This window comes from Chitinophaga agri, from assembly GCF_010093065.1.
GTDB lineage: Bacteria > Bacteroidota > Bacteroidia > Chitinophagales > Chitinophagaceae > Chitinophaga > Chitinophaga agri.
On the sequence record NZ_CP048113.1, the window covers coordinates 3,633,301 to 3,690,971 of the forward strand.

Genomic DNA, 57,671 nt, shown 5'->3' on the forward strand with positions numbered 1-57,671 from the left:
CAAAGCGAAACTGGATTTCGGTAAAGGCAACGAAGCTGAACTGGAATTCGAAGTTGTAGCTGAATAAGTCTACATATTCTTCAAAAAGTCCCGTCTCATGTAAAAATGAGGCGGGATTTTTTTTGCAGTTAGTTATCTTTGTAACACTATGAAAACGTACTTATCTCTATTCCTCGCAGCAGGCATACTACTTGCCTGTAATAATGATACTACGGAAAACAGTGACCTTACAAAAGATACCGCACACATAGAAGAACCACCGGCTACCGGCAAAGTACTCCGTAACACTGATACTTTTAGTGTGGGTAATAAACATTTCACCATAGAGCCACTGGCAGCCTCCTCCTTCTCAAAACAGCCTACTCCCGATTATGACAGTACGGAAGAAAGTCTGATCGCCAAAGATGCGGACCGTATTCAGCGTAAAGGAGCTAACCTTTATATCAAGCTGAACAATGGGCTGGTGACACAGCTCACTAATAATACCCTTGACGACGCCCAATATGCCAATTACTTCTATGCAGGCTATATACCGGAGATCCATCAGCACCTCATATTTGGCGGCTATTATGAATCCAGTGACTATGTGCTGGTCAATGCAGATAATGGTACTATCACCCACGTATGGGGTATCCCAGTGATCTCTCCTGACCATAAATACGTGATCTGCCCTTCCGTTGATCTCGTCGCAGCATTTAATTATAATGGCTTTCAGCTCTTTTCCTATACCGATAATAAGCTCGTTCCTGAAGGTGATGTGGTATTTGAGAAGTGGGGTCCCGGCCAGATGAAATGGCTCGATAATAAGACTATAGAGGCGGAATACGTGGAATTGGATAAGGATATGAATGAGGTGACGAAACCTGTGAAGCTGTTGATGAATTAAATATCGCTATTTACCTGATGCCGCAAAAATGTTTGTCTATAAAGCCAAACATTTTTGCGGCTGCTTCTACTATAGACTCGTCGGATATAGCATGCCATCCTGTAAAGCTGTACAGCTCATGTATATACAGAGACGTACATAATTAATTGCCAGAAGGATGCGTCAAATAGCTTATCTTAATCACTACAATCCACGTATATGAGAAATCTCTTATTGGCAGTTTTTCTATTGTTCTCCGGCCTCCTCCTGATCTCTCCTTCTTCCTATGCACAGCTACAGCAGGCCCCGCTTTCCAATATCGAAGGGAATGCAAAATCCATTACCAGTAAACTGAAGAGTGGTTTGTCCCTGACAGACGCGCAGGAACCTAAAATATTAGATGCGGTAACGAATTTCCTGCAGCAGCGAGCTACCATCCTGCCAATGAATAACAGCAATCCAAAGGCATACAGCACGAAGCTGAAGGGGTATCATACCAGCTTTCACCGCAAACTGAAGCATATACTTACGCCGGAACAATTCACTGGCTTCCTGGAGCTGAAACCAGTGAATAATGACATGACCAATGTCCTGTCACAGTTATTTTACTAGCTTAACTCCAGGCCTTTCGCAGGAACCTTAACCAGTTTCCATGCATAATGTTGTCAATATCTTCCGCAGAATATCCTCTTTTGGCAAATAATGCCGGGATCTTCTGCAGATCTGCAATTGTTTCAAGGTCATAAGGACTTTGCTCCTTACCAAAGGCACCATCCAGATCTGAACCGATACCAACATGCAACGCATTCCCTGCCAGCTGACAGATGTGGTCCATATGATCTACCAGTACATCCAGTGAAGCACCCATTTCTTCTGGCTGGGATACGCCTCTCACCCATCCGGGTACCATCATCCAGGCATCCATCGCACCACCGATAACAGCACCACGACTGATCAGTTCCTTCAGCTGCTCATCAGAGAACTGCCTGTTATGATTTACCAGCGCACGTACGTTGTTATGACTAGCCCACACATGGCCATGGAAATGTTCCATCGCCTCCCAGAAGCTATCGTCACACAGATGCGTCGCATCGAGGATGATATTCAGGCGTTCCATTTCTTTTAATAATGCCTGCCCTTTCGCGCCCATAAACCCGGTAGCGTCCGTACCCTGTGCATAACGGCCGGGGCCATAATGTGCAGGCCCAACAGCACGCAGACCGTTATCATATGCGCGTTGCAGATAATCCAGATTGACAATAGAATCCGCACCTTCCAGACTCAGTATATAACCGATAGGTTTATTCGTATTAGGCGTACCATCATTCCACAGGGCCAGGTGTTTTTCCAGTCCTGCCAGGTCCCTGATCTGTGTCATTTCCCCTGCATCCTCCATAGCATTGTACCAAGCCAGTTGTCCCTGTGTCTGAGCCCATGCCTGTTCCGGTGAATACCAGCCGGGTAATGGATTATCAGGTGCTACAAATCTGGCGATCTGGGTACCCACTACCAGGCCGATATTACCTTCTCTTAGCTGCGGAAAAGAGACCACTCCTTTCGCCCGGTCAGGCTTATCGGTCATACCTTCTTCGCGCTTCCTGATATCATTAACCGGCAACCGCAGATTACGGTTCCATTCCATCGCATTCATGCTAAGGTCAAGATGCGCATCAACTATAAACATGTGAATACTATTTGATAAATTAGATCATGATCTTTCTGTCTCTCGCTATCACTTTCCACCATGCCACACAATTGTTACTTTCTACTACACCAACACGCTCATGCAGGGCTACCGTCGGACAGATATGTAACGGGATGCCGTACAATACCGTTCCCACAGGGTATAGCGATGTATCCGGCACTTTGATCACCATATGCTCTTCGCTGTGTCCCTGGAGTTCCGCATCCGGCAGCTTCAGGAAATGAACACGCGGTTGCGGGTTTTCGGCAGCGACAGATTTATGTCCGAGGTCGACACACAGATGTTTTCCGTCAATAACAGAAATAACACGGGTAATAACCGAGGCGGCAAATACAAATGTCTGTTCAGGATGCAGATTATAATAGCCCCAGTCCTGGAAAATAAATGTACCCGGGCTGCATTCCACCCCATCCCGCTCAGCATGTATCGCATAGGTGGGCGTGCCACCTGCTACTATTTTCGGCGCGGGTGCACCGCTTTCTGTGATAGCCGCGGCGAGTGCCAGTACAGGCGCAAATCCTGCATTACATTTCTCTCTGCGTAACTGATATTCTGTATCATGCAGATGACCATCGTATGCGTGTAATCCTATTGGCGTGACACCTGGCAGTTGTAACAACTCCTGGTACAATTCCAATGCATCATTACCCGGACCCGGTGCTATACCCGTCCTGTTCATACCGACATTGAGATCGATATATACGGGGAGTGTATGCTTCGCTGCTGCGAATACAGCTGCAATTGCAATAGCAGATGCGCGGTTATCCACCAGGCAGGCATATTTCGTATCCGGATATTGTTCCACTATCTGCAATAACCTGTCAATCTTGGGACCAACGGGCTGATACGCCAGTAGTACATCTCCCGCACCGGCCAGTCCAAGCATTTCGGCTTCAGCGATCGTCGCACATTTGAACTTGTTGATGCCTTCCCCCTGCAATAACTGCACGGCTTCTGTCATCTTGCTCGTCTTAATATGCGGACGCAGACGTTGTACATTTCCTACTGTTTGTTTTACCTGTAAGATGTTTTCCCGCATGCGTTCAGGATATACCAGCACAGCAGGCGTGTCAATTGTGTTAATATTGTGCAGTTCGTACCAGTCCATAAGATGCAATTGGGAATTGGTTAATCAGGAATTAGTAATGGGTTAGTCCCGGTACATCAATAGTGAGCCGAAACATTCCTAATCGGTTAATGTAATTCAAATAATGCTTCGATCTCCACTGGTATATTATCCGGGAGGGAGCCCATACCTACTGCACTACGTACGCCAATACCATTTTCCTCTCCCCATACTTTTGCGAACAGTTCACTCGCACCATTGATAATATAAGGGTGACGGCCAAAGTCGGGCGTACAGTTCACCATACCCAGCACTTTGATCACGCGTTTTACTTTGTCAAGACTGCCCAGGTTTGCTACGATAGTAGACAGCATAGTGAGGCCCACCTGTCTTGCAGCCAGCTTACCTGCTTCCATGTCAAACTCAACACCAATACGGCCGATGATCAGGCTCTTATCATCCTGTACGGGACCATGACCGGAGAGATACAGGTACTTGCCATCAACGAGGCATGGCTTGTAAACACCGAGTGGTGATGGTGCAGGTGGTAATGATAATCCTAATGCTTTAAAGTTCTCTGTTGGTGTCATACGATCACTGTTTTGTTGAATTAGATAAAGAGGTTTAATATCAGACATCCGATCAGTCCGACAACAGAAACAATTGTCTCCATTACTGACCAGGTCTTGAAGGTATCTTTCACAGACAAATTAAAATATTCCTTAAACATCCAGAAGCCGCCGTCATTCACATGCGAGAACATCAGGCTTCCTGCGCCGGTGGCCAGTACCATCAGACTCGGATGCACCGTACTGCCTACTACCAGCGGCGCTACGATACCAGCAGTGGTCAGTCCGGCGACAGTAGCAGAACCGACACTTACCCGGATCAGTGCTGCGATACTCCAGGCCAGTATCAGCGGATTCATATGCATGCCCTGCAAACTATCGGTAATTACTTTACTTACCTTACTATCCAGCAGCATCTGTGTCAATGCACCCGAACCACCAATAATGAGGATGATCACTGATACATCGCGGATCGCATCTTCCATAATGCTCATCACCTTCTTGACCGGTACGCCTCTCCTGATACCCAGCAGATAAGCACCATTCAGCACTGCCAGTAACATTACGATCACCGGGTCACCCAACCAGGTAGTGATCTCCCATAAATAAGAATCAGGATGCGCCTGTAATTTTAACAGGGAAGTACCCGCCAGTAATAACACGGGCAATAGTGCCGCCACAATACTGGTACCCATGGAAGGCAGCAGTTCATCAGGCATCACTTCTACTGTGAATAACTTAGCCGGCTCCTGCGTATATTTTTTAAGGAAGCGACTGAATACAGGACCTGCCAGTATAATAGCGGGAATAGCCACAATAAGGCCGTATATGAGCGTTAATCCCATATTGGCATGGAAGGTACCAACGAGTGCCGTAGGCGAAGGATGAGGCGGTAAATAACCATGCGTGACCGATAAAGATGCCAGCATCGGAATACCCAGGTACACCGCAGGTAGTTTGGTACGTGCAGCTACAGTGAATATCAGTGGTACCATCAGTACAAACCCGATATTGTAGAATAACGGAATACCTACAATAAACCCGGTAAGCATCAGCGACCACTGGACGTACTTCCGTCCGAAGACCTGCATCAGTCCATTGGCAATACGCTGTGCAGCGCCGCTTTCGGCGACCAGTTTACCCAGCATACTGCCAAATACGATAATGATCACCAGTGATCCTAATGTCTTGCCAATACCTGTTTGTATAGACTGTGTGATGTCTGCGATAGACATCCTTTCTTCCGGGAGTCTGACCATATTCAGGGCCAGTCCCATAAAGAGACATACAATAAGGAACGCAATGAATGTATTTAACCGGAAATAAGCTACCAGTAGTACCAGTAGCAGGATGGAAGCAAATACTACTAATAGAGCCATGAATGTTCAGATGTTGGCGTGTGCCTGTTAATTATTCGTAACGCAATGCAACTATCGGATCCAGACGAGACGCCTTAATGGCCGGATATATGCCTGATACCAGCCCTACGGCGGCACAGATCAATATCCCAGTCGTTATCCATAACCACGGAATTATAAAACTAGAACCTGTTAATAATGACACAAGATTGCCTACCATCATACCCAGTATCACCCCCAGCACACCTCCCAGTAAACTGATGATGATAGACTCGTATACAAACTGCTGACGGATCACTTTACTGGTAGCACCCAGAGCCTTGTTCACCCCGATCTCACGGGTACGCTCAGCCACCGATACCAGCATGATGTTTGTCAGCCCGATCGCCGATCCGAATAGCGTGATCGCACCTATCAGTACCGCTGCAAACACCACATAGCTCAGCGTGCCAAACAGCATCTCGGCAATGCTGTCGCTTTTATTGATATAAAAATTCTCTTCTTCCCCTAATGTCAGGTGACGGATGATCCTGAACTGACCGGTTGCCTCACCTATTGCCGCCTCCATCTTAGTAATATCCTTCACAGAAACGCCAATGTTATAGGATGCATTTGGGCGGTCAAATATGCGGCGTGTATTATTCACCGTTGTGATCACCACATTGTCCGCACTCATAAAACCACTGTTCCCTTTAGGCGCCATCACACCAACTACGCGGTAACGCACATTTCCCACGCGGATGGTGCTGTTCACTACATTCTTCAGGTTATCTCCGAACAGTTTCTTTGCAACGTCCATTCCCAGCAATGCCACGTTCCTTCCTGATTCCACATCCAGCTGATTCAGATTACGTCCTTCCCGTAATGTATAATTAGACAGTTGCAGATAACTTTCATCTCCGCCAATGACACGGACATTCGGATTTGTTTTCTTGTCGTTCTTATAAACAGTCGCATTGCCTGTGGCATTTGTAGACACACTTACTGTAGCAGGAAAAAGGTACTGGCGTTTAAAAGTCATGGCTTCCTTGTAAGTAATAGGAACATTACTATTAGATGTCTTGACTTTCGCCTTTTTGCTCCCTTTTGTTGCGCCGCCACCGCCGCCAATACGTATCTTCAGTGCCCTGCTCTGTATATTGAAGCTATTAGCTCCCATATTGGCAAAGCTGCTGTAAATACTGCTTTTCATGCTGTCAATGGCGGTAAAGATGCCTACCAGGGCCATAATACCAAAGCCAATGATGGCGACAGTAAGCCCTGCGCGCAAGCGATTGCCACTAACAGAGCGAAAGGCGAGGGAAAATGTGTCACGGAACTGCATGATTTAAAGTTAATAAAAAGTTTTTTTCCGCTACTTTTATTCTATAAACGGCCAGATGCCCAATCCACCTACCATAAAAGAAATTGCCCAAAGGCTGAACCTGGCTACTTCCACCGTGTCCCGGGCTCTCCACAACCATCCGCGTATCGGCTTGAAAACCAGGATGCAGGTACAGGCGCTGGCCAAAGAACTACAATACGAACCGAATCAGACCGCCATCTTCTTTCAGCAGAAAAAAACCTTTACGCTGGGAATTATTCTGCCGGAATTGTCAGAAGCTTTCTTTTCCGCTGCGATCAGCGGCATTGAGGACACTGCCAATCAGCACAATTACATGGTGCTGTTAGGACAATCTCATGATGACACTGAAAGGGAAAAGAAGATCGTGGAAATCATGAAGAACCACCGGGTAGACGGGCTGCTGGTTTCCCTTGCCAAAAATACTGTGCAGTATGCCCATTTTGATATGCTGCGTAAGTATAACATACCGGTTGTATTTTTTGATCGTATTCCCGATATGAAAGACATTCATTATGTAGCCTGTAATATGGAATCAGGCACGGTACAGGCGGTATCGTTGCTATTACAACAGGGCCACCGGGTGATAGGTATGATCAATGGTCCGGAGAAACTGATCGCCAGCCGGCAGCGTACTACCGGCTATCGTAAAGCCATGCAGCAGCAAAGATTGAAATATGACGCTACGCTGAATGTACACGCCGACCTGTCCAGAGAAGGTACCCGCCAGGCAATGCAGCAGTTATTATCACACAAAAGGAAAGTAACGGCCATTGTCGCATTTAACGACTATGTGTCACAGGATGCAGTGCAGTATGCATTGGAACAGGGCCTGCAGATCAACAGGGATATCTGTTTTGTGAGCTACGCCAATCTGCCGCTTAGCAGCTACATGGCGTTTCCGCCACTCGCGTCCGTGGAGCAATATCCTTATCAGCAGGGACAAAAAGCAACAGAGATCCTGCTGGCTTTACTGGCTGACAAGCTGTCTCCTGAAGACTATCAGCAGGTCATCATCGACTCACGGCTCGTGATTGCCCCCGGCAGATAAAATTTGCGCAATCGTTTGCCCAGCCATTCTCTCAATTCTTATTGTTATGTTTGACACATCTCAACTTTATCAATCAGCAATGCAAGATATACTCGCGGCTTATGGATTAGTAATGGAGGAATGTCATATTCAGCCATTCGGCAGTGGGCTGATCAACGCCACCTGGAAAGTCTCTTCGGCTGATCAACATTATATCCTGCAACGCATCAATCACGCGGTATTTAAAACACCGGAGCTGATTGCACAAAATATCCGTATGATCGGGCAATACCTTCACCAGTATCATCCGGATTATTTCTTTGTACAACCAGTGCGTACTGTAGACGGGGAAGAGATGGTCATTACGGCCGCAGGGGAATATTTCAGGCTACAGCCTTTCGTCAGCGACTCATATAGCTATGATGTTGTGAATGACGTACAACTGGCTTATGAAGCAGCGAAACAATTCGGCCGTTTTACCAGGCTATTGTCAGGTATCGATATCAGCAGCATGCAGTTTCCATTGCATGACTTTCACAATCTGACCTTGCGTTATCAACAGTTTGAGGAAGCAATACAACATGGCAATGTGGAGAGAATTGCAGCAGCGGCGGCAGACATAGAGAAGGTACGCAGTTATCAACAGCTCACTGCCACGTTTATCGCTATTCAGCGGCATCCTGATTTTAAAATAAGGGTCATGCATCACGACACCAAGATCAGTAATGTACTGTTTGATGCAGCAGGTAAAGGGATCTGTGTGATTGACCTTGATACGGTGATGCCGGGGTACTTCATCAGTGACTTTGGGGATATGATGCGAACGTATCTTTCTCCCGTGAGTGAAGAAGAGACAGATCTCAGCAAAGTAACGGTCAGGACAGATTACTACAGGGCGATCGTACAGGGGTATCTGAGTGAGATGGCATCCGAACTGAGTGAGGTGGAAAAGGCGCACCTGGTATATGCGGGGCAGTTCCTGGTGTATATGCAGGCCATTCGCTTTCTGACGGATTATTTCAACAATGACAGCTACTACGGCGCAAAATATGAACGACATAATCTCCTGCGGGCGCGCAACCAGTTAACATTGCTGGACAGCATCACGCAGCAGGAACAAACGCTTTCTTTTGTGGCGGCTCACTAAACGCCACATCGTTTGAAAAGCAGCACCAACACCAAAAAAAATACCGGCCAATTGGCCGGTATTTCTGTTTATATCTGAAATGAGCTTATATAAACTGTAGTAGTAGTCCAGGGAAGATACCCAGCAGGATCACGATCGCTGCGGTGATGATCAGCATCAGTTTGAAACCACCATTGATCTCTTCTGTTTCCGCTTCACCCTGTTTGAAATACATAGCGATGATGACACGGAAATAGTAGTAGGCACTGATCGCAGCACAGATCACCGCGGTGATCACCAGCCATAACAGGTTACCCTGTTGTACAGCTGCTGCCAGTACAAAGTATTTAGCAAAGAAACCAGCTGTCAGCGGAATACCTGCCAGTGAACATACAAAGATCGTTGTGGTGATAGCCAGTACCGGTTGGGTACGTGCCAGTCCGTTAAAACCATCGAATGTATAATCTTTCAGTTTGATCATTACAGCGAAGATACCGATGGTCGCTACGCTATAAGCCGCAGCATACAGGATGATACCCTGTGTAGCGAACGTGTTCATCGAGATCACTGCCAGCAGCATGAAACCTGCCTGTGCGATACTGGAGTAAGCCAGCATACGTTTTACGCTTTGCTGGAATACAGCGGTAAAGTTACCAATGATCAGGGTAGCGGCGGTGATGATCGCCAGCAGTAACTGCCAGTCAGCTGTTAGTCTTTCTCCTACGAACGCACCATGGAATATTCTGATAAAAGCGATGAAACCACCTGCCTTTACAACTGTTGCCATGAAAGAAGTGAATACGGTTGGAGAACCGTCATATACGTCAGGCGTCCAGAAGTGGAAAGGCGCCGCAGATACTTTAAATGATAATGCAAATGCCATCAGAATGATACCACACAGTGCCAGTGTATTTACTTTACCTGCACCCAGTGCCAGCTCAGCTACATTGAAAGTACCGGTAGCACCGTAGATCAGGGCAATACCCATCAGGAGGATACCTGTAGAGAAAGAACCCATCAGGAAGTACTTCAGGGAAGCTTCACTGCTTTTAGGTGTTTTCTTATCAGCGCCTGCCAGTATATACTGAGGAATAGAGATGATCTCTATTGCCAGGAAAAGCATTAATAAAGTGCTGAAAGTAGATGCCAGTGATATACCGGCAAGAATAAAGAAGATCAGCGCAAAGTAGTCGGAAACGTGTTCTCCTACTTTTTCAAAAGCACTGCCTGATAACAGAAAGAAGATCAGTGTAGCGCCCAATGCGATCGCATTGAACAGAATACTGAAGTGGCTGACAGTGATCATGCCGTAGTAGGTACGCTCGCCTGCTCCTAAGGTAGATAATTCCGCCAGGTTGGCTGCAAATGCGACGAGCAGTACAACAATGGCTACAATTTTAATGCGCTGCTTATTACCGATCAATAAACCCGCAAACATCATTACAACGCCCGATAAAGCAGTAGATATTAATGCATTCATATTCCTGTGTTACGAAAGATCAACTTTTAATAAACCTTATTAACCAATTCAGTAGTGCTGCTTACCAGCTCCAGCATAGGCTTCGGATAGAAACCCAGTACCAGGATGATACCTGTAATAGCGATCAGCACCACCAGCTCGTTTGCCTTCAGATCAGTAGTGGTTTCGGTCAGGGCATTGCTCTGTCCGAAGATCACCTTCTGCACCATATTCAGGGTGTATACTGCCGCCAGGATGATACCTAATCCGGCTACTGCCATGAACCATACGTTATACTGGAACAGACCACTGAACATCAGGAACTCCCCGATGAAACCATTGGTAAGTGGTAATCCGATATTAGCAAGGCTGATCACCACGAGGAAGATCGCGATACCAGGCGCATACTGCGCGATACCGCCCATCTCGTTCAGGTTCTTTATTTTCAGACGGTTCTGGATGATCTCGACAATGATCCACAGACCAATGATATTGACACCGTGGTTGAACATCTGTACCATCATCCCCTGTAAGCCCTGCTCATTATTAGTGAAGATAGCAGCACTCATCAGGCCGATGTGGGCGATAGAAGAGTAAGCGATCAGGCGTTTGATATCTGATTGTACGATAGCGATGCAGGATGCATAGATAATACCGATAATAGACAGTACGATCGCTACATCTGACCACATGTATGCACCTTTCGGCAATACAGGCAGTAACCAGCGCACCACACCAAACAGGCCCATCTTCACCATGATACCGGAAAGTACCATTGTAACAGGTGTTGGAGACTGCTCGTAAGCGTCCGGTTGCCAGGTATGGAAAGGGAACACCGGCATCTTGATAGCGAATGCTACGAAGAACAGCCAGAATAACCAGGACTGGTCTTCGGGAGAAACAGCACCGCTCACAAAGCTCGCGTAGCTGAAGGAATGCTCCGGCGTTTGCAGGTAGATGTAGATCAGACCTACCAGCATCAGCAGGGAACCTGCAAAGGTGTATACGAAGAACTTAAATGTAACCGGAATACGTTTTTCACCACCCCAGAGAGAGCAGAGGAAGTACACCGGAATCAGTGCCAGTTCCCAGAAAACGTAGAACAATAATGCGTCATACGCGGTAAACACACCTACCAGTCCCGCCTGAGACAAGAGCATCAGGCCGTAGAAACTGTTAGCGCGTTCATATTCTCTGTTATAAATAACAATAAAGATCAGCAGAAAGGAGATGGCTGTCAGCAGACAAAGCATCAGTCCCATCCCGTCCATTCCAAGCGTAAACTTCGCTCCCAGCTGAGGTATCCAGCTGGCATCCAGCTTCAGTGCAGCAGCACCAGGATCAGTACGGAACTGGAACAAAGCACCAACCGTTACTGCCAGCGAAGCCAGGGATGCTATCAAACCCAGCATTTTAGGGCCAGACCCCTTCAGACCAAACGTAACCAGGCCCGCAACTAAAGGAATCAATATGAGTAATACTGTCAACATAATTTATCTAAACTTGTCCTTTTTAAATGATGATGCAGGTAGCTTGTTATTTCAGCAGGAAGCCGATCACAAATAATACTACCATTCCTATTACCATGGCGAAGATGTAGAAACCTACCTGGCCGCTCTGCAGCAGTCTTACCTGCTGGCTGCCCCAGTGTATGCCACGACCCACACCGTTTACCAGACGGTCTATACCTGATTTCTCAATCGCTTCTTCAAAGAAACGGCTCAGCATCATCAGGGGCTTTACTATGATAGCATCGTATAACTCATCCACGTACCACTTGTTCTCCAGTATTTTGGCGATACCGGTACGTGGTTGTCCATTATCTTCATAATTGCGGTACCAGCTGCGTGCGAAGAAGATGGTGATGATCACCAGCACAGAGCTCAGTGCCATTAACAACCACTCGGTACTATGAGACAAATGTTCATGCTCATGTATGAATGGTGCAGAAGGCGCAAATACAGGAGACAGATATTCTTTCAGCAGACTGTGTGTACCAAATACTTCCGGCAGGCCGATATAACCGCCTACTACAGACAGGACAGCCAGTATGATCAGTGGGATGGTGATAGCCGCAGGACTTTCGTGCAGGTGATGTTCCTGTTCGTGTGTACCGCGGAATTTGCCACAGAAAGTGATATAATATAAACGGAACATGTAGAAAGCGGTCATCAGTGCTGTGAGGAGCGCGATACCATACATGATCTTGTTAGAGATAAATGTTTCCGCGAGGATCTCATCTTTAGAGAAGAAACCTGACAGACCAGGGATACCAGCGATAGCCAGACAGCCGATCAGGAAAGTGATGTGCGTAACCGGCATGTATTTTTTCAGTCCGCCCATCTTGTTGATATTCTGCTCTCCGCCCATTGCGTGGATCACGGAACCGGAACCAAGGAACAGTAATGCTTTGAAGAATGCGTGCGTCATTACGTGGAATACCGCTGTAGTGTAAGCACCTACGCCAAGGGCGAGGAACATGTACCCCAGCTGGCTCACGGTAGAGTAAGCGAGCACTTTCTTGATATCGTCCTGTTTCAGGGCAATGGTGGCCGCCAGTACAGCCGTAGCCAGACCGATCACCGCAACTACCGTCTGAATGGAGGGAGCAAGGGTATATAATATGTTGCTGCGTGCGATCATATAGATACCAGCAGTTACCATCGTAGCAGCGTGTATCAGGGCAGATACCGGAGTAGGACCCGCCATCGCATCAGGTAACCAGGTATATAAAGGCAGCTGTGCAGATTTACCGGCAGCACCTACAAACAGCAGGATAGCGATAACCGGGATCACTTTACTACCTTCTCCCAGGGCCGCAGCTTTTGTAAATACGTCAGGGAAGGATACACTGCCGAAGTGAACGATCATGGTGAAGATACCCAGCAGGAAGCCGAGGTCACCGATACGGTTCATGATGAATGCTTTCTTGGCAGCATTGTTATATGCAGTATTCTTGAACCAGAAGCCGATCAGGAGATAGGAACAAAGTCCTACACCTTCCCATCCGATGAACATCATCACATAGTTGGCGCCCAGTACAAGGATCAGCATGGAGAAAACGAAGAGGTTCAGGTAAGCGAAGTAACGCGCGAAACCTTCATTGCTCTCGTCATGCATGTACGAGGTGGAATAAATGTGGATCAGGGAACCGACACCGGTAATGATCAGCAAAAATAAAGCGCTCAGCTGGTCCACCTGGAATGCGAAAGGAATCTGCAGGCTGCCTGCGGAAATAAAATCAAACAACGGCACTACCTGCGCCTGAAATCCGGGGGCTTTCACCTCCAGGAAGATCAGTAAGCTTATAACAAAGGCAGCTACTACAGCCCCGCTTCCTACTATACCCGCCAGTGATTTGGATAGGTATCTTCTTCCCAATCCATTCACGAGGAATCCTAATAATGGTAAAAATGGTACCAGCCAAACTAGATGTATCATCTATTCAAATACTAATTACGATTTACAATTACGATTCAAGCTGTTGTTCTTAGTTCTTCAGCCTGTTCATGATATTAATGTCCACGGACTGTGAATTCCTGTATATCATCACGATAATGGCCAGACCTGCAGCTACTTCCGCTGCGGCAACCACCATGATAAAGAATACGAAGATCTGTGCGCCGCCGGCATCTACGCGACCCGCATCTGCCCACATTTTAGAGAAGGCTACGAGCAGCAGGTTCACCGCATTCAGCATCAGTTCTATGCACATGAAAATAATAATGGCATTTCTGCGCATCAGTACCCCCATCACACCAATACAAAAGAGTACTATGCTTAAGAAAATGTAATATTGAACAGGCATCTTTTAAGAATTACAAATTGATCAATGACGATTTACAGTTGTTGTGGTTTACGCTTCCTTCTTTCCGATCACAACGGCGCCTACCATTGCACTCAGGAACAGGATGCTGCTTACTTCAAAAGGAACTACGTATTGATTGAATAAAGTTTTACCAAGGTTGGAGATCAGTCCTATATCGGTTGATCCGGACTGTAGCGGTGTTACGTCCGCTTCGCGGAGAGCACCCAGTAATACCAGCAGGAGTGCACCACCACTGATCGCGCCGGCGTATTTCAGCCAGTTACGCTTCTGTGGTTCTATTTCTGCGTTCAGGTTCATCAACATGATCACAAAGAGGAACAATACCATGATAGCCCCTGCATATACGATAATATGTACCACTGCCAGGAACTGTGCATTGAGCATAATATAGTGCCCCGCGATGGTGAAAAAGGTGACGATCAGGCAAAGAACACTGGTAACGGGGTTCTTACTCAATATCACGCCAAGTGCGGATATAATAGAGATGATAGAAAGTACCCCGAAAACGATTTGTTGTAAACTCATTCCCATTGCTAAATGACTATTATGTTTTTTTGCTAAGACTGTCTTTTGTTAGGCTTTTTTCTTTTCACCCGGAGCTGGTATTAACAGGTCAGGTTTACCATAGATGAAACCTTCGCGTTTGTAGTTAGCAGGTGCGAATGTTTCTGTCAGATAGATAGCATCTTTCGGACAAGCCTCTTCACAAAAACCACAGAAAATGCAACGCAGCATGTTAATTTCATAACGGGCAGCATATTTCTCTTCACGGTACAGGTGCTCTTCACCAGGTTTTCTTTCCGCTGCTTCCATGGTAATTGCTTCCGCAGGACAAGCTACCGCACATAAGCCACATGCAGTGCAGTTCTCACGTCCTTCCGCATCCCTGTTCAGGACGTGCAGACCACGGAATACAGGGCTGAACGGGCGTTTCTGCTCCGGATAACGCACTGTTTCCTTCCTTTTCCAGATATGCTTGAAGGTGATCCACATCCCCTTGATAATATTCCACAGATAGATCTTCTCAATGAAAGTCATCGGACTGCGGTCTACTTGTTTTGCCCTACTTGTTAAAGCTTGCATATTATGCTATTATAAAAAGTCTTTAATTATTGTGCATTACTGCGATACAATACCATCGCTCCTGTTATCAACATATTAGCCAGTGCCAGCGGAATCATGATATTCCATCCGAGACGCATCAGCTGATCGTAACGGAACCTTGGAATGGTCCAGCGTACCCACATAAAGAAGAACAGGAAGAATATGATCTTGATAAACAGCGCAGCTGTACCCAGAATAGTGATAATGTTAGGGTCCCAACCGAGGCTGTCCATGTAAGGGAAGTGATAACCTCCGAAATACAGGCTGGCCATCAGTGCTGAGCTGATGAACATATTGATGTACTCAGCGAACAGGTAGAAACCCAGTTTCATGGAAGAGTACTCCAGGTGATAACCACCATTCAGCTCACTCTCTGCTTCTGCCAGGTCAAACGGTGTACGGTTACACTCAGCGAATGAACATACCAGGAAGATCAGGAAACCAAGTGGCTGATATAGAACGTTCCAGCCACCGTGACGCTGCTGGTCCACGATCTCTTTCAGACTCAGGGTGCCTGTCATCATCAGCAAAGCGATCAGTGACAGCCCCATTGCCAGCTCGTAGGAGATGATCTGGGAAGCTGCACGGATAGATGCCAGCAGGGAGTATTTATTATTAGAAGCCCATCCACCCAGCATGATACCATACACGCCTAAGCTCACCACACCGAAAATATACAGGATACCGATATTGATATCTGCAATCTGAAGCGAAACAGTGCGACCAGCAATGGTCAGTGTGTCACCCCAGGGAATTACGGCACTGGTCATACAGGCGACGATCATTGCGAGGGAAGGCCCTAAAATGAAGAGGAAACGGTTGGAATTGCCAGGGATGATCTCTTCTTTGAAGAACAGTTTACCACCATCCGCCAGCGGCTGGAGCAGGCCCATAAAACCAGCCCTGTTCGGGCCGAGCCTGTCCTGGATAATACCAGCTACTTTTCTTTCACCCCATGTAGAATACATAGCCACTACCAGTGATATAGCCAAAACGCCGGATATCAGCGCTATCTTTTCCAGGATAAAGAACCAGTCTATAGTCATCAAATACGAATTATCAATTACGAATTACGAATCATTTCTTATTAAAGTCGTCGGAATGTGCCGGACCGTTTATTTTGGACAGGTCTACCGTCGGTTTGTTTACCTCGCTGATATTGTGGATATCCAGCAGCAGTTTTGGCTGACGGCCATCCAGTACTTCCACCAGTGTATCTTTCGGCTTGTGAACGCCTACATAATGACCCTGGGAGATAACGCTCTGACGTTCTACTTTACGTGGTCCTTCGATCACCCAGTCTTTGACTTCTTTCTTATCGAAGCGGCAGGTATCACAGATCCACTCTTCTACTTCACCGTATTTGTCTTTGCGGGCAGTAACGCGGAACACCTCATCACCACGCATCCAGAGCGCTACTTTACCACAGCACTTAGGATCGCTACATTCACGGTGTGCATCAACAGGTTTCAGGAACCATACACGGTTTTTAAAGCGGAAGGTCTTATCGGTCAGCGCTCCCACCGGACATACATCGATCACGTTACCGATGAAGTTGTTGTCCAGGGACTGCTGAATATAAGTACCGATTTCCGCAGCTTCACCGCGACCCAGCACGCCATGTTCACGCTTTTCAGTCAGCTGATCGGCAGTGAATACACAACGGTAGCACAGGATGCAACGGGTCATGTGTAACTGTATCTTATCGCCGATATCGACTCTGTCGAAAGTACGGCGTTTGAATTCGTAACGGGTAGAATCTGCGCCATGTTCGTAGCTCAGGTCCTGCAGGTGACATTCACCAGCCTGGTCGCACACAGGGCAATCCAGCGGGTGGTTCAGCAGCAGGAATTCTACCACTCCCTTACGTGCTTCCAGCACTTCAGGCGAGGTGATGTTTGCCACTTCCATACCATCCATTACGGTAGTACGGCAGCTGGCTACCAGCTTCGGCATAGGACGTGGATCAGCGTCTGATCCTTTTGATACTTTCACCAGGCAGGTACGGCATTTACCACCGGAACCTTTCAGCTTGGAGTAGTAGCACATTGCAGGTGGCACGATATCTCCACCAATTTGACGGGCAGCATTCAGAATGGTAGTACCCGGCTCCACTTCCACGGAGATATTATCGATCTTAACCTTAAAGAGTTTCTTTTCTTCAGCCATTTTGCATCGCTTAAATTGATTCTTATACAGCAGCAGGAGCAGCTATTTCCAGTGGATCTGCGTAGTGAGCCAGTCCGTAATTGCGTTTGGTCGCCTCTTCCGGATGCAGCACATGCCATTCAAACTCATCACGGAAATGACGGATAGCCGCAGCTACCGGCCAGGCAGCAGCATCACCCAGCGGGCAGATGGTGTTACCTTCTATTTTACGCTGAATATCCCAAAGCAGGTCTATATCACTCATTTTACCCTTACCGTTCTCGATGTTGAGCAGTACGCGTTTCATCCAGCCGGTACCTTCACGGCATGGGCTGCATTGACCGCAGCTCTCGTGATGGTAGAAGCGGGCAAAGGTGAGGGTATTTTTCACAATACACTGGTCTTCATCCAGTACGATGAAACCGCCGGAACCCAGCATGGTACCAGTTGCAAAGCCTCCGTCAGACAGACTTTCGTAGGTCATCATACGCGGTTCACCTTTGGCTGTTTTCAGCAGCAGGTTAGCCGGCAGGATAGGAACGGAAGAACCACCCGGGATACAGGCTTTGAGGCGTTTACCGTTAGGGATACCGCCACAGTATTCATCAGAATAAATAAACTCTTCTACGGAAATGTTCATTTCTATTTCATAAACCCCTGGTTTGTTGATATTACCACAGGCAGAAATGAGTTTGGTACCGGTAGATTTACCTGTACCGTATTTCGCATATTCTTCACCACCGATGCGCAGGATAGGCACTACGGTAGCCAGTGTTTCCACGTTGTTCACAACGGTCGGGCAATCCCACAGACCTTTTACAGCCGGGAAAGGAGGTTTGATACGCGGGTTACCACGTTTACCTTCCAGGGACTCGATCAGGGCAGTTTCCTCACCACAGATGTAAGCACCTGCACCACGTTGTACATATATTTCGAGATCGAAGCCGGTACCCTGGATATTTTTACCCAGCCAGCCGTTCTTTTTAGCATCAGCGATGGCTTCTTCCAGGATATCAGGTATCCAGGCATATTCACCACGGATGTAGATATAGCAGGAATTACAACCCAGTGTATAACTGGAGATCAGCAGGCCTTCGATCAGCAGGTGCGGGATGAATTCCATGAGGTAACGGTCTTTGAACGTACCTGGTTCAGATTCGTCCGCATTACATACCAGATAACGGGGCACACCCTCTGGTTTTGCAATGAAGCTCCATTTCATACCGGTAGGGAAACCGGCGCCACCACGACCTCTCAGTCCACTCTTCTTTACTTCGTCCAGCACCTGTTCAGGGCTCATGCTTTTAAGCGCCTTTTCAGCCGATCCATAACCTCCGTTGGCACGGTATACATCGTAGTACCGGATACCTTCTATGTGCGCTTTGTCAAAAAGTAGTTTGCGTCCCATCTTACTTTTTATAATTGTAGACCGGCGTACCGGCCATTCAAAGTTTTAGTTTGCTTTACTCCTGCATTCCTCAATGATAGCATCTACCTTTTCAGGGGTCAGGTGCTCACGGTAGTGTTTACCCAGCTGCATCATCGGAGCGTATCCGCAGGCGCCCAGGCACTCTACTGTTTTGAGGGTGAACAGTCCATCTGTAGTAGTTTCACCTACGCCGATGTCCAGTTTCTTTTTAATATAGTCAATGATGTTGTCTGAGCCACGCAGCATGCACGGGCCTGTCTGGCATACTTCGAATACGTACTTACCTACAGGCTTCAGGTTATACATCGAGTAAAAAGTAGCCACCTCGTATACTTCGATCGGAGTGATCTGCAGCAGGGATGCTACATAATCCATAGTCTCCGAACTAAGCCATCCGCCAAATTCTTCCTGTGCCAGATGCAGCACCGGAATCAGCGCACTTTTTTGTTTGCCTGCCGGATAACGGGCGATGATCTCTTTTACTTTATTCAGCTTCTCTTCAGAAAACATAACTATGAAAGAAAAAATTAAAAATTAAGCATCCAGTTCACCTGCGATCAGATTCAGGCTACTCATACAGATCACCGCATCACTCAGCATAGCGCCTTTGATCAGTTCTGCGTAAGCCTGGTAGTATATGAAACATGGGCGACGGAAGTGCAGCCTGTAAGGGCTACGGCCACCATCACTGATGAGATAGAATCCCAGTTCCCCGTTGGCGCCTTCTACAGGATTGTACAGTTCGCCCGGCAGGATATCAGATTCACCCATTATAATCTTGAAGTGGTAGATAAGCGCTTCCATTTTGGTATATACAGCGCTCTTTTCAGGCAGGTAGTAAGCAGGTACATCTGCATGGTATATATCTGAAGGCAGATCTTTCAGTTTATCCATTGCCTGGCGGATAATGCTCAGGCTTTCCCACATTTCGGCATTACGTACCAGGAAGCGGTCGTAACAGTCGCCGGTAGTGCCTACAGGGATAGTGAATTCGAAGTCTTCGTAAGAGCAGTAAGGTTGCGCCACGCGTACGTCATAGTCTACGCCTGCAGCACGCAGGTTTGGACCGGTGAAACCGTAGTTGATAGCTCTTTCCGCAGTGATTGGACCTACACCCTGTGTCCTTTCCATGAAGATACGGTTACGGTTCATGAGTGTTTCAAACTCTTTCAGAGCCACCGGATATTCGGCCAGGAAACGTTCGATCTTCTCGAAAGCAGCTGGTGTGAAGTTCCTTTCAAAGCCACCTACACGACCGATGTTGGTCGTAAGACGTGAACCGCATATTTCCTCATAGATCTCATATACCAGTTCACGGTATTTCATGAGGTAAAGGAAACCGGTAAAGGCGCCACTATCCACGCCTACCACACCATTACAGATGAGGTGATCGGTGATACGGGCCAGTTCCATGATAATGATACGGAGGTAGTCAACACGTTTAGGCGTTTTAATGCCCAGCAGTCTTTCTACCGTCATGTGCCATCCCATGTTATTAATAGGCGACGAACAATAGTTCAGACGGTCTGTTAAAGGAGTGATCTGGTAGTAGGGACGACGTTCTGCGATCTTCTCAAATGCACGGTGGATATACCCTACAGTTGATTCTGAACTCACGATACGTTCACCATCTATTTCCAGAATATTCTGAAATACCCCGTGAGTAGCGGGGTGCGTAGGTCCCAGGTTAAGGGTTTGCGTCTGCCTTTCGATAGAGCCTTCCGGCAGTGTAATATGTTGCTCTGACATGTTCAAACGTATAAATTATTAAATGCCAATATGCCCACCGCGGCCGAACATTTCGTCGTCCTTATCGGTACGGGTCTGATCTTCCAGCGGAAATTCCTTACGCATGGGGAAATAGGTCATTTCGTCCACGTTCAGGATACGTTTCAGGTTAGGATGACCTACAAAGTTCACCCCAAAGAAGTCGTATGTTTCCCTTTCCATCCAGTTGGCTGATTCGAACAGCCGGGTAGCTGTGAATACGCGGGTATCCTCAATGCTGGTGTACACTTTAAAACGCAGTCTTACCCGCTCTTTGAAATTGTACAGGTGATATACTACTGCAAGTTCCTCGCCGGTCCTGTTGGGATAATGTACGGCAGTAAGGTCCGTTAAAAAACGAAATTGCAGCTCCTCATCATCGTACAGGAACTGCATTACTTTCAGGTTCAGGTCTTTGGGTGCCGTAAATGACATTGTCCCAAAGGATTCTTCCACCTGGCTGATTGATTCACCAAACTTTTCTGTTAACCTTTGCTTTATATAGTCGTTTGTCAAAGACATTACGATTTCAGATTTTCGATTTCAGATTTGACTTGTTGTGGATTTGACCCTATCTACTGGTATAGTGCCGTGAATTACTGGATACCGTAAGAGTTCAGTAATTCCTTGTATTTATCGCTATGACGGCGACGCAGGCTTTCCTGACCTACCAGGTCCTGTACGCGCATGAATCCGTCGATGATAGCTTCCGGACGCGGAGGGCATCCTGGTACATATACATCTACAGGGATCACCTGGTCAATACCTTGTAAAACGGAGTAGGTATCAAATACACCACCACTGCTGGCGCAGGCACCCACAGCCACTACCCAGCGGGGTTCAGCCATCTGCAGGTATACCTGACGTAATACGGGAGCCATTTTCTTGGAGATGGTACCCATTACCATTAATAAATCACATTGACGTGGAGTGAAAGCCATTCTCTCAGAACCGAAACGCGCCATATCATAAGTAGATGCCATGGTCGCCATAAATTCGATACCACAGCAGGATGTGGCGAATGGCAGCGGCCAGATGGAATTCTTACGGGCCAGACCGATCACCTGATCAAAAGTCGTAGCAAAAAAACCTTCGCCAGAGTACCCACCAGGTACTTCTACCGTCTTCACTTTTTCATTATACTGAACCGGACGTGCCATACCATGTCAGATTTAAAGTTTCCAAATATCAGATTTGACCTAAACGCACACAGATTGCCAAGCCATAGGCAACCTTTTCTGCAATATTTTATATAAAAATCAGTCTTCCCATTTCAGCGCACCCTTCTTCAGGATATAAATAAAACCGCACAAAAAGAATGCTACGAAAATCAACATGGCGTAGAAACCATCCCACTGCAGCTGCTTGAAATTCACTGCATAAGGATAGAAGAAGATCACTTCCACATCGAAAAGCACAAATAAAATAGCGGTAAGAAAATATTTAATGGCTACGGGCTGTCTTGCATTACCTTTTTGCTCGATACCACTTTCAAAGGTAGCAAGTTTGTCGCTTGTTTTACGCTTTGGACCTAAAAAGTGCGTAGCGATCATGGTAATTCCAACAAAGCCAAGCGCCGCCACCAGCTGCATAACGATAGGAAAGTAGCTGAAAGGAGTAGTTGCTGACAATAGTACTGTGTCTGTAAACATAAGCTTCCCTGGATAAAAAAGTTCTCCAAATACGGCAAATTTAGGCTAACTAAAGTTAAAATCAAATCTTATGAGCGATTAAAATATTATCTTTTTTCACCAACCGGCAATAAAAAAGCCTCCTGTCAGGTGACAGGAGGCTTTTTATATACGTTCTGAGTAATTATCTTTTGTTACCCTGAGCTGGTTTAGCTGCTGCTGCTTTGTTCTTATTATCCAGATTTTCCTGAATAGCCTTCACAGTTGCGTTATTTGGATCGATAGCCAGTACTTTATCCATCCATATTTTCATATTGTCCTTATCATCTTTGTTATAGTAGTAGATCATCATGTACTGATAAGGGAACATCAGCTGAGCTGGTTTAGTTTTCTCATCACCTTTGATCTCAAAGAATTTCTGGAAATATGGAACAGCAAGACCTTCCTTAGCTTCCGGATCTTTGGCCATGTTAGCACGACCTCTCCAGTAGATACCTAAGTGCTCGTTGTTTGGGTATTTGGCTGCAAATGCTCCCCAGGTAGAATCTGCTGCATCGTACTGACGAGCGTAGATCTCCATGGTACCTTTGAAGAACATATCCTGTACTTTACCAGTGTTCTGTTCGTCAGTGAAGTCATTTACCAGTCTGCCATACCATTCAGCTGAACGTTTGAAATCGTGCATAGATTTGAAGTTCTCCGCTACGCTTCTGTATTTTTCAGCATCTTTAGCAGTATCAGCCAGTGCATATTTTTCCATATACATACCTGCCAGAGAGTCATTTACGGCTTCCTGTGCTGAGTCAGTTACATGCTGCTGGTAGATAGCGCTCAGCAGTTTATAGTCGTTAGGCTGCAATTTAGCATCGCCTACAGCCTTTACGTACTCTTCGATAACCTGTCTGCCGGTAGTGGTGTCACCTTTCTGCAGATAAGCATCTGTCAGCAGGCGAACGAATTTACCTTTATTGGTTTCGTTGGTCTGAGGCAATACAGATTTGGCTTTGCTGATAGCTGCATCGTAGTCTTTCTTGTAGAAGGAGATAGCTGCCAGGTTGTACTCGTTTTCCAGTTTACCGGCACCTTCACCGATCACTGACATATATTTCTCCAGGTATTTGGCCGCGTTTTCCAGAGAGAACTGTGCTTTGGTCGGAGTAATATAGAACTGATACAGTTCGTAGTAAGCAGGACCATAGTTAGGATCCATGTTGGTAGCCTTCGTCCAGTCGTTTACCGCATCCTGTAACAGTTTTGCGTTGTAGTTCACCAGACCTTGTTTCAGTACTGCTTCCGCGTTGTTAGCATCCAGTTCCAGGGCTTTATCGTAGGAGGTGATGGCTTTACCACCATTTTCACCACCCAGGAAACGGTAAGCGTCACCTAATTCGATATAATCGGCAGCAATTGGATTATAGATCTGTTTTTTCTTACGGCCTTCATTATTCAGTAATTTTTCCATTACTGTCAGTGAATAACCGCGGTCGCCACCTTTGATTTCGCTGTTAGCGTCAGCGATAGCACGCGCTACATCGCCATCACGGCCTTCAGTAGCTGTGCTGGCAGCTTCAAATTTCTGTTTTGCTGCAGCAGCATCACCCTTCATCAGGTCAATGCGGCCCATACCTGCCTGCAGGAGCGCAGAAGTCGGTACTGCCTGCAGTCCTTTTGTAAAAGTAGCAGCGGCACCGGCGTCATCATGCATTCCTAACTGTGCAATACCCAGATAATAGTATGCTTTGTCTTCTGTAGGTTTAGCTGCAATAACTTTCTCCAGATTCTGTTTGGCGGTTTCATATTTGCCATAATACAGGTCTTTCAATCCATCTTCCACAGATTGGGCCATTGCGCCGTTCGCGACGCACAGCATTGCAACAATTAAACTTTTCCGTCTGTTCATGAGCAATCCGGTTTTAAATTTTAGTTGTGTTAGTTTTTTTACCTAATGTTCGCTTCCCTGAATACCACATTCAATCTCGCAGGGAACAGTCTGAATTTTGAAATGATCATCTGTCCTTCATAACTTCCCAGGAAAGTGGCGAACCCTGATCCCAATCCTCCGTATGGTTCTTTCAGACAAAAGAATAAACCACGTTTGAGGGGATAGGAGCCAAGAGCGATGTATGCCTGATATGGTTTTACAAATTCTGAACCATAATCTGCCCTCACCTTTACCACTGCCACTTTATTCGTAAATTCTATAGAAGTAGAATCATTTGGATCGGAGATCCAGCTTACTCCTATAACACCAATCGAATTTTTCATTTTAGCCACATAATCAACCACTTCAGGATTTGTTTTTGCAGCCATCACATCTTTAGGCAACGGCTTCCCCTTGTTGATCGAATCGCGGACATATCTTACTGTACTTGAATTCTGATTATCGAAAACTATCTGACGTTTCACCGTGGAATCGGAGCCGTCCATAATTTTCCGCACCTGGTCCATAGTGAGTATGGTATCCGGATTACTGTGACTAGTAATCAACGCTACCCCGTCCCATGCCAGCAGGAGACTTTGTGGCGTGATCTTCTGTTCTTTAAAATATCCCCTCTCTTCCTCACTGAAATCCCTTGTTACAAAGATCAGCCTTGAGCTGTCAGCCAACAGATCCCTGAAGCAGTCCGCTTCTGGTTTGTATTCAGCAATGATATGCGCTTTCTTGTACAAAGATTCGAAAACCTTGATCTCTGCTTCCATCAATGGACGATAGGTTTCATCCACGCTTATTCTGATCGTACCTGAAGTTGGCGTATCCCGCTCTTCTCCGGACTTGTTGGCCTGTCCGCAAGAGACCAGTAAAGCTGTTGCTGCTAACAGGATAGTAGCTACCCGGCCATGCCTGATTAATCTGGTAAACATATACTCCTCTCTTTTAACCCTTATGATGAAATAGATACCTTACTCCTCTATATACACGGAAAAGGCCGTACGCAATTAGTACACCGCCCAAAATATTCAGTACAGTTTGAGAAACTTGGAATTCCCCCAGGTTATATTTCTGCGCAAATATTGCATACAGACCAAAGAGTACAAAAAATATACCCCTTATCAATTCCCCGAGCGAACGATAATTCATTCCAGTTCGCGTGTTTCCAGATCTTTCTTGTTGCATTAGCATTGTTAGCGAATTACAAGTATACAAAAAAATATTTCCAAATAATTACCTGTTCTTTTAGATGATTGTTAAAAAAATCCGATTGCAGACCTTTATTCATTACACCAAACCAGCCACTGCGGCAGCTTTTATAAACGTCGGCTATACACACATTTTTTCATATTCAATCTACATCTAATTAATCAGGAACTTGTTAAAGACATGTTAAATACCATTTCTCTCTGTGCTATGTCGTAGATTATCATGTCAATATATACGCATAAAAAAGAGGGTATAGTATTATTCATTCCTACTATATAGATGCAAAAACAGGAAATTTCCATAACATGCCGGTGCCTTATTTTCGGCTCATAATGGCCAACACAGGATATTTGCTGATTTAAACCCGCAGGATAAAATAATGTTAAAATCTTGTAGGTTTGCGGAAATTATGAAAATATTGATGGTATGCCTGGGCAATATTTGCCGCTCGCCCCTGGCAGAAGGTATTCTAAGGCATCTGGCAGTACAGCAGGGACTGAACTGGGAAGTAGATTCCGCCGGCACTGGCAACTGGCACGTAGGTGATCCCCCCGATCGCCGCTCTGTAACCGTGGCGCGACGCAATGGCATCGATATCTCCGGGTTACGTGGCCGTCAGTTCGAGACGGCCGATTTTGACAGGTTTGACCGCATCTTCGCCATGGACGGAAATAATTACCGCGATATTATTCTGAAGGCAAGAACAGACGCTGATAAAGCAAAGGTGCAGCTGCTGCTGGACGATCAGCAACCGGTACCCGACCCGTGGTTTGACGATGCCCTGTTCTCGCCTGTATACACAATGATTTATGACGCCTGTGAAAAAATAGTCGCAGGAAAAAAATAATTACTCAATAAGCATAACTGAATAATAATGATAAAACCCAGTATACCAAAAGGTACCCGCGATTTCGGACCCGTTGTAGTCAGAAAGCGGCAGTACATTTTCCAGACCATCCGGGAAACGTTTGAACTGTTTGGCTTCCAGCCGCTGGAAACACCTACCATGGAAAACATGGACACACTTACTGGTAAATACGGTGAAGAAGGTGATAAACTTATATTCAAGATCCTCGACAATGGCGACATCCTCGGACGCGCGCAACAGGCAAAGGATAGCCGCGAACTGGGCATCCTACTCTGTGAAAAAGCCCTGCGCTACGACCTCACCATTCCTTTCGCCAGATATGTGGTCATGAACCAGCACGAACTGGCATTGCCTTTCAAACGCTATCAGATGCAACCGGTATGGCGTGGCGACCGCCCAGCCAAAGGACGTTACCGTGAGTTCTATCAGTGCGATGCGGATGTTGTTGGCAGTAACTCCCTGCTGAATGAGATCGAACTGCTACTTATCTACGATACCGTGTTCACCAAACTCGGAATGGAAGGCTATGAAGTACGTATCAACAACCGTAAAATACTCGGCGCCCTGGCTGATGTCGTAGGACAACCCGAACTGCTTACCGATATTACCATCTCCATCGATAAACTTGATAAGATCGGTATAGAGGGTGTTAGACAGGAACTACAGGAACGTGGTCTGAATGAAACAGAGATCGCGAAAATTGAGAACTTCCTCAATATCAGCGGTAGCAATGAAGAGAAACTGCAACAGTTAAGCGTACTCTTTAAAGACTCTCCTACAGGTCTGAAAGGCATCGAGGAACTATCTTATGTACTGCACACGCAACCCGACGCATTTAAATCTACTCCGATTCTCGACGTTACACTGGCGCGTGGCCTAAACTACTACACAGGTATGATCGTAGAAGTCAAAGCGCCTGAAACTGTTAAAATGGGTAGTATCGGTGGCGGCGGCCGCTATGATGATCTGACCGGTCTGTTTGGCCTGCCTGGTCTCTCTGGTGTAGGTATCTCCTTCGGTGTTGACCGGATCTATGATGTACTGGAAGAACTGCAACTGTTCCCAGCTACCGCACAACAGGGCACACAAGTGTTATTCTTCAACCTTGATCAGGCTACTGCTGGCGTGGCATTTAAACTGCTGATGCAGCTGCGTGCAAAAGGTATTTCTTCTGAGCTTTTCCACGAGCCATCTAAAATGGATAAGCAAATGAAATATGCGAATAAACGTAACATTCCTTATGTGATCATCATGGGAGAGAGTGAAGTACAGGAAGGTGTGGTGAGTGTGAAAAATATGGTGACGGGTCAACAGGATAAAGTGAAGATGACGGAGCTGGTGAATTATCAGTTTTAGTCTCGTTCAAATACATGTAAAAAGCGGATGTGCATAGTGCACATCCGCTTTTTTTATACAGTCTGTGATGACTAAATTGATAAAATTCAACATCATTAAATAACTACTGTTGCCCTTTTAGTTTATATTCCTTTATCTGACAGCATACCTGTTTCTGTATCAAAATCTCCAAATCCGAGATTAAAAAGAGGCCTACTATTGAACTGCTCCACATAGTTATACAATACGAACTTAATGATGTCTTGTTTTCCTTTGCTAACAAAATAAAATAGAATTCTGTCTTCAGGGTAACTCTTCTCCTGAACATAATAAACATCCTGCGAATTATTCATTCCATTCAATTTTCAAGATTAACAAATACTAACCACTGCCGCAGTTTTTGCAGCATGTATTGAAAGGCAATCGCAGAATGAGTATTTCAGAATTGTATACCTACGCTCTGAAGAAACACGCATAGATATCGTTGTAACCGGTTAACAACGTGCAGATCACACAACAAGAATATAAATAAAAAAGCTGTCCGCATTTAAGCGAACAGCCTTTTAAAATAAATATACTTACTAACTATTTATTCTTCTTAAACGCTTCCAATCCACATTTCAGCCAGCTCTCATACTCCGCTGCATTGGGCGTATATGCCACAGGTTTAGTCAGGAGTTTTTCATCTGGGCTGATCAGCACATAATAAGGCTGTGCATTGATGGCGAAATTCTCGGTCTGCATGGTAGCATATTTATCACCGATGGATTTGATCTCTTTCTTACGACCTGTATTGGTGGTAAAAAGGAACTGCTGATCTTCCGGTAATAATTTCCTGTCATCCACATACAATGACACCAAAATATAATCTCCCTCTATCAGTGTCTTCACTCTCTCGTCAGGCCATACGTTCTCTTCCATCTTACGACAGTTCACACATGCCCATCCGGTGAAATCGATCAGAATGGGTTTGTTTTGTTCCTTCGCCAGTTTCAGCGCCGCTTCATAGTCATTCACGACATTTGCCTCTACACCGCCTGCACCTTTATAGATACTATAGTTTAATGGCGGCGGGAAACCGCTGATCAGTTTACGGTTGGCATATTTCGTATTCGTTACACCTGGCAGCAGATAGATGGTGATGGCCAGGAATATAGCGGCAAATACCCAACGGGTCGTACTGATCTTTTTCAGCGGAGAATCATGCGGGAAACGAATCTTACCCAGCAGGTACAATACGATCAGGAATCCGCAGATGATCCATACTGCGAAGAACACCTCACGTTTTACCAGTCCCCAGTGTGTTACCAGGTCAGCATTTGACAGGAACTTGATCGCCATAGCGATCTCGATGAAGCCAAGTACTACTTTCACTGAACTTAACCAGCCTCCGGATTTCGGCAGTGATTTCAGCAGGTTCGGGAACATCGCAAACAATGCGAAAGGTAATGCCAGGGCAAATCCGAAACCTGCCATACCTGCTGTTAACTGCATCGGGCCACCATCTGTAGAGATGGAACCTACCAGCAGTGAACCCAGGATTGGACCTGTACAGGAGAAGGATACCAGTGCCAGCGTTAACGCCATGAAGAAAATACCAATGATACCTCCTACACCGGATTTGGAATCTACTTTACTAGCCAGACCACTTGGTAAAGTGATTTCGAAATATCCGAAGAACGAAATAGCAAACACGATGAAGATCACAAAAAAGATCAGGTTTAACCATACGTTGGTCGATATGTTATTCAGGATCTCAGGATCAAGTGAATCCACCAGATGGAACGGCACACTCAGTAACACATAGATCAGCAGAATGAAGAAACCGTAAAGTACGGCATTCTTTATCCCTGTTTTCTTATCCTGCGACTTCTTCGTAAAGAACGATACGGTGAGTGGGATCAGCGGGAACACACATGGTGTGACCAGGGCGATAAAGCCACCGAGCATACCTAATACAAAAATACCCCATAAGCTCTTTTTAACTGGCGCCCCTTCGCCACCGCAATTGCTCAGCGGATTCGCCATATCGATCGCAGCACGTTTCAGTGTCTGACCACCAGTAGCAGACTCCTGTAAACCAGCAGCCACATTCACGATATTACCTGACGCATCAATGTTGAAACGGAATTTAACTTCGTCCGGTCCTGTCACTTCTTCTCCTTTCAACGCCATGTAATTCACAGCACCTTCCAGTTTGTTTGCCGGTCCGTTCAGTTTCACCGCTACCTGCAGTGTCACCTGATTTTCAAAGTATTTGATCTCAATATTATCTAATAACGGCTCAGGCGCTTTCTTCAGCTCTCCCTCCTCCGTAATGCCAGTGATGGTAGCAGCACTGTCCACTGTTACACGCGTATTCGGATCATCATCTTTCATGGTAGTTGAAAATAACTTCCAACCTTTCTCTATGGTACCCTTCAGATGTAAAATATATTCCTGTTCACCCTTTTTCTCCGCGGTATATTCCCATTTTGCCGCTGGCGCCTGTGCAGTACTGTCCTGCGCTTTCACGGCAAATACGGAGGTAATAAGGATAATGAACGTCAGCAATTGCTTCATATAACTAATAGGCTTTAAAGACTTTCAACCATTCTAAACAGTGAACGAGTTCCCCTGGGAACTCGTTCACAAACGCTGTTTACCTGATGGTTGGTCCATCGTTGTATCTTGATAACTTATTTTCCTCCTACACTGATTGCGAACTCCACTTCTTTCGGTGGCAGACACTGGTGATCATCACACACCATAAATTCAACGCTACCTTTTACTTTAGTAGCCGCTTTACCTTTCACGGTCACTTTCTGCACGAAGTCAACCTGATTTTCGTAATATTTCAGTTCGGAATCGAAGTTTTTATCAAATGCCTTATGCAGTTTGCCCACTTCACGGATCTTACCTACCGGTGTTACCAGTGGGTTTTTAGTCAGTTTAAAAGTGGTAGGTACCGGCCCCTCACCAGCTTCCTGTGCGTACAGGTGCCAGTTGCTCTCTACTGTAGCTGTCATATGCAGTTCATAGGTAGTTGCGTCGATCTTCTTAGCGGTAAAATCCCATTTTACCGGGTTTTCTATCTGTGCACTTGCCAGTAGCGGCAGCGCAAACAGAATAACTGCTGTCAATAATTTTCTCATACTTAGATTTGTTTTTTTAACTGGTTGGTTGGCTTAATTAAAAATTAGGCGTGCTCTCCACGCTTATACTAGTTGTTATTGATAAGGCTCTGGAAAATCAGCTGGCCATCTGTATTACCCAGTACGGCGTTCGTCGCACGCTCAGGGTGTGGCATCAAACCAAATACATTGCGCTGTTTGTTACAGATGCCGGCAATATTACGGGCCGCCCCGTTAGGATTAGCGTCTTCAACAATATTACCGAATTCATCACAATAACGGAACAATACCTGGTTATTGGCAAAAAGACTTTCCAGTGTAGCTTCGTCGGCATAATAACGACCTTCTCCGTGTGCGACAGGGATCATTAAAGCGCGGCCAGCCACATCTTTAGTGAGCGATGCAGATGTATTTTCACTTTTCAGGTATACGTTCTTACATACAAACTGCTGATGTCCGTTCTGCAATAAGGCACCTGGCAATAAACCCGCCTCACACAGGATCTGGAAACCATTACATACTCCTATTACACGACCACCTTTACCGGCAAATTCTATCACACTCCGCATCATCGGACTAAAGCGTGCGATAGCACCGGTACGCAGATAGTCTCCGTAAGAAAAGCCACCCGGCAACACAATACAGTCTTCCGTACTGAACTGGCTAAGGTCTTCGTCCTTATGCCACAACTCTATGACCTCCTGTCCGAGATCGTTGCGCAGGGCGTCGATCACGTCATGATCACAGTTTGAGCCAGGAAAGGTGACAACACCAAATTTCATGTTTAACTTATTGAATGTTACGGTCTAAAAAGCTATCTCCCGGTAACCAGTGCATAATAGCTGTTGTACCATTGATCTAAATTACCGGAAAAGGTACAAAATTACTACGCCGCCCGCACATTTCCATAGCCGCTCATCCCGTTTTAACAAATCCAACCTTACAGTGCTAATTCCGGCTAAAGAACTGCATTACAATCACATAAGCCAGCGTCAGGATGTGGACAATATTGGCCACCGTGTTGTTCACAATAGACCAATAGGCATTTGCCACGAACAACGAAAGCGGCAAAATAGCCAGTATCCAGTAAGCCGGTGAAAAATGTACGTTGAACAGCGGCACCATCATCGCAACAAATACATATACCGCCAGCACACTCCAGATCTTACGACCCTGGATCAGCATCTTTTTGAGGGTACGCTGTAACAGCAGCCATCCTAGAATGAAGAAGAATATGCTCACTGCCATCGCTCCCCAAACCTTGTAGTGACCGATCATAGGCACCTCTATGCCTATCCGGGGAATACGGGCGAATAATGCCCACTGATCACTCAGGAACAGGTAAGTACTAAGCAGATATATCGGACAGATCAGTCCCAGCAGTGCAATAATCCATTCCGCCAGACGGAAAGGACGCATGATCAGGAGGCTGAGCCATAAGAGCAGACAGAAAATAGTAGCGGGGAAATAAAACAACCCACACACACCCAGCGCAAACCCAATATTGAATACCACGTCCCTGGCAGAGGTACGGGTGTACAACAGGGTAATATTGGAAATCACCCATAACATCACCAGGTTGACCAGCAAGCCCGGCGAAAATACGTTCCACCCTTCATACAGCGAGGTGAACAACATATATGCCATCGCCGGCAGATAGTTTGTCTTCGCAAACAGACGCTGGTGATTGACGATCTTGGTCAGCAGCAATGCCTGCAATAACAACAGCAGCACCGCCAGCGAAGTGAACAGAAAAGGGCTCTTGCCAAATACCATACTCATCCACCGGACAAGTAAATCATACAGCAACCCTTCATTTCCATCAGCCAGATAGGAAGATGGATGAATCAGGTAATAGAATTTTACCAGGATCGTATATATCAACAGCAACACTACAGTAAGTGGGTTGCCTGAGCGGAAAAACTTTACCACAATATGATTTCTCTTTTCAACTTTTGAAAGCGTTCCAAAGGTATTTTAAAGCAGGAGAAAATCAAAATATTATGAAAACCATACATAGTTATACCGTTTTCATTCATTTTCTTCCATATCAACGACTTAAACACCAACTTACTTAAGTAAGTATACAATCCAGCTACGCCTGGCTACCGGCTTCATTTGGTCAGGTACATGGGACGCCAGTCAGGTACACAGGCTACAACCGGTTCACCGACGATCCGTGGCGGATACTTTCCGCTGATACCGGATTAGTTTTCACTCGGTCAGGTATTATTCAGGTAAGCTTTCACCTCCGTTTCTCCTCCGTTTTAAAACGGAGGAGAAACGGAGGTGAAAGCTTACCTGAATAATACCAAATGAGTACCTGACTAGTCCCTGCATCACTTTACAGCTCACCAGCTGTGACCGTATCCTCTTCAGGTGTTACCACATCTATTTTATCAATCAGCAATCTGTCTCCCTGGATCACAAAATCGATCCGGAGGGTGTAAACGATCGTGACATCAATAGACGCCCCGTTTTCGGTCTCAGCATAATTACTGAAAATCGCTTCGCTGAAATTGGAAATATCCTCCTCGTACTCCTGACTCAGCAGGATGAAGTCGGCATCAAAGCCATACGGCGTTTCTGTGCGCATACTATCCTGGCGGATCTTCGCATCACAGAGATGGAAATAGGCATCTTTATCCTCAATATAGCCGTGGGTAAAAATGCCGGCGGCCGATAAGATCCGCAGATAGGCATTGGTACTATCAAAATTTACCCTGTATAATCCGGTGTCTTCCACGCCTGAATTGTCTACCAGCTGGATATTTACCAGTGAATCCACATGGTCAGTATACCAGTCAAAAAAGTCATGGACCCGTTCTTCCAGTACCTGCTGATTGAGTGCAGGACTGACAGTCCCCTTAAAATAAGCTTTTGCAGAAGGTGTGTCCTGCTGGCGGCAACTGGTCAGTCCGCTGATACTTATGATCAGGGCTGCCCAAAGCAGGTGGCATAGATTTCTTTTCATGCTGAATATGCGATATGGTATTATTTACCTGAAATACGCTTCCGGATGCGGCTCAATGATGGACCCTGAATACCCAGATAGGAGGCAATATGATACAAAGGCACACTATTAAAAATATCAGGATGTCTTTCCAGCAACTGCTGATAACGTTGTTCCGGTGTCTTAAACATCATGTCTTCTGTATGGTCCATGACCTCATTAAATGCCAGCTCGGCGATAAACCTGCCGAATCGCTCCCACTGATGAGATGATGCATATAGCCTGTTCAGGTCATCAATATGTATATACAGAATAGCGGAATCTACCAGTGATTCAGTATAATAGTTACAGGGCGTTTGCGTCAGAAAGCTTTTATAGGATGCCAGGAATTGCTTATCTGTAAAAAAAAGCAGGTTTTTCTCTTCCCCTGTTTCTGTACTGGCATGATACGTCCTGAATACACCATTGATAATAAATCCGAGGTGTTTACATACATTTTTATACTCATTATAGAATTCGCCCTTTCTATACGTCCTTAGTTGCCAGTAAGGCAAAGACTTTGTGAACTCTTTTGCATCCATTGATGCAAAAACAGTCAGTGTCTTTTCCAGCAATTCCAGTTCTGTCATTACTTTTTCTTTTTATCCTGTCCTTGATAATCTCCTGTGATGATCGATCCGGCGAATGGCCATGCTCACCCTGGAAAAATCTCTTTCAAGGATATTTTTCATCGGATTATCCTTAAACCCCTTGATAAATTGATCGCTCAAAGTTAATTCATTATTGCGCCGGTATGCTGTATAGTAAGGGATAGCATGGTAAAATCAGCGGACCTTATTCTGTACAGTGTTTCCACTGACATATTTGTTATTGCGGACAATAAAACGGTAAGGCAGCAGGGCATCATCGCCTGCATAGTCCACCCCTATCCTGGGCGTGGCAATAATGTCTTCAGGTACCGGCACAAAGCCGTCAGACGCTACATAAAAATCTTCTCTCAGCAACGACTCACCAGTATGTGCCAACGTTATACCCAATGCTTTTGACACATTGCCCGGTCCTCTGGTTAATGTAAAATCAGCTATTTTCTTCCGGGTACGGCGTAACATCACAGGTACGCCTGTAATAGGTTCGGCTCCCCGGATCAGGATGGCATGTGGGATATCTATCTTATTGGTAACAATGTTAAATAACTGATGGATACCATAGCATAGGTATACATAGGCCGTACCGGCCTCCCGGTACATAATTTCCGTTCTTGCCGTACGCCTGCCTCCGTATGAATGGGAGGCCCTGTCGGTCACGCCGGCATAGGCTTCTGTTTCCACTATACGGGCAGTCGTCAGCTCTCCGTCAAAGCTGGTCACGATGATCTTTCCCAGCAATTCACGGGCAATAGTCAATACATCCGGACGGTCATAAAAACCAGATGTCAGTTTCTGATAAGCAGTGGTATGCAAATTCGATCTGTCTGTTTCCTTTAAACAACTCTCAGACGGGGGGTAAGTAGCGTGTAGATCTGACCCAATACCGGTACGAAAGTTCCGAAATCAAAATCTTCTCTGAAAGAATCAGTGTCTGATGACCAGAGGAAGAGATCTGCACAGATATCCATATACTCTTTTACAATAGGCGTATCCAGCAGGGACAACAATGCAGCATCCTGCTGCTGCTCAGCATAGTCAGTCACTATACCCAGCGCACCATAGATCTCATACAGTAATGGATCATCGTCTGCTTCCAGCTGTTCCGACATCAGAGACGAAAAGTCCACCCCTGTATAGGCTGTATCTGTTTCGTTGATATCTTTTCCCCATGCCTGCAGATTAGCCGTATCAAAAGTGATCACACCTTCAGCAATTCCCTTGCGGAGAGAAGGCAGATCCGGATACAGGCAGATGTTACCTGCCCCATCTGTCAGCAGTCTTAATGTTTCATCTTCGGACCCCTCCGATCCGGAAACAGTATAATAAGTCTCATCGTTATAGACAACCTGCAATAAATACTTCTTGTATTTCTCTGAGGCTACATCATAAAATTCTTCCATATGAACGCTAATTATTCTTCTAAAGTACTAAAGTAAAACAACCGCCCCATATATCATGAGGCGGTTCTTTTCATTCTTTCAGGATATTTTATTTCATACCATACAAACCATTGAACAGGAGCTTAAAAGCGCCATGTGGCTGTGCACGAAAAGTTATTTCCGGGCCAAAAGCATATAGCATCCCCTTTCCTACCGGCGCCTCAAAGGCCGCTACACCATCCTTCAGATAAGACTGTCCCCACGCCCACCTACTGCGTAAAGGCTTATCGGTCGTGAACCAGGCCCGGGCATGCACCCTTTTTCCGCAGCATTGCTGTCCAGCCTGCATACCGGACTATTATCAAAATTCACGTCTCCTGCCGCCGGCATTCCCCAGGCCGCCTGCCTCGTACTGTCAAACACTACCTGCAGGATACTACCCGGTACAAAGTATTTTGTTCCCGGTAATGGCTGCTCCCTACCATCTTTACCTTTCTTGGCCAGCGCCTTATGCACTGGTAGCCCAGTCTGTTACCTAACATCGCCTCGTATTTAAAGGATGGACCCTGTCTATGCTTCACCTCTTCTTTTGCAGTCAGCAATGTAGCAGGATCATTGAAGAGATCATAAGCAGTCAGGGCCAGGCAACGGTTTCCATTCTCCTTTTTTATTCTTCTTTACCAATGCATTTTCCACTGGCAGTTTCAGATGATACGCCAGATTGGTACTACTGCCGATTGAAGAGAAAATAATCATTTACGGCCACAGCGCCAAGCGATACATTATTCATCCCGGCCAGTTGCGTAGCTGTAAAGGAATATGTTTTTGGAAAGGCCGTTACAGTCTATATGATTTGTCTTTCGTTCCTACAGTACCCGGCAGCGGAAACTGTGCGATATTGTATACTGATTACCGGGAGATGAGATCACAAGCGGGTAAGCCGGCACACTCGATTCCGCTTTATTATAGCTCTTATACACTTCTATAGATGTAACAGTAGCTTTATCAAAACCAGTTCAGTCCAGTGTAAAAAAGGGAGATCTCTTTGTTGAGGATGTGTTGCGTACAGGCAGTCTGTATATCCTGAAACAATGTCATTACATTACTTAAGGAAGTGACAATGACAGATTTGTTGATAAAAGCATTTGTCTTTGCATGTATACGCATAGGACTTTTAATTGTATTACCGCAAAAGAAACGGGAGGTAACGACCTGTTACCTCCCGTTAATTAGTTATCAGTATACCGATGCTTTAGAAATCGATCTTGGCAAAACAGATATAGTTTCTGTTGATGCAGGGGATCAAGACAGAACGTGCACTGATCTGTTTACCATAGCGTGGCATCCAGGTGAAGCGGCCGTCCAGGTTGCGCAGGGTAGGCTTACGGCTGCTTTTTCCATCAGGCGCTACACTGTTGTCGGTGAGCATAAAGCTACGTCTGTCCAGTTCATTATACAGGAAGCGGAGTTCGCTACCTATATTGACCATCATATAGGAAAGATACAGGTCAGAACCGTCATCGTACTGGCTTTTATGTACAAAGTTGCTCCACAGCAGATTACCTTCCGGGTCCATGGATAATACAGCTACGTTATCGTAGTGATAACGGTCCTGTGAGTTATAGTTATTATACCATGGGTTATAATAGAAAGGAGAATACGGTGAATAGTAATACGGCGTATACATACCATAAGGACCGTACATATAATTCCAGCGGTTCCATGGCTGTGTACGGGAGGTTGTGTAATAAGACTCTGCTGTTACCAGGAAGCCACCATCTTTGGTATTAATGATCTTACGGATAAAGTAGTCATTAAATGCCGCGTTAGTAGAGGATTCGCCTTTCGCATTCGCTTTCAGCTCAGGCGTAAAGGCGACTTCTTTTTCGAAAAGTGGCTGGCGGTTAACGTAGTTGTATTTAGAGACATACAATCCTTCTACATTGCCCCTTTTCTGTTTATAGTAGAAAGCGGTTATCAGGACATTTTTGTTGTTGTTGTCCACTTTCATCTTCACCTCGTCGAGCAGCTGGGTTTTGATCTGCATAGGTACCGTTTCGAAGGAATCGACAACAGCACGTTTGATGATCAGGCTACCACTGATGATATAGTCCCGGTTACTGGTACGTTCCAGTTTATTAAAGAGCAGATCGCCTTCATTCGTCAGATTAAAGTTGCTGAGGAATGACTTCTTCGTCTCCATTGGCAGGGAAACGCGGCTGTTGTTGATCAACTGGAAGGCGCTGTCATACAGGAAAGTGTAGAATACATTATCATTTTCCTTATCCTGGTTGATCTTGTAGACCATGATACGGTTTTTATCTTCCGAATATTCAACAGAATACACTTTATTATCCTTTGTATAATAGCCGATACGGGTAGAGTCCACCATGATAGGGGCGCCGGTAAAATTGGCCGTGCCATCCATCGTAGCGCAGAAGCTGTATACGGCGTTCTTATTCTGGAACTGGTATATCATGAAGACTTTATCTGGGTAATTGATAAAGTCCACGCTGATCAGCTTTTTGGGCAGGAAGTCCAGTTCCACCCTGTTCTTCAGTTGCATGGCATTATCGTAGATAGATATGGCATAGCTACCTCTGTCACTTTTATATACCATGATATTGCCGGATACCTTCCCGATGATCTCGAATTCCGTGCTTTTGTAATCGTCCCTTTCCAGGTCTGTATAGGTGATCTTCTGAGCCATGACAGCCCCACTCCATAAAACCAGTAAAGCATAGAGATATAGAATGCGCATTATGTATGTTATTTAAAAGGTTGCAAGTTCAGGTTATTGATTTAACGGTAAAAAGCTATGATTCATTGTGAAACACCAGCGGGAAAACGTGGAGCATTCTGAATGCTCACACTAAAATACGTATTTAGGGCGTACGAATAAGCGGGACTGCGGCAATTCATCACCTTCAATTCGTAATTTCTAGCCCTGAATGATGTAATTTTACGATTATGGATACGGTCTTAATTACCGGCGGCACGGGTCTCGTGGGCCGGGCACTTACGAAACTGCTTACAGAGGTGGGTTACAGGGTAATTATTCTCAGCCGCAAAAGCGGACAGGATAGTAGTAATGAGCTGGTCAGCTATGCTCATTGGGACGTGAACAGGCAGGAAATTGATGAAGCAGCTATACAACAGGCCGACTACATTGTTCACCTGGCAGGCGCCAATGTAGCCGATAAACGCTGGACGGCTGCCCGTAAAAAAGAGATTGCCAACAGTAGGACCCACAGCGCCGCCCTGCTTTACAAAGCCCTGGAAAAGCATCCTAATAAAGTTAAAAAAATCATCAGCTCTTCAGGAGGTGGCTATTATGGCGCTTATAAGAGTGGCCATGCCTTTACGGAAGCCGACCCACCATCAGACGACTTTCTCGGAGTTACCTGTGTGGCCTGGGAGAATGCTGTGCTGAAGATGCGGGAGCTCAATAAAAAGGTAGTGATCCTGCGGACGGGTATTGCACTCAGTCTGGAGGGAGGGGCGTTAAAAGAATTTTATAAACCGTTACAGTTCGGGTTTGCCACCATTCTTGGTAACGGGGAACAATATATCAGCTGGATACATATACATGATCTGGCGCGTATTTACCTGAGTGCCATTGTTAACCATGACCTCGAAGGTATTTACAATGCCGTAGCACCCCATCCTGTGCAGCATAAGGAGCTGGTAATGACCATGGCGCAGGAAGCGAAGGGTAAGAGCTTCATTCCCGTACATGTGCCTTCATTTGCCCTTAAACTGGCCTTAGGCGAAATGAGTGTAGAGGTACTGAAAAGCTGCCGGATGTCGTCCGCGAAGATCCAGGAAACAGGGTTTGTCTTCTCTTATCCGGATATACGTAGTGCGATGGAGAAGATCTTCCAGGAAAAGGAAAATCAGCGGGGGAATAGGAATTAACCTTCCAGGATCTTTTTCATTGCCTCTGCTTTTAAGAGGCATTCTTCCCATTCTTTTACAGGGTCTGCATAGTAAGTGATCGCCGAGCCGGTGGTGAAGGAAAGGTATTTCCGGGCGGCATTGTACAGCATACTGCGGATCACAACGTTAAAATCAAAGTCTCCGTCAGGCGTTATATATCCCAATGCACCGGAGAACAATCCCCTGCGGGATCGCTCATATTGCTCTATCAGTTGCAGCACACTCAGTTTAGGTGCACCAGTCATGGACCCCATCGGATAGGCCTGACTGATCACTTTTGTAAAAGGTACACCGGGGGCCGGGATAGCCTTTACCGTAGAGATCATATGGTGTACCTGCGCGAAAGAATAAATACCAAACAATTCAGTTACCTCCACACTACCGCGCGTCGCCGTATGGGAGAGATCATTCCTTACCAGGTCTACGACCATTACATTTTCGGCTCTTTCTTTTTTGTTCTGTTGTAGCTCGATCCGGCGTTCTTCGTCAGCGACCGGATCATCTGCTCTCCTGATAGTGCCTTTGATAGGCTGTGAGATCACTACCTCTCCATGTTTCTGCATAAAGCGTTCCGGACTGGAACAGGCCATATAGAGATCATTGGTACGGTAATAGGCGGCAAACGGTGAAGGGGATACGCTGTTCAGCCGCTGGAAAAGTGAGAGCGGATCCAGGATAATATCTTCGATAAAGTTCTCCCGGCAGAAATTCACTTCATAGCAGTCACCACGGTGTATATGATCCTGCAAGCCTTTTACTGCATCTATATACTGTTGTTTATCAAGAGGTGACTGAATAGTACCTTTCTGTGTATGCTGTAAGTCGTGCGGCGACATAGCAGCGCATTGTGCAAAAATATCCCTGGCAGCGTTTTCGTCCATTTCCCAGCCGCCTATCCGTACTTCATAGGTGCTAAGCAGCAGGATGATACGCGGGCGGAAAAAGAAAAGATCAGGAAAGCCTATACCGTCTTTATTATGGGAAGAGAGGCCGGGAAAGGTTTCGTTTTTCAGATCATAGGCCAGGTGGCCGAAGAGCCAGTCTTTATGGGTCTGATGATATTGCAGCAGGGAGGAAAAGGCGTTACCGGCCTGACAGGAAAGACTGTCCAGCGCGTCGGCGGCCAGAATAGCTTCGTTTTGGTGATAGATGGAAGCGTAATTGTTATTATCCAAAAAACAGCAGATGCCAAACTGGCTGCTCCAGTTCAACATCTGCTGTTTAAATAATGTTGGATCATTAACCGGGAAACCGTAAAATATCCTGATAATGTGTGCTTTTAATGCTTAGAAATCGTCGTCGTCATCATCAAATCCGCCTCTGTCGTTGAAGAGCCCCATATCTTTGAACTCATCATCGATGCCGAAATCATCATCATCATCTGCGCTTTTCTTGCCAGGACGACCGCGTTTGCTCTTAGGTTTAGGCATGTCGAATTCTTCGAAATCGGGATCGTAGTCTTCGTCATCGCTTTTTCCCCAATTATCATCATCATCCAGGTCCATATCTTCGTCAGTATCATCATCCTCACCATCCTCATCATCGTCATTTTTCTTCTTGGATTTTGAAGCTGGGCCTGACTTATCTGATTTTTTAGAAGCAGCAGACTTACGGGGAGTCTCCTCCTCGTCCAGATCATCATCATCGTCCTCCTCTTCCTTCTTTGGCTTACTTGCAGCTTTAGGCGTTGCTTTCGTAGTCTTTGGAGAACTAGTCTTTTTGGTCTCTTTTTCGTTATCAGATTTTGATTTCATAATAGGTTCACTTAAGTCTTTAGCGTATTTCTTTTGCGTAAAGTTTTAACAGTTTTTTGTATTAGCCAAATTTTTTTTGCCGATTTTTTTCCGTAATTTTTTAAGCAATTTCCTGTTCCAGAATCTGGTCACGACCCGGTCCGTTAGACACAAATTTCACTGGTACGTGCAGGTAACTTTCTACTGCTTTTACGAAAGATTTCATCTCGGCAGGCAACTCGTTAAAGTGCTTACTTTTGGCTGCTGTTTCATCGCTCCAGCCCTTATACTTTTCCCAAACTGGTTTTACTTCATTTTCATTCAGCTGATAAGGCATTGCTTTCGTCTGCTGACCATTGATCTCATACGCAGTACATGCATGTACTTCATCAAAGGCATCCAGTACATCACTTTTGGTCATTACCAACTGGGTAACGCCACTCAGCATACAGGTATAGTTGAGGGCTACCAGGTCAATCCATCCGCAACGGCGGGGACGGCCGGTTGTTGCACCAAATTCATTACCTTCTGCACGCAGCTTCTCACCAGTTGCATCATGCAGTTCAGTTGGGAACGGACCACTACCTACACGGGTACAATAAGCTTTGGTTACACCAATCACTTCTTTTATCCATTTTGGCGCTACACCCAGACCGGAACATACGCCCGCAGAGATCGTACTTGAAGAAGTAACGAAAGGATAAGTACCGAAGTCTACGTCCAGCATGCTACCCTGCGCACCTTCTGCCAGTACTTTCTTACCTGCCTGTAGTTTCTCATTGATGAAGTATTCACCATTCACGATATTCATCTGTTTCAGGTAACTTACCGCATCAAAGAACTCAGCTTCCCACTCAGCGATGTCCTTTGCGATTTCCGCTTTCACTTCAGCAGTGAAATCGTAACCTGCCAGGAGATGCTGGTGTTTCTCTTTCAGTTTAGCGTAACGCTCATTAAAGTCGCTGCGCAGCACATCACCCACTCTCAGACCATTACGGCCTGTCTTATCCATATAAGCTGGTCCGATACCCTTCAGGGTAGAACCGATCTTTTCGCTGCCTTTAGATAATTCTGAAGCCTTATCAAGTGCACGGTGAGAAGGTACAATAATGTGTGTTCTTTCCGCGATAAAAAGATTTCTCTTCAGATCTACTCCCAGGGAAGAGATCTTATCACATTCCTTTTTAAAGGTTACAGGGTCCAGCACCACGCCATTACCGATCAGGTTAATGGTATTTTTATGGAATACACCTGACGGGATAGTATGTAATACTACCTTCTGGCCATCCACATATAATGTATGCCCTGCATTGGGCCCTCCCTGAAAGCGGGCTATGACATCGTATTTACCTGCGAAGTAATCCACAATCTTTCCTTTGCCTTCATCGCCCCACTGTAGGCCCAGCAAAACATCTACCATAAGAGTTGATATTGATTTTTTAAACGAAGTAGCAAAACTACGGAAGAAATTAGGAATTAGGAATTAGGAATTAAGAATTATGCCGCTCAATATGGCTTTTAGGTTAAATATCCCTCCCCTAAACAAAAATGACGAACTGCCAGTCATACTACCGGCAATTCGTCATTGTACAGACTTTATCAATTTAATTCCTGATTCCCCTACTCGTCTTCCAGACGGCTTACTGATTGAATACCATCCAGTTTCTTCAGTCTTTCAAACAGTTCATCCAACTCTTCCTTATCGTGAACGAACACTTTGATCAACCCTTCGAAGAGTCCTTCACGGGATTCAATGGTCAGACCGGCAATATTCACGCGGAGTTCTCCGGAAATGATATTGGTGATCTTGTGGATAACACCCACATCGTCCATACCAACAATACGGAGGCCGGTCAGGAACGAGATCTCCCTGTTCTTGACCCACTTGGTCTTCACTACCCTGTGGCCGTAGTTGGCCAGTAACTGGGCAGCATTCGGACAGTTAGTACGGTGTATCTTCAGGCCTTCGCTGGCTGTAATGAACCCAAATACGTCATCACCCGGGATAGGACGGCAGCAGTTCGCCAGTTTATAGGCGATCTTATCTGAGCTTTCGCCGAAAATGATCAGTTCTGCATCCTTCTTAGACGGGATGCTGTGTTTTACATGATCCTCAGAAATGTGTTCAGGCGTCTTCGGCGGTGGCGGCTTAGGCGCTTCCAGCTTATCCCCGAGCTGCGTGAACTGCTTCAGTTCCTTCAGGTCAATATTCTTAACAGCGATCTGGTAGTACAGGTCCAGCGGTGAAGGCTGTTTATAGAATTGTACCAGCTCGTTGATGTTATGCTGACTATTGGCAATCTTCATGTGATCGAGCTTCCGCTCCAGCACATCCTTACCATCCATGGCCACCTTCCGCTTTTCTTCCTTCAGCGCGTCCTTGATCTTGGACTTGGCTTTGGCAGTGAGCGCGTAGTTCAGCCAGTCTTCCGTCGGTTTTTGTTTATTAGAAGTGATGATCTCTACCTGGTCCCCGCTACGCAACTTATGACTGATAGGCACCAGCTTATAGTTCACCTTCGCCCCGATACACTTGTTACCTACCGCACTGTGGATGGAATAGGCAAAATCGAGGGCGGTAGAGTTGACCGGCAATATTTTCAGGTCACCCTTCGGTGTATAAACATAGATCTCTTCCGTAAAGAGGTTGCTCTTGAAGTCGGCCAGGAAATCCAGCGTATTGGAATCCGGGTTGTTCAGGATCTCCCTGATCTGGGTGAACCACTGATCGAATTTAGACTCAGTGGTGGCACTTTGTGCGCTACCTTCCTTATATCGCCAGTGAGCAGCCAGACCTTTCTCCGCATAATCGTTCATACGTTTGGTACGGATCTGTACTTCCACCCATTTACCCTGTGGACCCATTACGGTGACGTGCAGCGCCTCGTAACCATTGGATTTGGGATTACTGAGCCAGTCGCGGGTACGCTCTGGACTCGGATGATAGAAGTCAGTGATGATGGAATAAACCTTCCAGCAGTCAGACTTTTCCTTCTCCACAGGAGAGTCCATGATAATACGGATCGCAAAGAGGTCATACACTTCTTCGAAAGTGACGCCTTTCTTTTTGATCTTATTCCAGATGGAGTGTATGGATTTAGGTCTTCCGAAGATCTCGAAATTGAGTCCTTCCTCCTGTAACACCTCCTTGATAGGCTTTATAAATTCGTTGATATAACGGGTACGCTCACGTTTTGTTTCCTTGAGCTTTTTGGCAATTTCCCGGTAGGTTTGCTGCTCGGTGTACTTCATGGACAGGTCTTCCATCTCCGATTTGATATTATACAAACCAAGACGGTGAGCGAGCGGTGCATATATAAATACGGTCTCCGAGGCTATCTTGAGCTGTTTCTCACGGCTCATGCTATCCAGGGTACGCATATTATGCATCCTGTCGGCCAGTTTTATCAGTATCACCCTGGGGTCATCCGCCAGCGTGAGCAGGATCTTTTTGAAGTTTTCTGCCTGAGCGGTGCTCGTATTGGAATCTATGACGGTTGATATTTTGGTAAGACCGTCTACTATATGGGCTATCTCGGGCCCGAAAGCGCGTTCCACGTCTTCAAGGGTTACTTCGGTGTCTTCCACGGTATCATGCAGCAGGGCACAAATAGCGGAACGTACACCCAAGCCGATCTCTTCAACGCAGATCTGCGCTACAGCGAGGGGATGTAAGATGTATGGCTCACCGGATTTCCGGCGCATTTCCTTATGTGCATCAGCTGCCATTTCAAAAGCAGTACGCACAAGTTCGCGGTCTCCTTTCTTTAAACGGGGTTTGAGCGACCTAAGTAACGCGCGGTAATGACGAACGATCTCTTTCTTTTCCTGTTCCTCGTCCAGATTATATTGTTTTACTACCACTGTATCCATCAGCTATAAAGTTACAATTTTATTGCATAGGATAACATGGCAGGAATGTGCTAATCATTCACGCCCCCAGTTTGCATTTCTGCAGTATTTCCCAGGAGGTGCCGGTATGACGGAGAAGGTAGAGATTACGTACCTGGAAAGCCGCGTCAAACGGGCGGGGCCGGTACTCTTCCATGGCACGGTTAAATGCTGCATCTGACAGATCGCGGAAAGCCAGGGAGATATGTGGGTTAAACCCATGGCGGGCCAGCATGTGACTGAAACCGAAGTCTTTACGCAGAAAAGCCACCATCTGTTGGTGTATGTGAACGATGCCTTCGTTCTTTTCCACATTGATATACAATACCTTCCGGCGGGTAAAGGAGCACCCTCCGAAGCCATGCAGTCTGATCTCAAACGGGGGAATAGAGGCGGCAAAGGTGGTCAGGGCTGGACATAAGGACTTTTCCAACTCCGGATTGGCGGTAAACGGCACTTGTATGGTAATATGTGGCAGCACCCGTAGTGCCCGCTGTGCTTCATATTTCTCTGCAAATTCCTGTTTCAGCCGGATGATCTCTTTTCCGACCTCCGCATTCGGGAGCAGGGCTATGAAATAGATCCTGCTTTCCGTCTTGGGTGGTTTGGGCCTGGGAGGAAAGCGTGGGCCGGTAGCGGGCCGGGACCTCCGGTATTGGTTGCCATTGTTCTGTCCATGGTGTCTTGGGGTACGGTGATTACGTTCATCACTCTCCGGACGGCCACCGCCGCCATAATGCTGATGGCGCGGCTGGTCATTTCTGCCGTAAGTCATTGTATTTGGTGGTTGTGGGGTTTGGATATGTTATTGTCACCCTTCACTGTCGGCAGACGTGGACCCGCTGCCTTTATCGGTACATTCCGGAATATTCAGTCTTACACCCACATTGTGCAGTGTCTCGAGCGCGATACCCGGTTCTTCTTTAAAATGTTTGCGCAAACGGGTCAGGAATACATCCATGCTTCTGCTTGAAAAGAAACTACTATTGCCCCAGACTTTCAGCAGTATCTCATCCCGTTTGACCAGTTTATTACTATTCTCTACCAGGTAGCGTAATACCTTCGCTTCCTTTTTGGTCAGCGTAGCAAACGTCTCACCACATGCACGTGTCAGCTCTTTTTCCTCATAATTGAAGCGGACGTCATCTCCCAGTTTATAGATACCATCACCAGGTACATCTTTAGGCAGGGTCCTTCTCAGGAACACCCTGATACGCATGATGAGCTCACGCATACTGAACGGCTTTACCAGGAAGTCGTCCCCTCCTATCCTGAAACCATGCAACCTTTCTTCATCTGTTGCCTTCGCCGAAATGAACAGAATCGGTATCATCCCGTTTTTCTTCCGGATGTCCTGTGCCAGCGTGAAACCATCTTTCTTTGGCATCATGACGTTCAATATGCAAAGATCAAAATCGTCCCTCTGAAATTTCTTTAGAGCTACCTCGCCGTCAAAACAATGCACGACTGCGTACCCCGCCGTTTCCAGCTGCTTCTTAATGATACTACCGTACTGATAATCATCTTCGGCAAGGAGAATTTGTACATTACTAACCATGCGTTTAGTTTTAGATCCGGTTCAATAGTTGTTAACACACAATGTCACTCACATGACCCTGCTACAATATTGCTGAATAAACTGCTCATTTTAGTTAATGATTCGTTATCATGTCAAACTTTTCTTATTCTAAGACTATTGGGATCAACTTGAAATTGAACGGATTGGGTTATCATAGACCACATACTTCCATAGACAACAAAAAAAATGGCTGCCTGTTCAAAGGCAACCATTTTTTTTGTTCACAGCTTTTCCAGCTGTTTGTTCACATTTATTATTCACTGTTCATTATTCTGCAGCAGAGATCTGTATAGCCACCGCATGTTTCCATGCTTTCTGCTGTACAGCAGCCGGAATAGTCAGCTGCGTACCGGTAGCCGTCGCCTTCCAGGAGATCTTTTCCTTAGCGCCCAGTACGGTCACTTTTGCTCCCTTCGCTGGCTTCAGGCCATTGAACACCACCTGTGCAGGCAGTTTCTCACCTTCTTCCAGCAGATAAATAGCGTATATATTGCCATTCTTCTTACGGGTGAAACATACCTTGCCATCTTTGTAAGGTGCTACAGAACGGGTACCATAAATCGCATCGCCATTGATCTTCATCCACTCACCGATAGCTGTCATTGTGGTATATGCCTCTTCATGCAGCTGGCCATCCGGACCAGGACCTACGTTCAGCAGGTAGTTACCGCCTTTCGCTACGATATCCACCAGATTGTGAATCAACTTGTTCACGGATTTATATTTATCATCCGGCACATATGACCAGGAGTTCGCCATTGTCATACAGGTTTCCCAGGGGTAAGACAGTGGTTTATCAGGGATCTGCTGCTCGGGTGTACGGTAGTTCTCGAACGGACCATGTACTGCACGGTCTACTACGATCAGACCCGGCTGATGGCTACGGGCCATTTTAGTGATACCAGCCATATCAATATCTTCATTCTGCTTCGTAGGACGGGTGTCTATTTCTGCAGCGGTGATATCATTTTCTTTCTTGTTATCCTGTTTACGTGCGCGAACCCAGCCGCCATCCAGCCAGAGGATCTCGATCTTACCCATAGTGGTCATCAGTTCCTCGATCTGTTTGTAGGTGAACTCACGGAAATTATTCCAGCGGTCCTTATATTTTACCACGTCATAGTTCACGTGTCTGTCTTTCGGTGGGAAATAAGACCACCAGTAATATTCACTATGCCAGTCTGGTTTGGAGAAATAAGCTCCTGTATGGATACCTTCTTTCTGGAAAGCAGAGAATACTTCTTTCGCTACGTTCTTTCTCGGATCGTTGCGGAAAGCACTGTTGGGACCAGCAATACTGTAATCTGTCTGTTTGGTGTCCCACATACAGAAACCATCGTGGTGTTTGGTCGTGAATACCACGTATTCCATACCGGCACCTTTAGCTGCCTTTGCCCATTTGGAAGGGTCAAATTTAGTAGGATTGAAAGTCGTGGACAGCGCCTCATATTTCTTCAGGTAGTCATAATAGGGAATGCCATAGGGATTACGCTGTGTCCAGCCTTCGTCTTCCGGACAGATGCTCCAGGACTCTACCACACCCCACTGGGAATAAGCCCCCCAATGGATGATCATACCGAATTTCCAGTCCTGCCATTCATCCAGTTTTTGTAATACGGCTTTGTCCGTTTCTGGTATGTACGGCTGACTCAGGCCATGGTCCTGCGCATTGGCCGTGGAAAAAGCCAGTACTGCGCTGCTAAATAACAAAAATAGTTTTCGCATGATTAATTTTTAAATGTATCTCTGAGACTTATAATTTTCAGCTGTTTCTGTATCTCTTCTAAAGAAATTTTGGAAGGCACCTGCACCGTCACTGTGACTGTTCGTCCGGGCAACAGGTCAAAGTAATTGTCGCTGAACTGAGATTCCGGCATGTTACTCAAAAGGAGGTATACATTCCGTGCCAGCCTATCAGCAGAGAGCGTAATGTTCAATGTCTTCGATAGAGATACGGCATTACCGCTGTCAGCGACATTATTCTTATGCGGCATCTTCTTTTCTTCCTCATACAATACTTCTTTCTGATAAGATCCTGGTATGTATGTTTCGTTCTTTACAACACTGTTGCTGCTTGTATCTACTATTACTTTGGTCTGAATGCCGGGATCCGGTAATTCCATTGTTCGGGCGTTAGCAAAGTAATACACATTCTCGGTTAATAACTTACCTTTCTTTACCACTTTCGTATAGAATATTACCTTCTGCTCATCCTGTCCCTTTAATATCTCACTAACAGCTATCTCATGTCGTAGTTTGCTTTCTGCGCCGGTCAACCGAACGTCCTTTACTGACTGCTGCCATAGTACTTTTCCTTCCAGGTCCAGCAACTGCATATCCAGCGTCACCGGCTGGTCCTGCGGTACATCCGTGATCAGCCACGTCTGCAGTTTCCCATTGTCCACCACATTAGACACGATCACCGGCTCAAATGCCTTCTTCACAAAATACTGTAATGCCTTCCAGCGTCCATAGTAATCAATACCAGACCAGGATGGACCAGGCCAGCAGTCATTCAGTTGCCAATACAACGTACCCATACAATATGGCATGTTACGGCGATGCGCTTCAATACCTATACGCATCCCATCCGCCTGCAACACCTGTCCTACATACAGCAACGATTCGAAATCTTTTGGTTCCCTGTAATAATGATCCAGGTAAGTACTGATCGCCGCATTGCCCCTGTTGCCACTCTTCTGATGCGACAACATCACCGGAGAATAAATATCCCGGTCTTTCTCCCCTGCAAAACTTTTGATCGTATGGATATCCGGGAATGACTGGAAACCGTATTCACTCATAAAACGTGGTACGTGGGTATTAAAGGATTCAAACCATTCCATCCCATGCCATACACCCCAGTAGTGATTGTCTCCTTTAGTAAAGTCTTCCTTCCTGCCCCAGTTGCTGATGGGCGAAGAATGGAAGTAAAACCTGCCGGCATCCAGTGTATGCACCTGTTGCGGCAAAAGAGATTTGAACAAAGTATCATATCCGCTGAGTAAAGTGTTCCATTGCATGTCACTGTAGCCGTACCCATTTCTCCATCCCCAGTTCTTAATGGCGACTGCGACTTCATTATTCCCACACCATAAAGCCAGGGAAGGGTGATTGCGCAACCGTTTGATGTTATATTCCGCTTCTTTCTTCACGTTTTCCAGGAATGCAGTATCTGACGGATAGACCGTACAGGCAAACATGAAGTCCTGCCACACCAGTATACCGTTGCGGTCAGCCAGGTCATAGAAAATATCCTTTTCGTAGGCACCGCCACCCCATACACGTACCATATTGAAATGAGACGCCTTCATATTGTTAAATAACTGCTCATACTGGTGATGTGTCACTCTTGGTGCGAAGTTGTCCAGCGGAATGTAGTTGGCACCTTTCATGAATACCGGCTTACCATTCACCTTCACATAAAAACTCTCACCCAGGCTATCTGGCTTATTCACTACTTCAATTGTACGTAGACCGATATCCAGTCTCTCACCAGCGACATCGCCAGAACCATCATTCACTGTAACATCTATTGTATACAGGAAAGGATCTCCCAGACCATTTGGCCACCAGCGGACAGGATCCTTGATCCGGACAGGGATGATCACCTGCTGGCTACCTGCTTCCAGCTGCTGCTTGACGATCACCGGAGAGAATGCATCATTCCTGCTAGCTACCTTCACGGTATATTTCCCCGCACGGGCCGTTTCAAATGTGATCACAGCATTAACAGTAGCCGATTTGTCGGTCAGACTTTGCTGCTGCAGCCAGATATTTTCGATACGGGTGCCATCACTGGCCACCAGGCTAATATTACCGCTGATACCGGAAGTAACCAGTCTGGGGCCCCAGTCCCAGCCATAATGGTAAGGTGCCTTACGCGCATAGATGCTCAACGGAATGTCACTGGCATCATTGCCAGCGGGATACACCAGTCTGTCTTGCAGGAAACGCTGCATGTCATAACGAACAGGGCTATGAAAGTAAACACGCACTTCATTCTGTCCTGTATGCAGCCATTGTTTCACATTGACGGTCTGTCCGACAAACATATTATCACTTTTCAATACCAGTTGCCCGTTAACATACACATCTGCATACGTATCCAGTTGTGCCATGTTTAATGTGATCACATCATGATTGATGAAATCAGCAGAGATCTCTACATTCCTGCGGTAAATCCAGTCTTTTTTATCCACCCACGCTACGGCTTTTTCGTTCATGCCCACAAAGGGGTCCGGAATCAGCTGATGGCCCATCAGGTCAGTATGTACTGTGCCCGGCACGGTCGCACTACGCCAGATGGTATCATCTGCATCGGCAAACTGCCATTGTCCATTCAGTAATATGTTATACTGCGCATAGGAGTACTGCGCCAGCATACACAGGCATAAGAGAAGTATATATTGTAACTTATTCTTCATAGTCCACGCTGTTGGTAATTGTAGATGTATATAAACTATCTTTGTATTATGAAAAGCATCTGGCAACAAATACTCCGTTACCTGTATATAGGCAAAAAAGATCCTGCTGCGCCTAAAAGCACCTATATCTCTATGATGCACGGGATGAACCGTATTTCCATCATCGTATTCGTGATTGCCCTGATTATAATGCTGATAAAGCTATTCACGCGGCACCACTAGGCCGGCGTACGTTCACTGTCCTGATTGTTCACGATTATTGTCTCGCTATCGCAAAACTTATTTCTGCTGCACGGTGGCTGGCATTCTTTTCCCCCAGTTTCGACCACAGCTCGGCATAGTCCGCTTTGATCCTGTCACGTGCTGGTTTATCCCTCAGCAATAAAGTTAGTTCGTTCAACAGGTTTTCCTCCGTCAGATCGTGCTGGATCAACTCTTTTACAACCGGTTTATCCATTACCAGATTGACCAGCGCGATATATTTCACCTTGATCAGCCTTTTTGCGAAGAAATAAGAGATCGCACTGCCTTTATAACATACCACTTCCGGCACACCGAACAGCGCTGTTTCCAGCGTAGCAGTACCTGATGTCACCAGCGCGGCTTCTGCCTGCCGCAGTAAGGCGTAGGTCTGGTTCTTTACCGTAGAGACATTGGTATGTGCGCCTGTCAGCTCCTGCATAAATGCATCATCCAGACTGGGTGCCTGCGCAATGATGAACTGGTGTTCCGGGAAATGTTTAGCCATCGTCAGCATAATCGGCAGTTTAACACTGACTTCCTGCTTACGGCTGCCCGGCAGTATAGCGATAATAGGTTTATCGGACAATGGTGCATCGGCAGGTCTTTCCTTTGCCTCTCTGATCACCTGAATAAGTGGATGCCCCACATATTCCACTTCATAATCCCACTTCTTATAAAAATCCTGTTCAAACGGCAGGATACAAAGCATCTTGTCCACACTCCGCCTGATCTTTTTCACGCGGCTCTCTTTCCAGGCCCAAACCTGCGGAGAGATATAAAATACAATCTTGTAGCCCAGCGGTTTTGCCCATTCGGCAATACGCAGGTTAAATCCGGCGTAATCGATGAGTACGAGCACATCTGGCTGAAACTGCTGGATGTCCTTTTTACAGAATTCCATGTTGCGCAGTACCGTACGGATATTCATCACCACTTCAATGAAACCCATAAAAGCCAGGTCCTTATAATGCTTCACCAATGTTCCTCCCGACTGCTGCATCATATCCCCACCCCAGCAACGGATATTGGCTGCGGTGTCCTGTTGTTTCAATTCTTTGATCAGATTGCTTCCATGGAGATCACCGGAAGCCTCTCCGGCGATGATATAGTACTTCATATGGCAAATATAATTTAGGAATCGGACGTACCCACCATCATTCGATTTTTCTTTAGGATAGCCACATTTTAATTTCTCAGATGATCAATCCTGTTCCCGGGCGACCATAGCTCACATCTGTAACAGGAGGCCCCTCTCCCCTATTACGGATCCAGCACGCGGGCATGTAATGGATGACGCAATATTAACGAGGATTTCGAAGCGATACTGCACAAAGTACACGACGGGTCGGTTTGGCGTCATATACCGGTCCTGCGCTATGCGCCGAACCTGACGTCTAATGTATATATGGGTTATTGTTGTTTTCTGCTTGTTGTCTTGTTCAGGTAAGCTTTCTCCTACGTTTCTCCTACGTTTTAGAACGTAGGAGAAACGTAGGAGAAAGCTTACCTCACTATACTTCAAACATACCTGAAACACACTGTGGTCATTCCTGCTGCGGTAGTACTGCCAGCGGGATACATCTCCGGGTTTATCCAATAAAAAAGTCGCTTTCGTCAGTGAAAGCGACTCAAAATATGATCAATAGTCAACGGCAATGCCCGTGGCACGAAGCGCGCACTATCAGGCTACAGATATTGATATCACTGTATTTACCAGTGTAATACCTTCAGGAACAGGATGACGATAGCGTACAGCATGGTCACCAGGAAGATGCCTTTTGCTGTCACATCTCTCCTTGATTTTGTATAAAAATAAAATACTACGCCGTTCAGCAACAAGCAGATACTGATCAGTTTTGGCAGCATCTGGTGGTTGTCCAGAATAATATTTATAAATTCAGACAGGGATACATCATGCTTTGGCATGAAGACTAGCAGGTAGTACAGAAGGAAGGCCACCATTGGTGTAAATAGACCCAATACGATGCCTAATGGGAGATTATCTCGTTTTAACATAGTCGGTTTTAATCATGTGCGGATAGACACATCAGATATTCCAGTCGTTTTCCAACTGTTTTTTCATGTTGTAATCAGTCAGATCGAACTGCACAGGTACCAGGGAAGCGTAATTATTCGCCAGCGCGTACACGTCGGTATCTTCTCCACTATCACGATTGATGAACTCTCCGGTAAGCCAGTAATATTTCTTGCCACGCGGATCACGGCGCTCATCAAATGCTTCCACCCATTTCGCATCTGCCTGACGACAAATTTTTATGCCTTTATAATCTTCTTTCTTAACAACAGGGATATTCACATTGAACAGGGTGCCTTGTGGCAGCTCGGTTTCCAGCATTTTTTTCGCTACTGTATGTGCCACTTCCTGACAAAGGGAGAAGTCCGCCTCAAAGCTATAGTCCAGGTAAGAGAACCCTACTGATGGTACCCCTTCAATAGCCGCTTCCATAGCAGCCGACATAGTGCCGGAGTAGATCACATTAATGGAGTGGTTCGCACCATGATTGATACCGCTTACGCAAATATCCGGCAGGCGGTGCAGGATCTTGTCACGGGCCAGCTTTACACAATCTACCGGCGTACCGGAACATTGCCAGGCTTCTATCCCATCAAAAATATCCACCTGGTCCAGGCGTAAAGGAACGCCTATCGTAATGGCATGCCCTTTTCCTGATTGCGGACTATCGGGTGCTACGACCACCACCTTACCCAACGGTCTTACTGCTTCGATCAGCGCCCTGATACCAGGAGCTGTTACACCATCATCATTTGTTACCAGTATGATCTTTTCCTGCGCTGTACCCTTCACGTGCTTTTGAGTTTTCTTTTCGGAACAAATTTAATATACTTAACCGATAGTCCCTAGTGCACTATCGTGTAATAATCTCATAACAGATTATCAACGTAAAAGATAGGTGAAAGATTACGCTCCCTCACCACATCCTTTACAAATAACATATAATTAACATAATATATTACAGGTCCGTCCGGAGCATCCGCCGGAATACCAGTCCTATGAACAGGGCGATATAGACGATCAGTGCTGTCAGGTAAATAGCACTATCGTAAGGACCGGAGAACTTGACAAGTTTCTCGATCATCGGGAAGGGCAGCAACTCATCGCCAGCCTGGAGGGGGAACAAGCCGCCCACATCACCGAAAAAGCGCTTGACGACTGCCACCAGGATCTGCTCCAGGAACATGATATACCCAATGAAAAGGATAATGGCCAGTCCCGTACGTTTCACCAGCACGCTTATCAGCAATGCCATACTCGTAGAAACCAGCATTTGCAGGAAATAGTACCCCAGATACCGGCAGCCATCTATACTGAATGGTGCTTTGCCTAATCCGCCGAAAATAATCACCGCAATCAGGGATGTCAACAACGCCACTGTTGACAGTGTCAGCACCCAGAAAAGTTTGGATAATACGAAGTCTTTTCTTTCCCAGCCATCAATGATATTCTGACGGTGGGTACGGTAGTTAAATTCATTGCAGACCAGTGTGATCAGCAGCAGACTGAAAATACCGGATGTGTAAGAGCCAACACTTGCGACCGTTTGCCATGCCAGGGGGAAATCATAGATAGACTGCCCGAACAATTTCTGCGCCTCTTCCGGCACACGGTTTACAAAGATGTCGTGGACTATAAAATTAGGTGCGAGAATGGCGACGATCCCAAGCGCGATAAACACCCAGAAAGTACGGTAATTCTTGACCTTAAGCCATTCTATTTTAATGATTTGCAGCATAAAATACAGTACAAAAGGGATTAGTTATTGGTTAATTCCAGGAATGCCGTTTCCAGGCTCTTTCTGCTCATCTGCAGATGATGCAGCCAGACGCCCTGTTGTGCGCACCAGCTGTTCAGTCCTGCCGGATCGATCGTGTCACGGAAAGTGACCTGTAAGATCCCGTCCTGACCAGGCTGAACGTCCATAAAGGCAGGGTGCTGCCGGATGAGTTGTGCCAGCGCCTGATTATCGGCACTGCCAATCTCTATAAAGTTGTCTCTTGACAGCACCGCATTCACCGGACCGGAACCCAGTAACACTCCCCTACGCAGAATGGCCACATGTGTACATACTTTTTCCACTTCATCCAGCAGATGGCTGGCCATGATAATGGTCTTGCCTGACTGGGCCAGCTGTTTGATCAGGTTCCTCACTTCGGCAATGCCGACAGGGTCCAGACCATTAGCAGGTTCGTCCAGTATAAGTACGTCCGGATTGCCCAGCATTGCTGCTGCAATGGCCAGTCGCTGCTTCATACCCAGGGAGTAGGTCTTAAAAGCAGAGTGCTGTCTGGCAGTCAGTCCTGCCAGTTCCAGCACTCTGGGAATATCGTCTTCACTTTGTTGTTTGATACTGGCAGCGATCTGCAGGTTCTTGTAAGCAGAAAGGTAATGATAGAAGTTAGGCGTTTCTAACAGGGTACCTATTTTTCTGCGTTGCACGGCTGAAGGGGGGTCGCCCATCAGGGTGAAAGAACCGGTATCTGCTTTCAGGACATCTGTTACAATACCTAATAATGTGGTTTTCCCACTGCCGTTGGGGCCGAGAATGCCGAACACGCTACCGGCCGGAATGTCAAACGAGACACCGCCAAGTGCCTGTACTGCACCGTACCTCTTTGAGATGTTATTAAGGGATAAAATGGTTGACATCAGGTGGATTAATTTCTAATTGGTTTACCGGTTTTGATAACAGCCTGCAATCTTTCCAGGGTCTTACGTTCACCAGCGAGGCTGAGGAATGCCTCCCTTTCCAGGTCCAGCAGGTACTGCTCACTTACCAGTGATGCTTCTGACAGGTCTCCGCCACTCATCACATATGCCAGTTTACCGGCAATCTTTGCATCATGTTCTGATATATAATTAGCGAAGCGCATACTATGAATACCGGTGAGTAACATACCCAGGGCCGTACGTCCCAATACCTTCACGTCTTTTCTTTCCACCGGACGGGTATATCCTTCATCTGCCAGCTGTAATACGCTGCGCTTGGCGTCAGCGATCAGGCGGCTCTGGTTGAGCGTGATCTCATCGTGTCCTTTTTTCAGGATGCCGAGGTCAAATGCTTCCTGTGCAGAGGTACTTACTTTGGCCATGGCAATAGACATGAAGCGATCTTTCAATGGTTCCTCCTCGATACGACCCTCTTTAAATTCATCGCTTGCGCGCAATGCCATTTCTTTGGTACCACCACCACCGGGGATCAGGCCTACACCGAGTTCTACGAGTCCGATATAAGACTCGGCTGCTGCCTGTACCTTATCAGCATGCAGGCACATTTCGCAACCACCGCCGAGTGTGAGCGCATGTGGTGCTACTATTACCGGAATAGAAGAATAGCGTAAGCGCATCGTTGTTTTCTGGAACATACGTACCGCCATATCCAGTTCGTCATACTCCTGCTCTGCCGCAAACATGAAGATCATGCCGACGTTGGCACCCGCTGAGAAGTTTGCGCCTTCATTGGCAACAACCAGTCCGCGGAAATCTTTTTCTGCCCTGTCAATGGCTTTATTGATCCCTTCCAGTACTTCACCTCCGATAGTATTCATTTTGGTTTTCCAGTCGATGGCTACAACGCCGTCGCCTATATCATACAGACTACATGCACTGTTCTTCCATACTACATTGCCCGAGAGATTTTCCAGGATCACGAATGTATCCGCACCTGGCAGCAGTTTATATACATGTGTTTTCACATCATAGTAATACTTCTTTCCACCTTCGACCTTATAGAAGCTCTTTACACCTTTTTCCAGCATTTCCTTTACCCATGGCGCCACGGTCAATCCTTTGTCTCCGATCGTTCTGATACCGTTTTCCACACCGATGACGTCCCATGATTCGAAAGGTCCAATCTCCCATCCGAAGCCGGCTTTCATCGCATCGTCCACTTTGTAGATGTCATCTGCAATTTCAGGGATACGGTGTGAGATGTACGAGAACAGATGTGCATGGAACTG

Annotated in this window: 55 protein-coding genes (2 of these 55 only partly in view); 9 read left to right on the forward strand and 46 right to left on the reverse strand. The window is 46.2% G+C overall.

The window, feature by feature from the left end; translation table 11 throughout:
* The 3 genes from rplI to GWR21_RS14320 form a co-directional block, all read left to right on the forward strand.
* Positions 1-67, forward strand: partial view of a 50S ribosomal protein L9 gene (gene rplI, locus GWR21_RS14310; protein ID WP_012794559.1) — the final stretch only. The gene continues 380 nt to the left of window position 1, outside the view; 67 of the gene's 447 nt are visible here — the last part of the coding sequence; its start codon lies off the left edge, out of view; its stop codon occupies positions 65-67.
* Positions 68-148: 81 nt separating this feature from the next.
* A complete protein-coding gene (locus GWR21_RS14315; RefSeq protein WP_162332407.1) occupies positions 149-886 on the forward strand; it encodes a hypothetical protein in 738 nt (245 codons plus the stop codon).
* Positions 887-1,084: 198 nt separating this feature from the next.
* On the forward strand, positions 1,085-1,477 hold the full coding sequence (locus GWR21_RS14320) for a hypothetical protein (RefSeq protein WP_162332408.1): 393 nt from the start codon (positions 1,085-1,087) through the stop codon (positions 1,475-1,477).
* A gap of 1 nt (position 1,478) precedes the next feature.
* Here the strand turns inward: GWR21_RS14320 and GWR21_RS14325 are convergent, their stop codons facing one another.
* The 5 genes from GWR21_RS14325 to GWR21_RS14345 form a co-directional block, all read right to left on the reverse strand.
* Entirely contained in the window at positions 1,479-2,549 is a 1,071-nt protein-coding gene (locus GWR21_RS14325; RefSeq protein ID WP_162332409.1) for a dipeptidase, read from the reverse strand.
* A gap of 19 nt (positions 2,550-2,568) precedes the next feature.
* On the reverse strand, positions 2,569-3,678 hold the full coding sequence (locus GWR21_RS14330) for a D-TA family PLP-dependent enzyme (protein WP_162332410.1): 1,110 nt from the start codon (positions 3,676-3,678) through the stop codon (positions 2,569-2,571).
* Positions 3,679-3,764: 86 nt separating this feature from the next.
* Positions 3,765-4,226 (reverse strand): RidA family protein, encoded by a 462-nt coding sequence (locus GWR21_RS14335; RefSeq protein ID WP_162332411.1) that lies wholly within the window; start codon positions 4,224-4,226, stop codon positions 3,765-3,767.
* Positions 4,227-4,246: 20 nt separating this feature from the next.
* Positions 4,247-5,584, reverse strand: coding sequence for a gluconate:H+ symporter (locus GWR21_RS14340; protein WP_162332412.1), 1,338 nt, complete (start codon positions 5,582-5,584; stop codon positions 4,247-4,249).
* Positions 5,585-5,615: 31 nt separating this feature from the next.
* Positions 5,616-6,887, reverse strand: a complete 1,272-nt coding sequence (locus GWR21_RS14345; protein ID WP_162332413.1) for an ABC transporter permease — start codon at positions 6,885-6,887, stop codon at positions 5,616-5,618.
* A gap of 55 nt (positions 6,888-6,942) precedes the next feature.
* Here GWR21_RS14345 and GWR21_RS14350 point away from each other — a divergent pair, with 55 nt between their 5' ends.
* Positions 6,943-7,956, forward strand: a complete 1,014-nt coding sequence (locus GWR21_RS14350; RefSeq protein ID WP_162332414.1) for a LacI family DNA-binding transcriptional regulator — start codon at positions 6,943-6,945, stop codon at positions 7,954-7,956.
* A gap of 79 nt (positions 7,957-8,035) precedes the next feature.
* Positions 8,036-9,082: a phosphotransferase enzyme family protein gene (locus GWR21_RS14355; RefSeq protein WP_162332415.1), complete on the forward strand. Its 1,047-nt coding sequence runs from the start codon at positions 8,036-8,038 to the stop codon at positions 9,080-9,082.
* 85 nt (positions 9,083-9,167) lie between these two features.
* Here the strand turns inward: GWR21_RS14355 and GWR21_RS14360 are convergent, their stop codons facing one another.
* The 16 genes from GWR21_RS14360 to GWR21_RS14435 form a co-directional block, all read right to left on the reverse strand.
* A complete protein-coding gene (locus GWR21_RS14360; RefSeq protein ID WP_162332416.1) occupies positions 9,168-10,541 on the reverse strand; it encodes an NADH-quinone oxidoreductase subunit N in 1,374 nt (457 codons plus the stop codon).
* Between the two features lie 26 nt (positions 10,542-10,567).
* On the reverse strand, positions 10,568-12,010 hold the full coding sequence (locus GWR21_RS14365) for a complex I subunit 4 family protein (RefSeq protein ID WP_162332417.1): 1,443 nt from the start codon (positions 12,008-12,010) through the stop codon (positions 10,568-10,570).
* Positions 12,011-12,056: 46 nt separating this feature from the next.
* Positions 12,057-13,961 (reverse strand): NADH-quinone oxidoreductase subunit L, encoded by a 1,905-nt coding sequence (gene nuoL, locus GWR21_RS14370; protein WP_162332418.1) that lies wholly within the window; start codon positions 13,959-13,961, stop codon positions 12,057-12,059.
* Between the two features lie 49 nt (positions 13,962-14,010).
* Positions 14,011-14,328, reverse strand: coding sequence for an NADH-quinone oxidoreductase subunit NuoK (nuoK, locus tag GWR21_RS14375; protein ID WP_162332419.1), 318 nt, complete (start codon positions 14,326-14,328; stop codon positions 14,011-14,013).
* 48 nt (positions 14,329-14,376) lie between these two features.
* A complete protein-coding gene (locus tag GWR21_RS14380) occupies positions 14,377-14,874 on the reverse strand; it encodes an NADH-quinone oxidoreductase subunit J family protein (RefSeq protein WP_162332420.1) in 498 nt (165 codons plus the stop codon).
* 48 nt (positions 14,875-14,922) lie between these two features.
* On the reverse strand, positions 14,923-15,432 hold the full coding sequence (gene nuoI / locus GWR21_RS14385; RefSeq protein ID WP_162332421.1) for an NADH-quinone oxidoreductase subunit NuoI: 510 nt from the start codon (positions 15,430-15,432) through the stop codon (positions 14,923-14,925).
* A 26-nt stretch (positions 15,433-15,458) separates the two neighbouring features.
* The gene (gene nuoH, locus GWR21_RS14390; protein ID WP_202929089.1) at positions 15,459-16,499 is read right to left on the reverse strand and encodes an NADH-quinone oxidoreductase subunit NuoH; all 1,041 of its coding nucleotides are present in this window, start codon (positions 16,497-16,499) and stop codon (positions 15,459-15,461) included.
* A 31-nt stretch (positions 16,500-16,530) separates the two neighbouring features.
* Positions 16,531-17,622 carry a 2Fe-2S iron-sulfur cluster-binding protein gene (locus GWR21_RS14395; protein WP_162332422.1) on the reverse strand — a complete coding sequence of 364 codons (1,092 nt, stop codon included), beginning with the start codon at positions 17,620-17,622 and terminating at the stop codon, positions 16,531-16,533.
* Between the two features lie 22 nt (positions 17,623-17,644).
* Positions 17,645-19,009 carry an NADH-quinone oxidoreductase subunit NuoF gene (nuoF, locus tag GWR21_RS14400; RefSeq protein ID WP_162332423.1) on the reverse strand — a complete coding sequence of 455 codons (1,365 nt, stop codon included), beginning with the start codon at positions 19,007-19,009 and terminating at the stop codon, positions 17,645-17,647.
* Between the two features lie 45 nt (positions 19,010-19,054).
* Positions 19,055-19,540 (reverse strand): NADH-quinone oxidoreductase subunit NuoE family protein, encoded by a 486-nt coding sequence (locus GWR21_RS14405; protein ID WP_162332424.1) that lies wholly within the window; start codon positions 19,538-19,540, stop codon positions 19,055-19,057.
* A gap of 24 nt (positions 19,541-19,564) precedes the next feature.
* A complete protein-coding gene (locus GWR21_RS14410) occupies positions 19,565-20,779 on the reverse strand; it encodes an NADH-quinone oxidoreductase subunit D (protein ID WP_162332425.1) in 1,215 nt (404 codons plus the stop codon).
* Between the two features lie 18 nt (positions 20,780-20,797).
* Positions 20,798-21,319, reverse strand: a complete 522-nt coding sequence (locus GWR21_RS14415) for an NADH-quinone oxidoreductase subunit C (protein WP_162332426.1) — start codon at positions 21,317-21,319, stop codon at positions 20,798-20,800.
* Between the two features lie 74 nt (positions 21,320-21,393).
* Positions 21,394-21,957: an NADH-quinone oxidoreductase subunit B gene (locus GWR21_RS14420; protein ID WP_162332427.1), complete on the reverse strand. Its 564-nt coding sequence runs from the start codon at positions 21,955-21,957 to the stop codon at positions 21,394-21,396.
* Between the two features lie 99 nt (positions 21,958-22,056).
* The gene (locus GWR21_RS14425) at positions 22,057-22,449 is read right to left on the reverse strand and encodes an NADH-quinone oxidoreductase subunit A (RefSeq protein ID WP_162332428.1); all 393 of its coding nucleotides are present in this window, start codon (positions 22,447-22,449) and stop codon (positions 22,057-22,059) included.
* A gap of 163 nt (positions 22,450-22,612) precedes the next feature.
* Positions 22,613-24,328, reverse strand: coding sequence for a tetratricopeptide repeat protein (locus tag GWR21_RS14430; protein ID WP_162332429.1), 1,716 nt, complete (start codon positions 24,326-24,328; stop codon positions 22,613-22,615).
* Between the two features lie 38 nt (positions 24,329-24,366).
* Positions 24,367-25,290 carry a substrate-binding domain-containing protein gene (locus tag GWR21_RS14435; protein ID WP_162332430.1) on the reverse strand — a complete coding sequence of 308 codons (924 nt, stop codon included), beginning with the start codon at positions 25,288-25,290 and terminating at the stop codon, positions 24,367-24,369.
* 686 nt (positions 25,291-25,976) lie between these two features.
* Between GWR21_RS14435 and GWR21_RS14440 the strand changes: the two genes are divergently transcribed.
* Positions 25,977-26,414, forward strand: coding sequence for a low molecular weight protein-tyrosine-phosphatase (locus GWR21_RS14440; protein ID WP_162332431.1), 438 nt, complete (start codon positions 25,977-25,979; stop codon positions 26,412-26,414).
* Positions 26,415-26,441: 27 nt separating this feature from the next.
* The gene (gene hisS, locus GWR21_RS14445; RefSeq protein ID WP_202929090.1) at positions 26,442-27,791 is read left to right on the forward strand and encodes a histidine--tRNA ligase; all 1,350 of its coding nucleotides are present in this window, start codon (positions 26,442-26,444) and stop codon (positions 27,789-27,791) included.
* Between the two features lie 122 nt (positions 27,792-27,913).
* Here the strand turns inward: hisS and GWR21_RS31910 are convergent, their stop codons facing one another.
* The 11 genes from GWR21_RS31910 to GWR21_RS14495 all read right to left on the reverse strand — a co-directional run bounded on the left by GWR21_RS31910 (position 27,914) and on the right by GWR21_RS14495 (position 38,623).
* Positions 27,914-28,123: a DUF6934 family protein gene (locus GWR21_RS31910; protein WP_394367268.1), complete on the reverse strand. Its 210-nt coding sequence runs from the start codon at positions 28,121-28,123 to the stop codon at positions 27,914-27,916.
* Between the two features lie 232 nt (positions 28,124-28,355).
* Positions 28,356-30,332, reverse strand: coding sequence for a protein-disulfide reductase DsbD family protein (locus GWR21_RS14450; RefSeq protein ID WP_162332432.1), 1,977 nt, complete (start codon positions 30,330-30,332; stop codon positions 28,356-28,358).
* Positions 30,333-30,448: 116 nt separating this feature from the next.
* Positions 30,449-30,904: a protein-disulfide reductase DsbD domain-containing protein gene (locus tag GWR21_RS14455; RefSeq protein ID WP_162332433.1), complete on the reverse strand. Its 456-nt coding sequence runs from the start codon at positions 30,902-30,904 to the stop codon at positions 30,449-30,451.
* Positions 30,905-30,972: 68 nt separating this feature from the next.
* Positions 30,973-31,665: a phosphoribosylformylglycinamidine synthase subunit PurQ gene (gene purQ, locus GWR21_RS14460; protein ID WP_162332434.1), complete on the reverse strand. Its 693-nt coding sequence runs from the start codon at positions 31,663-31,665 to the stop codon at positions 30,973-30,975.
* A 166-nt stretch (positions 31,666-31,831) separates the two neighbouring features.
* Positions 31,832-32,815, reverse strand: coding sequence for a hypothetical protein (locus GWR21_RS14465; RefSeq protein ID WP_162332435.1), 984 nt, complete (start codon positions 32,813-32,815; stop codon positions 31,832-31,834).
* Positions 32,816-33,227: 412 nt separating this feature from the next.
* Entirely contained in the window at positions 33,228-33,857 is a 630-nt protein-coding gene (locus GWR21_RS14470) for a hypothetical protein (RefSeq protein ID WP_162332436.1), read from the reverse strand.
* A gap of 20 nt (positions 33,858-33,877) precedes the next feature.
* Positions 33,878-34,465, reverse strand: a complete 588-nt coding sequence (locus GWR21_RS14475; RefSeq protein ID WP_162332437.1) for a Crp/Fnr family transcriptional regulator — start codon at positions 34,463-34,465, stop codon at positions 33,878-33,880.
* Positions 34,466-34,660: 195 nt separating this feature from the next.
* The gene (locus GWR21_RS14480) at positions 34,661-35,296 is read right to left on the reverse strand and encodes a DNA-3-methyladenine glycosylase (protein ID WP_162332438.1); all 636 of its coding nucleotides are present in this window, start codon (positions 35,294-35,296) and stop codon (positions 34,661-34,663) included.
* A 20-nt stretch (positions 35,297-35,316) separates the two neighbouring features.
* On the reverse strand, positions 35,317-35,883 hold the full coding sequence (locus tag GWR21_RS14485; RefSeq protein ID WP_162332439.1) for a hypothetical protein: 567 nt from the start codon (positions 35,881-35,883) through the stop codon (positions 35,317-35,319).
* Between the two features lie 88 nt (positions 35,884-35,971).
* Entirely contained in the window at positions 35,972-36,211 is a 240-nt protein-coding gene (locus GWR21_RS31365; protein WP_202929091.1) for a hypothetical protein, read from the reverse strand.
* A gap of 903 nt (positions 36,212-37,114) precedes the next feature.
* Entirely contained in the window at positions 37,115-38,623 is a 1,509-nt protein-coding gene (locus tag GWR21_RS14495) for a hypothetical protein (protein ID WP_162332440.1), read from the reverse strand.
* A gap of 209 nt (positions 38,624-38,832) precedes the next feature.
* Between GWR21_RS14495 and GWR21_RS14500 the strand changes: the two genes are divergently transcribed.
* Positions 38,833-39,780: a TIGR01777 family oxidoreductase gene (locus tag GWR21_RS14500; protein ID WP_162332441.1), complete on the forward strand. Its 948-nt coding sequence runs from the start codon at positions 38,833-38,835 to the stop codon at positions 39,778-39,780.
* On the opposite strand, the gene GWR21_RS14505 is transcribed toward GWR21_RS14500, so the two are convergent.
* The 8 genes from GWR21_RS14505 to GWR21_RS14540 all read right to left on the reverse strand — a co-directional run bounded on the left by GWR21_RS14505 (position 39,777) and on the right by GWR21_RS14540 (position 51,431).
* A complete protein-coding gene (locus GWR21_RS14505) occupies positions 39,777-41,015 on the reverse strand; it encodes an anthranilate synthase component I family protein (protein WP_162332442.1) in 1,239 nt (412 codons plus the stop codon). The two genes, GWR21_RS14500 and GWR21_RS14505, sit on opposite strands and share 4 nt — an antisense overlap.
* A 72-nt stretch (positions 41,016-41,087) precedes the next feature.
* Positions 41,088-41,555 (reverse strand): hypothetical protein, encoded by a 468-nt coding sequence (locus GWR21_RS14510; protein WP_162332443.1) that lies wholly within the window; start codon positions 41,553-41,555, stop codon positions 41,088-41,090.
* A 100-nt stretch (positions 41,556-41,655) separates the two neighbouring features.
* Positions 41,656-42,954, reverse strand: a complete 1,299-nt coding sequence (locus tag GWR21_RS14515; protein ID WP_162332444.1) for an adenylosuccinate synthase — start codon at positions 42,952-42,954, stop codon at positions 41,656-41,658.
* A 200-nt stretch (positions 42,955-43,154) separates the two neighbouring features.
* On the reverse strand, positions 43,155-45,407 hold the full coding sequence (locus tag GWR21_RS14520; RefSeq protein WP_162332445.1) for a RelA/SpoT family protein: 2,253 nt from the start codon (positions 45,405-45,407) through the stop codon (positions 43,155-43,157).
* Positions 45,408-45,465: 58 nt separating this feature from the next.
* Positions 45,466-46,200, reverse strand: coding sequence for a 2'-5' RNA ligase family protein (locus GWR21_RS14525; protein ID WP_162332446.1), 735 nt, complete (start codon positions 46,198-46,200; stop codon positions 45,466-45,468).
* A gap of 36 nt (positions 46,201-46,236) precedes the next feature.
* The gene (locus tag GWR21_RS14530) at positions 46,237-46,983 is read right to left on the reverse strand and encodes a response regulator transcription factor (RefSeq protein WP_162332447.1); all 747 of its coding nucleotides are present in this window, start codon (positions 46,981-46,983) and stop codon (positions 46,237-46,239) included.
* A gap of 288 nt (positions 46,984-47,271) precedes the next feature.
* On the reverse strand, positions 47,272-48,729 hold the full coding sequence (locus GWR21_RS14535) for an alpha-L-fucosidase (RefSeq protein ID WP_162332448.1): 1,458 nt from the start codon (positions 48,727-48,729) through the stop codon (positions 47,272-47,274).
* 2 nt (positions 48,730-48,731) lie between these two features.
* Positions 48,732-51,431 (reverse strand): beta-mannosidase, encoded by a 2,700-nt coding sequence (locus GWR21_RS14540; protein ID WP_162332449.1) that lies wholly within the window; start codon positions 51,429-51,431, stop codon positions 48,732-48,734.
* A gap of 48 nt (positions 51,432-51,479) precedes the next feature.
* On the opposite strand from GWR21_RS14540, the gene GWR21_RS31370 reads away from it, so the two are divergent.
* Positions 51,480-51,653, forward strand: coding sequence for a DUF6728 family protein (locus GWR21_RS31370; protein ID WP_202929092.1), 174 nt, complete (start codon positions 51,480-51,482; stop codon positions 51,651-51,653).
* Positions 51,654-51,687: 34 nt separating this feature from the next.
* On the opposite strand, the gene lpxB is transcribed toward GWR21_RS31370, so the two are convergent.
* The 6 genes from lpxB to GWR21_RS14570 all read right to left on the reverse strand — a co-directional run.
* Positions 51,688-52,791 carry a lipid-A-disaccharide synthase gene (lpxB, locus tag GWR21_RS14545; RefSeq protein WP_162332450.1) on the reverse strand — a complete coding sequence of 368 codons (1,104 nt, stop codon included), beginning with the start codon at positions 52,789-52,791 and terminating at the stop codon, positions 51,688-51,690.
* A gap of 593 nt (positions 52,792-53,384) precedes the next feature.
* A complete protein-coding gene (locus GWR21_RS14550) occupies positions 53,385-53,690 on the reverse strand; it encodes a hypothetical protein (protein ID WP_162332451.1) in 306 nt (101 codons plus the stop codon).
* A 31-nt stretch (positions 53,691-53,721) separates the two neighbouring features.
* Positions 53,722-54,501 carry a 5'/3'-nucleotidase SurE gene (gene surE / locus GWR21_RS14555; protein WP_162332452.1) on the reverse strand — a complete coding sequence of 260 codons (780 nt, stop codon included), beginning with the start codon at positions 54,499-54,501 and terminating at the stop codon, positions 53,722-53,724.
* A gap of 166 nt (positions 54,502-54,667) precedes the next feature.
* Positions 54,668-55,447 (reverse strand): ABC transporter permease, encoded by a 780-nt coding sequence (locus tag GWR21_RS14560; RefSeq protein WP_162332453.1) that lies wholly within the window; start codon positions 55,445-55,447, stop codon positions 54,668-54,670.
* Between the two features lie 20 nt (positions 55,448-55,467).
* Positions 55,468-56,361 carry an ABC transporter ATP-binding protein gene (locus GWR21_RS14565; protein ID WP_162332454.1) on the reverse strand — a complete coding sequence of 298 codons (894 nt, stop codon included), beginning with the start codon at positions 56,359-56,361 and terminating at the stop codon, positions 55,468-55,470.
* 8 nt (positions 56,362-56,369) lie between these two features.
* Positions 56,370-57,671, reverse strand: partial view of a 3-hydroxyacyl-CoA dehydrogenase/enoyl-CoA hydratase family protein gene (locus tag GWR21_RS14570; protein WP_162332455.1) — the 3' portion only. The gene runs 1,098 nt beyond the window's last position; the window shows 1,302 of its 2,400 coding nt (coding positions 1,099-2,400); its start codon lies beyond the right edge, outside the window; it ends in the stop codon at positions 56,370-56,372.

Excerpts from the sequence above, each read along its gene's own strand:
- GWR21_RS14315 (WP_162332407.1), top strand. The coding sequence starts at position 149 with ATGAAAACGTACTTATCTCTATTCCTCGCAGCAGGCATACTACTTGCC.
- GWR21_RS14320 (WP_162332408.1), top strand. The coding sequence starts at position 1,085 with ATGAGAAATCTCTTATTGGCAGTTTTTCTATTGTTCTCCGGCCTCCTC.
- GWR21_RS14325 (WP_162332409.1), bottom strand. The coding sequence starts at position 2,549 with ATGTTTATAGTTGATGCGCATCTTGACCTTAGCATGAATGCGATGGAA.
- GWR21_RS14330 (WP_162332410.1), bottom strand. The coding sequence starts at position 3,678 with ATGGACTGGTACGAACTGCACAATATTAACACAATTGACACGCCTGCT.
- GWR21_RS14335 (WP_162332411.1), bottom strand. The coding sequence starts at position 4,226 with ATGACACCAACAGAGAACTTTAAAGCATTAGGATTATCATTACCACCT.
- GWR21_RS14340 (WP_162332412.1), bottom strand. The coding sequence starts at position 5,584 with ATGGCTCTATTAGTAGTATTTGCTTCCATCCTGCTACTGGTACTACTG.
- GWR21_RS14345 (WP_162332413.1), bottom strand. The coding sequence starts at position 6,887 with ATGCAGTTCCGTGACACATTTTCCCTCGCCTTTCGCTCTGTTAGTGGC.
- GWR21_RS14350 (WP_162332414.1), top strand. The coding sequence starts at position 6,943 with ATGCCCAATCCACCTACCATAAAAGAAATTGCCCAAAGGCTGAACCTG.
- GWR21_RS14355 (WP_162332415.1), top strand. The coding sequence starts at position 8,036 with ATGCAAGATATACTCGCGGCTTATGGATTAGTAATGGAGGAATGTCAT.
- GWR21_RS14360 (WP_162332416.1), bottom strand. The coding sequence starts at position 10,541 with ATGAATGCATTAATATCTACTGCTTTATCGGGCGTTGTAATGATGTTT.
- GWR21_RS14365 (WP_162332417.1), bottom strand. The coding sequence starts at position 12,010 with ATGTTGACAGTATTACTCATATTGATTCCTTTAGTTGCGGGCCTGGTT.
- nuoL (WP_162332418.1), bottom strand. The coding sequence starts at position 13,961 with ATGATACATCTAGTTTGGCTGGTACCATTTTTACCATTATTAGGATTC.
- nuoK (WP_162332419.1), bottom strand. The coding sequence starts at position 14,328 with ATGCCTGTTCAATATTACATTTTCTTAAGCATAGTACTCTTTTGTATT.
- GWR21_RS14380 (WP_162332420.1), bottom strand. The coding sequence starts at position 14,874 with ATGAGTTTACAACAAATCGTTTTCGGGGTACTTTCTATCATCTCTATT.
- nuoI (WP_162332421.1), bottom strand. The coding sequence starts at position 15,432 with ATGCAAGCTTTAACAAGTAGGGCAAAACAAGTAGACCGCAGTCCGATG.
- nuoH (WP_202929089.1), bottom strand. The coding sequence starts at position 16,499 with ATGACTATAGACTGGTTCTTTATCCTGGAAAAGATAGCGCTGATATCC.
- GWR21_RS14395 (WP_162332422.1), bottom strand. The coding sequence starts at position 17,622 with ATGGCTGAAGAAAAGAAACTCTTTAAGGTTAAGATCGATAATATCTCC.
- nuoF (WP_162332423.1), bottom strand. The coding sequence starts at position 19,009 with ATGGGACGCAAACTACTTTTTGACAAAGCGCACATAGAAGGTATCCGG.
- GWR21_RS14405 (WP_162332424.1), bottom strand. The coding sequence starts at position 19,540 with ATGTTTTCTGAAGAGAAGCTGAATAAAGTAAAAGAGATCATCGCCCGT.
- GWR21_RS14410 (WP_162332425.1), bottom strand. The coding sequence starts at position 20,779 with ATGTCAGAGCAACATATTACACTGCCGGAAGGCTCTATCGAAAGGCAG.
- GWR21_RS14415 (WP_162332426.1), bottom strand. The coding sequence starts at position 21,319 with ATGTCTTTGACAAACGACTATATAAAGCAAAGGTTAACAGAAAAGTTT.
- GWR21_RS14420 (WP_162332427.1), bottom strand. The coding sequence starts at position 21,957 with ATGGCACGTCCGGTTCAGTATAATGAAAAAGTGAAGACGGTAGAAGTA.
- GWR21_RS14425 (WP_162332428.1), bottom strand. The coding sequence starts at position 22,449 with ATGTTTACAGACACAGTACTATTGTCAGCAACTACTCCTTTCAGCTAC.
- GWR21_RS14430 (WP_162332429.1), bottom strand. The coding sequence starts at position 24,328 with ATGAACAGACGGAAAAGTTTAATTGTTGCAATGCTGTGCGTCGCGAAC.
- GWR21_RS14435 (WP_162332430.1), bottom strand. The coding sequence starts at position 25,290 with ATGTTTACCAGATTAATCAGGCATGGCCGGGTAGCTACTATCCTGTTA.
- GWR21_RS14440 (WP_162332431.1), top strand. The coding sequence starts at position 25,977 with ATGAAAATATTGATGGTATGCCTGGGCAATATTTGCCGCTCGCCCCTG.
- hisS (WP_202929090.1), top strand. The coding sequence starts at position 26,442 with ATGATAAAACCCAGTATACCAAAAGGTACCCGCGATTTCGGACCCGTT.
- GWR21_RS31910 (WP_394367268.1), bottom strand. The coding sequence starts at position 28,123 with ATGAATAATTCGCAGGATGTTTATTATGTTCAGGAGAAGAGTTACCCT.
- GWR21_RS14450 (WP_162332432.1), bottom strand. The coding sequence starts at position 30,332 with ATGAAGCAATTGCTGACGTTCATTATCCTTATTACCTCCGTATTTGCC.
- GWR21_RS14455 (WP_162332433.1), bottom strand. The coding sequence starts at position 30,904 with ATGAGAAAATTATTGACAGCAGTTATTCTGTTTGCGCTGCCGCTACTG.
- purQ (WP_162332434.1), bottom strand. The coding sequence starts at position 31,665 with ATGAAATTTGGTGTTGTCACCTTTCCTGGCTCAAACTGTGATCATGAC.
- GWR21_RS14470 (WP_162332436.1), bottom strand. The coding sequence starts at position 33,857 with ATGAAAAGAAATCTATGCCACCTGCTTTGGGCAGCCCTGATCATAAGT.
- GWR21_RS14475 (WP_162332437.1), bottom strand. The coding sequence starts at position 34,465 with ATGACAGAACTGGAATTGCTGGAAAAGACACTGACTGTTTTTGCATCA.
- GWR21_RS14485 (WP_162332439.1), bottom strand. The coding sequence starts at position 35,883 with ATGGAAGAATTTTATGATGTAGCCTCAGAGAAATACAAGAAGTATTTA.
- GWR21_RS31365 (WP_202929091.1), bottom strand. The coding sequence starts at position 36,211 with ATGCAGGCTGGACAGCAATGCTGCGGAAAAAGGGTGCATGCCCGGGCC.
- GWR21_RS14495 (WP_162332440.1), bottom strand. The coding sequence starts at position 38,623 with ATGCGCATTCTATATCTCTATGCTTTACTGGTTTTATGGAGTGGGGCT.
- GWR21_RS14500 (WP_162332441.1), top strand. The coding sequence starts at position 38,833 with ATGGATACGGTCTTAATTACCGGCGGCACGGGTCTCGTGGGCCGGGCA.
- GWR21_RS14505 (WP_162332442.1), bottom strand. The coding sequence starts at position 41,015 with ATGTTGAACTGGAGCAGCCAGTTTGGCATCTGCTGTTTTTTGGATAAT.
- GWR21_RS14510 (WP_162332443.1), bottom strand. The coding sequence starts at position 41,555 with ATGAAATCAAAATCTGATAACGAAAAAGAGACCAAAAAGACTAGTTCT.
- GWR21_RS14515 (WP_162332444.1), bottom strand. The coding sequence starts at position 42,954 with ATGGTAGATGTTTTGCTGGGCCTACAGTGGGGCGATGAAGGCAAAGGA.
- GWR21_RS14520 (WP_162332445.1), bottom strand. The coding sequence starts at position 45,407 with ATGGATACAGTGGTAGTAAAACAATATAATCTGGACGAGGAACAGGAA.
- GWR21_RS14525 (WP_162332446.1), bottom strand. The coding sequence starts at position 46,200 with ATGACTTACGGCAGAAATGACCAGCCGCGCCATCAGCATTATGGCGGC.
- GWR21_RS14530 (WP_162332447.1), bottom strand. The coding sequence starts at position 46,983 with ATGGTTAGTAATGTACAAATTCTCCTTGCCGAAGATGATTATCAGTAC.
- GWR21_RS14535 (WP_162332448.1), bottom strand. The coding sequence starts at position 48,729 with ATGCGAAAACTATTTTTGTTATTTAGCAGCGCAGTACTGGCTTTTTCC.
- GWR21_RS14540 (WP_162332449.1), bottom strand. The coding sequence starts at position 51,431 with ATGAAGAATAAGTTACAATATATACTTCTCTTATGCCTGTGTATGCTG.
- GWR21_RS31370 (WP_202929092.1), top strand. The coding sequence starts at position 51,480 with ATGAAAAGCATCTGGCAACAAATACTCCGTTACCTGTATATAGGCAAA.
- lpxB (WP_162332450.1), bottom strand. The coding sequence starts at position 52,791 with ATGAAGTACTATATCATCGCCGGAGAGGCTTCCGGTGATCTCCATGGA.
- GWR21_RS14550 (WP_162332451.1), bottom strand. The coding sequence starts at position 53,690 with ATGTTAAAACGAGATAATCTCCCATTAGGCATCGTATTGGGTCTATTT.
- GWR21_RS14560 (WP_162332453.1), bottom strand. The coding sequence starts at position 55,447 with ATGCTGCAAATCATTAAAATAGAATGGCTTAAGGTCAAGAATTACCGT.
- GWR21_RS14565 (WP_162332454.1), bottom strand. The coding sequence starts at position 56,361 with ATGTCAACCATTTTATCCCTTAATAACATCTCAAAGAGGTACGGTGCA.